Source organism: Bacillus sp. B2-WWTP-C-10-Post-4, assembly GCF_009183805.1.
In the GTDB taxonomy this organism is placed as follows: Bacteria; Bacillota; Bacilli; order Bacillales; family Bacillaceae_G; genus Bacillus_A; species Bacillus_A cereus.
Map to the genome: position 1 here is coordinate 1 of NZ_WEII01000040.1, position 45,253 is coordinate 45,253.

The following is a 45,253-nucleotide window of genomic DNA, read 5'->3' on the forward strand; positions in this document are numbered from 1 at the left end:
TAACTACTATATGAATTATCCCCGTCTACTATATGTAAACATCCCTCCCCTTATTCCACTCTATTACTACGTTCTATATTTTTCTTATTAGCATGAGGTCTCTTACTATCATCTGTCTTACTACTTACTGACCTCTCTAAATCCCTCCGATAGAACCTTCCTAATTACCTACCCGATTCTCAATAGGCTAACGAGATTTATTCCCTTATACATACTAAAAAGCATTTCAAAAGCAGCTCAGCCACTTTTGAAATGCTTTCACTTTATTTTTTTCCGCCATCCTCAGTTACATACGCCCACTTAAAGCTATATTCTGGACTGATGTTATGTTTCACAATTCCTTTTACATTCGGTTTCATTACATACGATCTTCCTGTTTGATATAAAGGAACTAACCCTGCATCTTCTTCAAGGAATAATTTTTCAGCTTTCCCTAACGTTTCCCAGCGTTTTTTCGCATCACTCATTAATTCATTACCTGCTTTTCCTACCATTTCATCGTATTTTGGATTTGAATAACTCATTTGGTTGTACGGGCTCTTCGATTCAAACATATCAATAAATGTCATTGGATCCGCATAGTCTGGACTCCAACCTGCATAAGAAATTTCATAATCTTGCGCAGTTTCTAATTTTAATTTTTGTTTGAACGGCTGAATTTTCGTATTAATCGTTACACCTTTTAAATTTTTCTCAATTTGATCTTTTACATAGTCAGCAATCTTTTTCGCAGTTCCATCATCATAGCTTAGCAATTCAATTGTAACTTGATCTTTTCCAAGTTCTTTTTTCGCTTCTTCCCACGCTGCTGCTCCTTTTTTCGGATTATATTTCAGACCATTTTTAAATGTATCTTGATAATCTTTACCATCTGGCCCTGTCGCAAGTCCTTTTGGAACCAATTGATCTGTTGCTTTTGATCCATTATTTAAAATTACATTCGCCAATCCTTTTTTATCAACTGATAATGCAATTGCTTCACGAAGTTTTTTGCTCTTTAAAGGCGTATCTTGTCCGTTACGTTTTTGATTTAAACGTAAGAAGAATGTACTTGATTCCGCATACTCACCATATTCTTCTTTGTTCGATTTATATTTATCTACAAACTCTCCTGATAGTAATGTAAAATCAATTGATCCTGTATCATATAAGTTTACTTTCGTTGCAACCTCTTTTACTACACTATAGTTAATTTCTTCTAATTTCACAGTCTTTTTATCCCAGTACTTATCATTTTTCTTCAGCTGCCAACCTTGTTCATGTTTCCATGAAGACATAACGAATGGACCGTTATACACAGTTGTATCTGCTTCTAAACCGTACTTATCACCTTTTTCTTTTACGAATTTTTCATTTAATGGATAGTATGATGGGAATGCTAATAAATTTAAGAAATACGGTACCGGTTTTTCTAATTCTACTTCTAGCGTGTAATCATCTACCGCCTTCGCTCCTAATTCAGTTACAGGTTTTTCTCCTTTATTAATCGCTTCTGCATTTTTAATATAGTAAGCAATAAATGCATATTCTGCCGCAGTATTCTTATCAAGTAAGCGCTTCCATGCAAAAACGAAATCTTTCGCTGTTACAGGATCACCATTTGACCATTTTGCATCTTTTCGCAGTTTAAACGTATACTTTTTACCATCTTCACTTTTCGTACTAGACTCTGCCGCAGCAGGAATTGGCTTATTATCTTTATCAAGGCGATATAGGCCTTCCATCGTGTTCCCTAAAATTTGCGAACCTAATGTATCAGTAGATTTAGAAGTATCCATCGTCGGAATTTCTTGGTTTTCCGTACGATTTAATACTTGTTTCGCTGCATATTTAATATCAGATTTTTTTTCTTCCCCACTATTTGATGTAGTAGTCGTTTTCTTTTCCCCACCTGACCCAGAACATGCTGTCAATGCAACACTCATCGCTAAAACTGGTACTACAACTGCCGTTAACTTTTTCATCTTTTTTCTCTTCATTTTTGTACCCTCCCTAATTATATGTACATTACCAATCCTTGAGAGACCCCTTACTAAAGATTTATTTTTCAGAAAATTACAACTAATGTTATTCTACTCTTTTTTTCGCATTTGTAAATAGTTTTATTTTAAATATTCTGTTTTTTTATTTTAGTAGGATTTATCCCCCATCTACTATATGTACATACTATACACCTTATTCGCCTCTATTTAACCACACTAAAAATTAGTATTTTAAGCTCACAAAAAAAGCATTTAAAAGTAGCTAAGCCACTTTTAAATGCTTTTTCAACTCTATTATTTTTCAGTCACATATGCCCACTTAAAGCTAAATTCTGGACTGATATTATGTTTTACTACTCCCTTTACATTTGGTTGTAAAACATAAGAATCTCCTCGTTGATATAAAGGTACAATCGCTACATCTTCTTCAAGTAATGTTTTTTCAGCTTTTCCTAACTCTTCCCAACGTTTTTTCGCATCGCTCATTAATTCCGTTCCAGCTTTTTTCACCATGCCGTCATATTTAGGATCAGAGAAGCTCATTTGGTTATGAGAATGTCCAGTCTCAAACATATCTAAGAACGTCATTGGATCTGCATAATCCGGATTCCATCCGCCATACGAAATATCATATTGTTGTTCAGTTTCTAATTTTAGTTTTTGCTTAAATGGCTGAAGTTTAATATTAACTGTTACACCTTTTAAGTTCTTCTCAATTTGGTCCTTAATATATTCTCCAACTTTTTTCGCATTACCAGTATCATAGTTTAAGAATTCAATTGTAACTTGGTCTTTACCTAGCTCTTTTTTCGCTTCTTCCCAAGCTGCAGCAGCTTTTTTAGCATTTGGTTTTAAACCATTTTTAAACGTTTCTTGGAAGTCTTTACCGTCTGGTCCAGTTGCTAAACCTTTTGGTACTAAGAAGTCAGCTTCTTTTGATCCATCATTTAAAATTACGTTTGCTAAATTCTTTTTATCAACTGATAGTGCAATTGCTTCACGTAACTTTTTACTCTTTAATGGTGTATCTTGTCCATCACGTTTTTGGTTCATACGAATGAAATACGTACTCACTTGTGAATATGTTCCGAATTCATCTTTCTTATTTCTGTATTTATCTACGAACTCTCCAGTTAATAAAGCAAAGTCAACTTGACCGCTATCATATAAATTGATAAGAGTTGCTGGTTCTTTAACAACACTGAAGTTAACTTCTTCAAGTTTTACAGTCTTTTTATCCCAATATTGATCATTTTTCTTTAATTGCCATCCTTGTTCATGCTTCCAATCTTTAAGAACGAACGGTCCATTATAAACTGTTGTATCAGACTCTATACCGAACTTCTCCCCTTTTTCTTTTACGAATTTTTCATTTAATGGGTAGTACGATGGGAATGCTACTAAGTTTAAGAAGTACGGTACCGCTTGCTCTAATTCAACTTCAAGCGTAAGATCATCTACTGCTTTTACTCCTAATTCAGTTACAGGTTTTTCTCCTTTATTTACTACTTCTGCATTTTTAATCGGGAATGCGATAAATGCATACTCAGCAGCTGTTTTTGGATCTAATAGACGTTGCCAAGCGTATACGAAATCTTTCGCCGTTACTGGATCTCCATTTGACCATTTTGCATCTTTACGTAGTTTAAATGTATATTTTTTACCATCTTCACTTTTCGTGCTAGATTCTGCTGCAGCTGGAATAGGCTTATTATCTTTATCAAGACGATATAATCCTTCCATCGTATTCCCTAGCATTTGTGAAGATACTGTATCTGTTGATTTAGAAGAATCCATCGTTGGAATCTCTTGGTTTACTGTTCGATTCAACACTTGTTTTGCCGCTAATTTTTCCTCTGACTTGCTATCTCCACTTGAGTTTGTGCTTGTCTTTTTATCTCCGCCTGATGTAGAACATGCTGTTAACGCCATGCTCATTGCTAAAACCGGTGCTACAACTGCTGTTAGTTTTTTCATTTGTTTCTTTTTCATTTTGTACCCTCCCTAATTCTTAACGATAGCTATTAAAGAATTTTCTGATAATTCTGTTTTTCTCTATATATTTATCAGACGATTCTTACTAATTCTTATTCTACTAATTTTTTAATTTTTGTAAAGTATTATTATTGAAAATTTTTAAAAAATTATTTTTTTACAGTAATATTTATAAAAATTCCATATGTTGTTCAAACCTTATTTTGCATTCATACACATTCGTTGTTTTAATCACTTCGATCTCATTTACCGCTTGAATACTTGTTAATTATTTCTAATAAATAATGCATATATCTAAAAACATCTTTTCTACAAAAATAAAAAAGTCAGCAAAGCTGACTTTTTACCCGGCCATTTTTTTTCGTTTCATTTCCTCTACTACTCTCGTATACTTCTCATCATCAAATTCATTTTCACTTTTTGCAACAACTACAGTTGCAATACCGTTACCAATTAAATTAACGATAGCACGTGCTTCTGACATGAAACGATCTACACCAAGTAATAACGCTAAACCTTCTAATGGGATAACATTCATTGCAGATAGAGTAGATGCTAGTACAATGAATCCCCCGCCGGTTACTGCTGCTGCTCCTTTAGATGTAACTAATAAAATAGCTATTATTGTTAATTGTTGACCTAGTGAAAGGTCGACGTGGAAAACTTGTGCTAAAAATATAGTAGCCATCGATAAATAAATTGTTGTTCCATCTAAGTTAAAAGAATAGCCTGTTGGAATGACTAAACCTACTACCGGTTTCGAACACCCGAAGTCTTCCATCTTTGTCATCATTCGCGGCAGTACTGATTCTGACGATGATGTCCCGAGAACAATAAGTAATTCTTCTTTAATATGCGCTAAATATTTCCACAAACTAAATTTATACAGTTTACAAATAAAATTTAAAACAATAAAAACAAATAATGCCATTGTCGCATATACACAAATCATTAATTTGCCAAGTGGTATGAGCGTGCTTAAACCATACTTCCCAATTGTAAATGCCATCCCACCGAATGCTCCAACCGGTGCTAATTTCATTACAATTGATAAAATGTTAAAAAATACTTTCGATAATCTTTCAAAAAAATCAATAACCGGTTGTCCATTTTTCCCTAACATCGTTAATCCTGCGCCGAATAAAATGGAGAAGAATAACACTTGTAAAATATCACCTTTTGCAAATGCTTCAAACATGTTAGACGGCACAATATGTAAAAAGAAATCCATCCATTTCATTTCTTGCCCGCTTTGTACATATTGTGAAACATCTCCGCCTTTTAGTTTTGAGGGATCTAATCCATCTCCGGGACGCACAACATTTGCTACGATGATACCAATAATTAAAGCAGCTGTTGTAACAATTTCAAAATATAGTAGTGCCTTCCCACCAACACGGCCTACCTTTTTCATACTTCCCATACTTGCAATACCGAGTACAATTGTTAAAAAGATAATCGGTGCAATAACCATTTTAATCATATTGATGAATGTTTCACCAATTGGCTTCATTTGTTGTCCAACACTCGGCCAAATTGCCCCTACTGCAATACCACAAATAATGGCCACAATAACTTGGAATGTTAAATTCTTTGCAATTCTCATTTTTGCTACTCCCCTGTATTTTCATTTCTCCCAAACTATTTTAAGCAATAACATTTATTCTATATGGTAGCCCCCTTGCTACTTAACTTGAACCCTACTATTATGTTACACTATTAACTGAAATTTTAAAATAGTATATAACATTAAAAACTAAATGTCATACCATTAGACAAAAATAAAAAAGCAGACATTTCGTCTGCTTTAATTCTCCTCAATTTGCTTTTCACTTAATCCTAGATGTGTTCTAAGAGTATTACTCAAACTCTGTAGATCTTTTTTATTAGGATTATAATAATATACACGTTGCCCGTTTGGGCCATTAGGTAAGTATAAATCATCACCAGCTAATTGTATTTTTTCAACTGAACCGTTTAAACCGTATTTATAAAAAGATAAAATATCATCCATTACTAAATTTGTTTTAAAATCACCATCAACCGCCTCAACTATTTTTTCTAACTTCGTAATCGATCCTACACTTTTTAATTTACTTAAAATCGCTTCAATAACAAGTTGTTGGCGTTGTCCTCTCATTGCATCACTATCAATATGGCGCGTTCTTGCTAGTGCAAGTGCTTCTTCCCCATTTAATTTTTGTAATCCTTTTTTCAAATGAATCGCTTCAGGTTCATCTTTACTATTTTGCTCCGTAAATTCAACTGGGACATCCACTTCAATACCATCTAACCCATCAACAATTTTAGTAAAGGAACCAAAATTAAATTTCACAAAATAATCAACAGGCACCTGTAACAATTTTTCTACCGCTTCCACAGAAGCTTGCGGTCCTCCATCTTTACCATTTTTAACGAAACCACTTCCATATGCATGGGTTATTTTATCTTTTTTCTTTTCAACTGGAACATATGTATATGTATCACGCGGTATACTCGTTAATTTCACTGTTTTATCATCTTTATTAAAAGTCGCTAACAATAATGCGTCTGTATGAAATGCACCATTATATTCCTTTTGTCGTTCTTGATTTTCATCAATTCCCATAATTAAAAGTGAAACATGATTTGCAATTGGCTTTACAGATTTCTCACGTAAATTGGATTTTTCGCCTCGTGCTAAATTCAAATTAGATTTTTGTACGAGACTAGAAGTTTTCATATATACATAGGCTCCATAGCCAATTCCACCAAATAGTAATACCGCCAGTAGTAAACTTATTATCTTTTTCTTTTTATATTTTTGCTTATTTTTCTCTTCTCTTAAAGATGAATGATTCCCCATTTACTCTCCTCCTGTTTCTATTCACCCAATATGTTTTTCATTTTTTCATATTTAGCGCTATCCTTTTGAAACATACTTTCTTTCAATCCCTTATCTATTTGTATCCATTCAGTCGTAACTGAATATTGAATCAAGCCTTCTTGAAAACTAAGAAATTTCAACATAATCCCTGTATTTTTCTCCACAACCATTTCGAATTTCCCTCTTAAATCTTCAGAGGTGCTAACAGGCATCTCTATGTTGATAACTCCTTCAATTTTGTAACAATCTAATCCAAGATATTTCGTTTCTTTATAATTCCAATCTTTATATCGAATTAACAAATCTGCGAATTCTGATTGAATACTATATTTAGCTAGCCCTACATATTCATCATCATATCTCTTTTTCTCATCTGATTTTCTCACTAACCTTTCCGTAGGATTTAATTTTAATAGTTCATTGTTTCTTTCTTTTGGGTTCCATTTTGTCTCTTTATAGGTATACTTCTCATCATCAAACTCTTTTTTCTTGCCCTCGTTATATATAATTGTTCGTTTTTTCGCTAGTTTATCTTCTTTCGAAGAGATACCTCTTTGTTTCTCCGTATCAATCGCATACTTATATGTTGTAGCAATTCTTGATGAGCTAGAATATTCCTCAAATTGTCCTGAAATATTTTTAAAATAATCAATAGAATCTAGCATTTTTTGATGAATCTTTTCTTTATCTGGATAATGTACATTCGATTTTATTTCTTCTTCATTTTCATAATCAGAAAACGCTTTTTTCTTTACATATTCAAATACTCCACCATTTTGCGCAAAACTTTGTATAGAAAACTCAGACATAGATACCACTGAAAGTATACAAACCGCTGCACTAATTATCATCATATGAATTTTGTAACTCTTCTTTTTTACCTTAAGATTATGTAGCGTACCATTAATCTTTTCATTTAACTCTGGAGGTACTATAACATTTTCATCTTTTATTCTCTTTTTTAATTTCTCATCAAATAATTTTTCATTATCCATCCTTTACACCCCCTATTCCATCTTTAATCGTTTTTGTAGTTGTTCCCTCGCGCGTGACAATCTTGATTTCACTGTTCCTTTCGGTATTTCTAACAGCTTTGCTATACTCTCTTGATTCATGTCTTCATAGTAATAAAGCACCGTAACAGCTCTTAATTCTTCATGTAACGATTGAATCGCATTACACAAATCTATATCTTCATACTGATCACACGCACTCATATTGTAATCATTCTCTTCTGTCACAATTACATTTTTATACGCTCTAATAATATTGTTACACTCATTTATTAGTATTCGAATTAACCAAGTTTGAAAAAATTCTTCTTTTTTTAATTTTTTTATATTTTCATAGGCTTTTAAAATTGTTGTCTGTATCGCATCCTCTATATTTGTCTCATCACGTAACATCGCCTTTGCTATTCGATACATCTTCACTTTTTCTGTATGTATAAGCGCTATAAAGGCTTCATGATCACCTTTTTTCGCTAAAGAAACATCCGTTTCTTCTTTTATAATCATTTTATATAAAGGGATTACTTTCACAATCGCTCCTCCTGTTTCATCCTCACTTCATCACTTCCAATTTAACTTTACATATATTAGACGTATGAACCTAGAAAAAGGTTCACTTTTTTGAATATTTTTTTAATTAAAAAGATAAATATCCTTTATAAGGATGCAATAAACATACTAGTTTAAATTTACAAATAAAAAAAGCCCACTTTCTCAGTGGACTTTCTACTCTATAACGGTAAATCCCTCTTCCTAAATACTACAATCGCTACGATAAAAATACAAAGCGCTACAGCAGTTAAACTTATACTTACCGGCCATATATTATATGATCCTTCAGCAATTTCTTTCGGACGAAACAGCGTGAATAATGATAGGTTTTTCATCCATACTAACTTATCACTTAACTTCCCTACCATATCCAATACGAAAAATAAGATAGTTAAACTCGCTGAATAACTTAGTGCTTTTCTTTCGTCATTACATATACAAGAAAAGAAAAATGAATAGGCACTAACGACTAAAAATATGAGTCCTCCGACTACATTTATCTTCAAAAATAATTCTTTATTTAAGTTATTATCCTCTAAAAACCATTCAGCACCTACTATACCCGCTACATACGTAACCGCTACAATAATCAGTAGTCCTAATATAAGAATAGCCGCTTGCGTAATTGCGATTCGTACTCTAGATACAGGCGTTGCTAGCAAGTATGCCATTGCTCCTTTATCTACATGACGAGCAATTAAATGTGTCGCAACTGTTACGCAAAAAATTGTTAAAATGATAATAAACAATAGACTATAGTATTCGCCCGCTAGAAAATCCATTACGTTTTGAATCGGACTTTCCATACCAACGATTTTTTTCACACTATCAGGCATGGCACCTATTAATTCATTTAGCCCTTTTGCTGATACCATTGACGGGAATATCCAAATTAATAACCACAGATATAAAGCTGCACCAGACGCATAACTCAAAATACTTTTTTGTGTTTCTTTCAAACTAGCTAAAAATAATTGCTTATTCATGCGTTATTCCTTCTTTCTTATCGTAATAATGCATAAATAAATGTTCTAAATCCATCGCTCTCGTTTGAAGTGCCGTTACATTGTAGTTTGAAAGTGTTTGTAAAACAGTTTGATAGTTTCCTTGTACAATGATAGATGCCTCTCTGCCTTTTACCGCTTCAAATTGCAAATTACACTTTGTAAGAGACTCAATCTCTTCTTGTGATGATACTGTTACATCTATCACCTGTCTTCTCATACTTTGTAAATCGTGAATATTTTCAACCGTTACGAGTCGACCATCTTTAATAATAGCTACTCTGTCACAAGTTCTCTCAATTTCAGTGAAAATATGCGAAGACATAAGAATTGTTTTTCCTCTTTGCTTTTCCTCTAATATTAAATCTATAAACACTTGCTGCATAAGTGGATCAAGTCCAGATGTTGGCTCATCTAAAATTAACACCTCTGGATCGTGCATAAATGCAGCGACTATCCCTACTTTTTGCTTCATTCCTTTAGACATTTTGCGAATCTGTGTTTTCACATCAAATTGCAGACGCTCTATTAGTTCATCTCGTCTTTTTGTATCCTTTAATCCACGCATTCCTTGCATTAATTTTAAAAACTCTAATCCGTTCATTCCTTCAATAAAAGAAATTTCACCCGGTAGATAACCAACTTCCCTTTGAATTTTCGCTGCTTCATTCCAACAATCTAATCCAAAAATTGTCGCTTTACCAGCTGTCGGTTTTATAAATCCCATTAAATTACGAATCGTCGTTGATTTTCCAGCACCATTTGGGCCTAAATAACCAAATACTTCTCCCTTTTTTACATCAAATGTAATATGAAACAAACCTTTTCCATTCGAAAACTGTTTTGTGACATCTTGAACTGAAATCATAATTCCACCTCATTTTTTGAAATATTTAATATGTGATATTTCAAAATTATTGTACTCCTCATCTTCCATATTCGCAACAACTTTTTGAAATATTTATTAGTTCATATTTCAAAATTATTGTTTTCCATTATTTTTTCTTGTATATTTTAAGTGAGGTGATTGCATTGAACGGCTTTGAAAGAGTAAAAGAAAAGAAAAAACGTGCCATTAAAGAAGCAGCATTCGTATTATTTTCAGAACGTGGATTTAATGAAGTGAAAATAGAACATATCGCAAAAGAAGCCAACGTTTCTCAAGTTACAATTTATAATCATTTCGGAAGTAAAGATGCGTTATTTAGGGAGCTTATACAAGAATTTATCATATCTGAATTTCAATATTATAAAGATCTTGCAGAAGAAAAATTACCTTTTCATGATATGATGCAAAAAATGATTGTAAGAAAAATGAATACTGGCGGGTTATTTCAACCTGATATGTTACTGCAAATGATGCAAAGGGACGAAGAACTCCGAAAGTTTATTTATAGTTATCAAAATGAAAAAATCTTGCCCTGGTATTTAGAAATATTAGAACGAGCTCAGCGCAAAAACGAAATTAATCCACACCTTACTAAAGAAATGATGTTACTTTACATTCAAATGTTTACTAAATTAGGTGATGATTTTGGGGCACAACTTCTTGAAGGAAATCGCGAAAAACATATACAAGATATAGTCACTATGTTCTTCTATGGTCTTTCTGTTCCACAAAAATAAAAAAGACACGAATTTCGTGTCTTTTTATTTTATAGAAATGACTCTACCTTTTTCACTGCTTTCAATCGCTAATTGAATCAGTTTAATAACATCTAAACCTTCTTTTGCTGTTACAGGTAGTTTCTCACCATTTAATATACTATCTCGCACACCTTTATAATAATTGTCATAACAACCGACTTCTGTTGGAATACGATCTAAGTTTTCTTCTGTTTCTAAAGTAGCAAAATTCTCTTCATCGTCTACTCCATAACCGTTATCACCTGGCTTCATTCCATTTTTTAATTGCTCTTCCTGCGAATCCATACCGTACTTCACGATAGAACCTTTCTCTCCATGCACTATAAAATGCGGTCCAGCTTTTTTCACATAACTGCTACTACGTAAAATGACACGTTTAACTCCGTAATGAAGTACTATGTGGAAATAATCATCCACCTCTGCACCTGGTCGTTGTTTTATTACATCTGCACTTATCGCATCTGGTTTCCCGAATATTGATAACGCTTGGTCAATTAAATGCGATCCTAAATCGTATAATATACCGGAGCCTGGTAGATTTTTTTCTCTCCATCGATCACGTACATGTGGACGGAAACGATCAAAATTCGATTCATATGCGTATACATTCCCTACTCTGTTTTCTCCTAACAATTTCTTAATTGTTAAGAAATCATTATCAAAACGACGATTGTGATATACGCTTAACATTACATTATGCTGCTCTGCTAATGAAATAAGCTTTTCCCCTTCTTCAATTGAGACAACAAATGGTTTTTCTACAACAACATGCTTACCGTTTAAAATTGCTTCTTTTACATATGGAAAATGAGTTGTATTAGGTGATGTAATAACAACTAAGTCAACATCAGCTCGCTTCACCAATTCATCAATTGTACTAACAACATTAGCATTTGGTAATGTTTCTTTTACTACCTCTTCTTTTGAGGATAATACAGCACGAATATCATATTCTTCTATCGTTTGTAATAGTGGGATATGAAATGTCGTACTAGAAAAACCAAATCCTACAATCCCTACACCTATTTTTTTCATGTTACCCCTCCATTTGTCCCGCTTTAACGGGCAGTAAGATTCCTAACCCAAAATTCAGCGAAAGCTAAGGAATTAGGTGAGAAATCAACTGCTTGTTAAAGCCCGATTGGTTCAACTAATAATCAGTGTGGATAAAGAAAATCCCCATTGATTAAAGTTTCACTTTATGAGAACGATTTCATTCGGTTATTATAACAAGATTATTATTATTTACATAATAAATTGCCTAGAAAAAAGCATCTTGCTATTATTCATAGCAAGATGCCCTCTTTATTCTGGTCTTTTCTTCGTCCACGTTTCTACTACTTCACCAGTATCATTAACATCTAGCACTAGGCTACCATTACTATACCGGTCTTTATTTCGATACGCTTTCGGATCAATCTCTTCTACAATGTTTTTCTCTGTCTTCATGTAAACTAATTCATCGTCCCGAACAATTTCAATACCGACAATGCGGTACGGATTACGTTTTAATTCTTTGAAAATAACAAGACCTCGTTTCGCCCTCGTTGATTTTTCAATTTCTGATGCTTTTAGACGTTTTACAGCACCGCGCTGTGTTACGAGAATAAGTTGATCTTTGTCACCATTTAACGGTTTACCAGAAGCGACATAGTCATCTTCTTTTAAATTAATTGCTTTCACGCCAGCAGCTCTTACACCGACTGGACTTACTTCATCTTCATGGAAAATAAGTGCATATGCACCGTGTGTAGCAAGAACGATATCACTCGTTCCATCTGTCGCAAATATATCGACAACTTCATCATCTTTTTTCAAGTTTACAGCAACGAATGCCCTTGAATAACGCTGAACTTTATATTGATTTAATTCTGTTTTCTTTATCATACCATTTCTTGTTACAAATACGATAAATCGTTTTTCTTCCTCAAAGTTCGGTACAACCGTTGCCCAAATGATTGTTTCATCCCGGTCGAGTGAAACGATATTAGCAACGTGCTGACCTAAATCTTTCCAACGAATATCTGGCATTTCGTATACTGGCAGATATATATAGTTTCCTTTATTCGTAAATAAGAGGACTGTCTCTGTCGTATTCGTATCGAATCGTTCAAGTAAGATGTCACCCTCTTTCATACCGAAGTCTTTGCCGTTTGAGGCATTGTGTGAGCGCCATCCAGTACGTTTCACATATCCTTCTTTCGTTACAGTAACGATGACATCTTCTTGTGGGATCATCACTTCTACATCGATTTTAATTTCCTCGATTTGATCTTCAATAATCGCGCGTCGATCATCACTATATGTTTTCTTAACTCTCTTTAAATCTGTTTTAATTACTTGAAGTAATCTTTTTTCACTTTGTAAAATTGCCTGTAGCTCAATAATTTTCTTATTAAGCTCATCTGCTTCTTCTTGTAACGCCGTAATGTCTGTATTCGTTAAGCGATATAATTGCAAGGAAACAATTGCTTCTGCCTGTGCTTCTGTAAAGCCAAATTTTGCACTTAAATTATCTTTCGCGTTACGTTTATCTTTTGAAGCTCTAATTGTTTCAATTACTTGGTCTAAAATCGATAATGCTTTCTTTAAGCCTTCTACAATATGTTGACGATTTTCTGCTTTTCTTAATTCATATTGCGAACGTCTCGTAATAACCTCTTTTTGATGTCCAATATAAGCATCTAAAATTTTCGGTAATGTCATAAGTGTTGGACGACGATTATTGATCGCTACCATATTAAAGTTATATGGAATTTGCAAATCTGTATTTTTATATAAATAATTTAAAATACCTTCAGCGTTTGCTTCTTTCTTTAATTCAACAACAATTCGTAAACCAGTACGATCTGTCTCATCACGCACTTCAGCAATACCATCTAACTTTTTATCTAGACGTAATTCATCCATTTTCTTTACAAGATTTGCCTTATTCACTTCGTAAGGAATTTCAGTGATTACAATTTGTTGTTTCCCACCGCGCACTGTTTCAACTTCTGCTTTTCCGCGAATAATAATTTTACCTTTACCTGTTTCATACGCCTTTTTAATACCATCAATCCCCTGAATAATACCGCCTGTTGGGAAATCTGGTCCTTTCATAACTGTTAATAAATCATCAACAGTACTATTTGGCTTATCAATACGCATCATTGTAGCATCAATAACTTCTCCAAGATGATGCGGAGGAATTTCTGTTGCATAACCAGCGGAAATCCCTGTAGATCCGTTCACTAATAAATTCGGGAACGCTGCTGGTAATACAACCGGTTCTTCACTCGTATCATCAAAGTTTGACACGAATTCAACTGTTTCTTTATCAAGATCACGTAATAATTCAGATGCGATTGGTGATAAACGAGCTTCCGTATAACGCATCGCTGCCGCTGGGTCCCCATCAACACTACCGTTATTACCATGCATTTCAACTAAAACATTTCGTACTTTCCAAGTTTGGCTTAAGCGTACCATTGCTTCATATACAGAGGAATCTCCATGTGGATGATAATTACCGATAACATTACCTACTGTTTTAGCTGATTTACGAAACGCTTTATCATGTACATTACCTTCTACATACATAGAATATAAAATACGTCTTTGTACTGGCTTTAAGCCATCACGTGCATCTGGAAGTGCACGATCTTGAATAATATATTTACTATAACGTGCAAATCGATCACCTAACACGTCTTCAAGCGGGAGGTCATGAAACTTCTCTGCTTGCATGTTATTCCACCTCCGTCTCCATAATCATTTCATTTTCTAAAATATTTCCTTCTTCTTGCATACCAAACTGTACATTACGTTCAATCCATTTACGGCGCGGTTCTACTTTATCGCCCATTAATGTTGTAACGCGACGCTCTGCTCTTGCTGCATCATCAATTTTCACGCGAATTAATGTACGCGTTTCAGGATTCATTGTTGTTTCCCATAATTGATCCGCATTCATTTCACCAAGTCCTTTATAACGTTGTAACATATAGCCTTTTCCAACTTTTTTCGTTACACCGTCTAATTCCTCATCTGACCAAGCGTATTCAATTATCTCACTCTTACCTTTTCCTTTACTTACTTTGTATAAAGGAGGAAGTGCGATAAACACTTTACCAGCTTCGATAAGTGGCTTCATATATCTGTAGAAGAACGTTAATAACAATACTTGAATATGAGCCCCATCCGTATCGGCATCGGTCATAATTACAACTTTATCGTAGTTAATATCTTCAACATCAAATTCATTTCCTACACCGCCGCCAATCGCATAAATGATTGTATTAATCTCTTCATTTTTAAAGATATCAGCAAGCTTTGCTTTTTCTGTATTAATTACTTTACCACGTAACGGTAACACGGCCTGGAAACGTCGGTCTCGCCCTTGTTTCGCAGAACCACCGGCAGAGTCACCCTCTACTAGGTACAGTTCATTTTTTTGCGGGTTACGTGATTGTGCAGGTGTTAATTTCCCGCTTAACGTACCTTCTGATTTTTTCTTTTTCTTACCACTACGCGCTTCTTCTCTTGCTTTACGGGCTGCTTCACGGGCTTGTGCTGCTTTAATTGCTTTTCTCACAAGAAGTGTAGCTACATCAGGATTTTCTTCTAAAAAGTATGCTAAATGCTCAGATACAATGGCATCAATTGAAGAACGCGCTTCACTTGTACCTAGTTTTCCTTTCGTTTGCCCTTCAAACTGAAGCACTTCTTCTGGTACACGTACCGAAACGATAGCCGCTACACCTTCACGAATATCTGTGCCTTCTAAGTTTTTATCTTTTTCTTTTAATAGTGCTACTTTACGAGCATACTCGTTAAACACACGCGTCATCGCTGTTTTAAATCCAGCTTCGTGTGTTCCACCATCTTTTGTACGTACGTTATTTACAAACGATAAAATGTTTTCTGAGTAGCCATCGTTAAATTGAAATGCTAGTTCTGCTTCAATTCCATTTTGTTCACCAGTGAAATATACAACTGGATGAATGGAATCTTTTTCTTCGTTTAAATATGAAACGAAAGCTTCAATTCCCGTTTCATAATGAAATACATCCTCTAAATCATTTCGCTCATCTTTTATCGAGATTTTCATTCCTTTTAATAAGAATGCAGATTCACGTAATCTCTCACATAATGTTTCATAATTATAATTTGTTGTGCTGAAAATCGTTGTATCTGGTTTGAAATGCATCGTAGTACCAGACTCTTTCGTCTTCCCGATTTTCTCAAGCGTCGTTACAGGAACACCGCCATTTTCAAAGCGTTGTTCGTAAATATTTCCGTCACGCTTAATCGTTACGACTAACCATTCTGATAAGGCATTTACAACCGATGCCCCAACACCGTGCAAACCACCACTCGTTTTGTAACCACCTTGACCAAACTTACCACCGGCATGAAGTACAGTTAAAATAACTTCAGGTGTAGGTTTCCCAAGTTTATGCATTCCCGTAGGCATTCCTCGCCCTTTATCTATAACGCTAATACTATTATCTTTATGTATTACGACTGAAATTTCGTCGCCAAATCCCGCTAACGCTTCGTCAACGGAGTTATCTACTATTTCATATACTAAATGATGCAATCCACGGCTGTCCGTGCTCCCGATATACATACCCGGGCGTTTTCGAACGGCTTCAAGTCCTTCTAACACTTGAATCGCATCTTCATTATATTGGAACTGATGCTTCGCCAAACTCCTTGCCCCTTTCCTAATCCAAAATCAGAACATATGTTTCTATTATAGAATAACGCCTCGACTATAGTTTTGGCAAGTTATCTTATCTCTTTTATATACCATTTTCAATAGAAAAATCCTTGTTTTCTCACAAGGATTCCTCTAGGCTACTATTTCAGAAAAATAATCGTTTGTCAACGAGAAATGGATATGTATTCCAAGATTACACATTCCAAACCTTTATTATGATCCAAATGATCAAGATCCAAAATGGGATTACAAATAACAACCCCCAAAAACAGCCTTTAAAAAATCTCATGATGAACACCTCGTTCATCGGCCCTACTTATCTATAATGAGGGCTGAATCAATCTTTCTACCTTTAAATCTATACTATTTTGTCATCGCATGTTCTACTTTAATACAACGATCCATTATTACAGTATAGTCTTTTTCTTTTAAAAATTTATATGTATCCTCATCTTGTACTCCTAATTGTGCCCAAAAAACATCTGCATCAATCTCTACGAATTCTTTTGCAACATCCATTAAAAACTCTGAGCGACGAAATACATTTACTATGTCAACGTGTTCCTTAATATCCTTTAGTGAAGAAACTGCCTTTTCTCCAAGCACCTCATCTACTGTTGGATTAACTGGAATAATGCGGTATCCAGCATCTTGCATTGCTTTTGAAACCATATACGATGTACGTTCTGGCTTATCTGATAATCCAACAACCGCAATTGTTTTGCTTTTCTTTAACACTTCACCAATTTCCGTACGAGTTGGGTTTTCAATTGTCATAATTAATCCCTCCTATTCCTTTAGTATAGCCGATAAAGAAAGTCTCTTTCAATATGAAAGAGACTTTCTTTTATTTCAATTATTGATTCTTTGTAGCTGAATTATCTGCTAAAGTAGCCGATTTCGTCATTTTTTGACCGTTACGGTAGAATGTAACTTCTACTTTCTCGCCTACTTTTTTCTTTTCATATAAATATTTACGGAATTGAAGCGCATTCTCTACTTTTTGATTATCTAATGCTACTACGATATCATATTGCTCTAAACCAGCTTTTTCAGCCGGTGATATTGGGTAAATTTTACCTAATACAACACCATTAGTTACTTCTTTCGGTACTTTCAATTGATTGACTGCATAAGCTTGCACATCTTCTAATGAAACGACACCTACTCCAAGCGCTGGACGTTTCACTACTCCGTCTTTTTCAAGTGATTCAATAACTGGCTTTGCGATATTAATTGGAATAGCAAATCCAATTCCTTCAACTTCTTGTTGTGCAATTTTACTTGAGTTAATCCCAATTATTTCACCATTTTGGTTAAATAATGCACCACCACTGTTACCAGGGTTAATCGCTGCATCTGTTTGAATAACTTGTGCTTGCCAATCTGGTCGTTTATCGCCATCAATATCAACTGGAATTTCACGTTCTTTACTACTGATTATACCTTCCGTTACACTTCCATCAAAACCTAGTGGGTTACCGATTGCAATTGCTTTTTCACCCGCGCGGATTTTACTTGAGTCACCTAAAGTTGCAACTTTATTCACATTAGCCCCGTCAATTTCAACAACAGCTAAGTCTAACCAAGGATCTTTCCCTACTAACTTTGCATCTACCTTTTTACCATCACTTAGTTTTACAGCAAGTTTATTTGCACCATCTACTACGTGGTTGTTTGTTACGATATATGCTTTATTCCCTGCTTTTTTATAAATAACACCTGATCCTGAACCAGCTTGTTGTTCTTGACCTGTCGGTTGCATTGCAAATGGATCAACACTTTGTTGCATATTAATAACACCTACAACAACATCTTTCGCCCCTTCAATCATACCAGGTAAATCAGTTTCATTTTTCGCTTTATTTACAACAGGAACTACAGTACCTTCTACTTTTGAATCCGAACTAAGTGATGATACTGGCGCTCCATTATTTTGAGCCCATGGCATATATGGTGCTGCAAAACTAATCGAAACCGCTCCGACTACAGCCCCCACTAAACCTGTGAAGAAATAGCCTTTTTTACTACCTGATTTTCTCACTTCTCTCGTTTCACTATGCTCTTCATTTAAATTTGGTCCGTCGTAATATCCCATGTTTTATTTCCCCTCTCTGGTGAATTCGTATTTTCAGTATAGTCACGTTTTGTGTCCTTCTTGTGAACTCATCGTGAAATCTAATTAAAAAAATACTCCTATCTAACATTGTAGACAAAAAAAGTATTTTTTGTACATTCTACCTTCAAAAGAGAGTATAAAATCGCCATTTCCCTAGGCTAAATTACACAAATCGTTCTAGATTATTCTTCAAATTTATAACCAACTCGAATAACAGTACCGATATGCTTTGCTTTATCTCCTAGCTTATTTCGAAGTTTTTTAATATGGGTATCAACCGTTCTGTCATCACCGTAATAGTCATATCCCCATAACTGATCTAATAAATGTTGACGTGATAACACGATTCCTTTGTTCTCCATTAAATACACAAGAAGTTCAAATTCTTTATGTGTCAATATAATTTCTTCTCCATCTACTAAAACAGTTCTAGATAGACGATTTACTTCTATTCCAGCTAAAGACATAGCATTTTCTTCCGCTACTCCTACCGCACCATCCGCACGTTTCAATAACGTCTTTGCGCGAGCTACTAATACTTTCGGGCTAAATGGTTTCGTTACATACTCGTCTGCACCTAATTCGAAACCTAGCAATGTATCATCCTCATCCGAACGTGCTGTCAACATAATAATTGGTACTGCTGATTCTTTTCTAATTCTTCTACAAACAGACCATCCATCTATTTCCGGTAACATAATATCTAACATAATTAAATCAATTTCATGCTCTGCAAATAACTCTAACGCTTTTTTTCCATCTTCTGCTTCGATTACTTCAAAGCCTTCATTACGAAAATAATCACTAACAATTTCACGTAATCTTCTTTCATCTTCAACAAGCAATACTGTTTTATTCATATAATCTATCCCGCCTTTTTACTCTTTCAATCGAATAATACGTTGATTGGAGCTTCCGCGAAATGGAAGTGCTAAATCTTTTTTCTCAATTTCAAACCTTCCATCGACTAAAACATCCCCATAATGTAACAACTCTATCATATCATTATTTTGAGAACTCTGTATCTCTTCTAACGTATAACCTGTATACATCCATAGGTTTTTTTTCAAATCTTTTACGATTTTTGCTACCTTTTTCACTTCAGCAGCTTGAAAAAATGGATCTCCACCTGAAAATGTTACATCAGTTAATGGATTACTTGCAATCTCTTTCACAATTTCTTCTACTGTCATTTCCGTTCCATTGCAAATATTCCACGATTTCGGATTATGGCAACCAACGCAACGATGCGGACAGCCCGCAAAAAACACGACTGTCCGCAATCCTTCTCCATCTACTACACTATCATGAATAATATTCATCACTTTCATTTATGTTTCACCCGATCTATCTCTTCACTACGTTTCGCACTATTCCACTTCGACATATCTCCTACAAGATAGCCTGTTATACGGCGAATTCTTTCTATATTAGCCTCATCTTTATTCCCGCAACTTGGACATTCATTCCCAATAACCCCGTGATAACTACAGCACTTACAACGGTCAACAGGATGATTAATTGAACCGTATCCAACGCCATGTTCTGCCATGGCTTGTACAATTTGTTTTAATGCCTTTTTGTTATGCATTGCTGCTCCATCTAGTTCAATATAAGTAATGTGTCCTCCATTACAGAGAGCATGGAACGGGCCTTCTAAACGGATTTTATTTATCGCTTGAATGTTATAATAAACTGGAATATGGAATGAATTCGTATAGTAATTATGGTTCGTTATACCGTTAATTTCACCAAATTCTTCTCTATCTTTTTTCACAAACTTCCCTGATAATCCTTCTGCTGGAGTTGCAATTACTGAGAAATTCAGTTGATGTTCTTCTGTCGCTTTATCCATTCTATCTCTCATAAAGGAAATAATTTCATACCCAAGTTTCCATGATTCTCCATCTTCCCCATGATGCTTTCCTGTTAAAGCTACTAAACATTCGGCAAGACCGATAAAACCAATACTTAACGTCCCTTGTTTTAAAATCGAGGCTACGGAGTCTTCAGGCTGCAACGTTTCTCCACCACGCCATACACCTTGTGAATATAAAAACTGAAAATCTCTTGCTCGCTTCGTACATTGATACGCATATCTTTCTAATAGCTGCTTAATTCCTAAATCTAAATAATAGTTTAGCGCTTCAAAAAACGCTTCTTTTGAACCACTAATTAACGCTAATTTCACTAAATTAATAGACGTAAATGATAAATTCCCTCTACCAATCGCTGTTTCTTCTCCATGTATATTAGACATAACACGGGTACGACATCCCATGTAACATACTTCACTTTCTGGTCTTCCATCATAATGTACTGCATTAAACGGAGCATCTAAAAATGAAAAGTTAGGGAACAATCGTTCAGCCGTTGTCTCTAATGCTAATTCAAATAAATCGTAGTTCGGATCACTTTCTTCAAAATTCACACCTTTTTTCATCTTGAAAATTTGAATCGGAAAAATCGGTGTCTCTCCTTTACCAAGTCCAGCTTGTGTCGCTTTTAAAAGTTGTTTAATTAACATTCTTCCTTCTTTTGATGTATCTGTTCCGTAATTAATAGAAATAAACGGGACTTGTCCTCCGCCCCTACTATGCATACTATTTGAATTATGAACGAAAGCCTCACACGCTTGATACGTATCATTTTCCGTTTCTTTCCATGCGAATTCTTCTATTTGTTCTTTCGTAAGCGGATATGATTGTAATCGTTTTTTATGTCTCTCAATTGTTTTTCGTACATAAGGTGCTAAATCAATATCAAAGAGTGCAAACGATTGACCACCATGCTGCATATTTTGATTCGCTTGAAAAATAATAGACGAAAGAGCCAATGCACTTTTAATGTCTTGCGGTTGTCTCATATGTCCATGTCCAGTATGAAAACCGTTAGCAAGCATTTGCGCTAACGGAATTTGTGAACAAGTCGTCGTTCCTGTCGCATAAAAATCTAAATCATGTGGATATAATATATTTTCATTTATCGCTTTTTTCACTTGATCTGACAATAAATTCTCAACAGCATAATATTTTGCACTCTCAGATGCGAACGTTCCCATTACGCCCATTGGAGAGCGGCCGTCTACATTTGCATTTTCTTGCATTAAATCTTGTTCATTGCCGTGGACTATTGTCTCGAACACTTTCATTAATTCTTCTTCTCCACGTGTATTATTTTGTAACATTTATAACCCTCCACCAATATGTTGTTATCTTTTGATTAAAATGTTACTACATATAGTCTTACTGTTTCTGTGAGAAATGTAACATTACTGTGAAATTTTTTTCACGAAATAATGAATTTTTCATTTACAAAAAAGAAATGTGCTCTTTACAAATGTATGGTACAATATACGGGAAAAACTCTTTTTACCCTTTATCAACACATTTGAATAAAGGAGACTGAACTTATGGTTACTACATATCTTTTATTTATCGTTGCCTACTTACTTGGCTCGATTCCATTTGCACTAGTTGTTGGAAAAATCGGCTACGGAATCGATATTCGTGAGCATGGGAGCGGTAATCTAGGCGGAACAAACACATTCCGCACATTAGGGAAAAAAGCAGGTTTTACCGTTACAATTGCTGACATTTTAAAAGGGACATTAGCAACAAGTCTACCAATGATTTTCGGATTAGATATTCATCCACTATGGTTCGGGTTAGCGGCTGTTCTTGGACATGTCTATCCAATCTTCGCGAAATTCCGCGGTGGTAAAGCAGTTGCAACTTCTGCTGGGGTGCTATTATGCTATTCACCAGTTGTTTTTGCAATATTGGCTGTTGTATTTTTCACCCTTTTATTTACAACAAGATACGTATCACTTTCTTCTATGGTAACAGCAGTTGTTGCTGTTATTGCATCCATTGTTAGCGGGGATAAAATCTTCATTATTGCGATGTGTTTATTAGCAGGTATGGTTATTTATAAACACCGTGCAAATATCGGACGAATTATAAATAAAACTGAACCAAAAGCAAACTTTTCAAAAAAGCAAAAATAAGATCGTAACCCACATAACGCAAAAAGAAAACGTGAAGCATATTAATAGCGTCTTTTTGCGTTATTTTTTATACTAAAGAAAAAGCAACATAATTTGGAGGAACTATACATGAATCTTTCCGTAACAAAAGAAGCAGCACAATGGTATAAAAATGAATTAAACTTACAATCAAATGAAACACTACGCTTTTTCGTACAATACGGTGGTTGCAGTACTGTGCAAAAAGGACTTTCTTTAGGGATTCGTAAAGATGATCCTGCACATCCTGCTGTTCAAATTCAAGAAGAAGGTATTAACTTCTTTATTGAAGGCGATGATGAATGGTTCTTCGATGGACATAATTTATCTGTTACACTTAACGAAGGTGACGACTTCCCACAATTTAATTATGAAAAATAAAAAAACGTGGCTTCTGCCACGCTTTTTTATTTTTTCTTAATTTCCTCATATTTCGCATACCACTCAGGATATAACTTTTTAAATGATACAGGGCGGAACCCTTCTTTTTTCGCACAAATATTCGTCGTACTTGCAGTAATACAAAGTTCACCATCACCATTATATATTTCATATCCATATACAACGCGAAGTGGGCTGACAGTATCTACCCATGTTTTTACGATTGCTTTTTCTCCGTAACGCATCGCTTTACGGTATGAAATTTGTAAATCTAACACAGGAGAAATAATTCCTTCTTTCTCCATTTCAACATATGAAAAACCTAAATCTTGTATAAGTTTCGTGCGACCTAACTCAAGCCACACTAAGTAGTTTGAATGGTAAACAACACCCATTTGATCTGTTTCCGCATAACGGATTTCAACTTCATGTTCTGCTACAAACATATGTATATTCGCCTTCTTTCACTTCTGCTACCTTGCATACATTTAATCATAATACAGTGACATCAAAAATAAAATAAAAATAGTGAATCTTTTCCCGAAAGGAGCAAGCATATGATTCAAATTGTAACGGTTCGTAGCGGTGATAGCGTATATAGCTTGGCATCAAAATATGGATCAACACCTGACGAAATAGTAAAAGACAATGGACTAAATCCCGCTGAAACGCTCGTTGTTGGTCAGGCACTTATCGTTAATACGAAAGGAAATAATTATTATGTACAGCCTGGTGACAGCCTCTATCGGATTTCTCAAACATATAATGTCCCCCTCGCTAGTTTAGCTAAAGTTAATAATTTATCTTTAAAATCTATTCTCCATGTCGGACAACAATTATATGTACCAAAAGGCACAAAACGAGCTGTAGAATCCATCGCTTATTTACAACCTTCCACTATACCGATTAAAGAGAGTTTAGTTAATGCTACACGTGCCATCAATCCATTTTTAACATATTTAGCTTATTTTAGTTTTGAGGCAAAAAGAGATGGCACATTAAAAGAACCTACTGAAACAGCTAAAATTGCTAATATTGCAACGCAAGGGCAAACAATCCCTATGCTCGTTATTACAAATATTGAAAATGGTAATTTCAGTGCCGATCTAACATCGGTTATTTTACGCGACGCAACGATTCAAAACAAATTTATTACTAACATTTTGCAAACAGCTGAAAAATATGGCATGCGAGACATTCATTTCGATTTCGAGAGTATAGCACCCGAAGACCGCGAGGCGTATAATCGCTTTTTACGAAATGTAAAAACACGCTTACCTAGCGGGTACACATTAAGCACAACTCTCGTACCGAAGACAAGTTCAAATCAAAAGGGAAAGTTTTTCGAAGCCCATGATTATAAAGCGCAAGGGCAAATTGTTGATTTCGTCGTCATTATGACATATGACTGGGGGTGGCAGGGCGGGCCACCAATGGCAATCTCTCCTATCGGTCCTGTAAAAGAAGTACTTCAATACGCAAAATCTCAAATGCCTCCCCAAAAAATTATGATGGGGCAAAACTTATACGGATTCGATTGGAAACTTCCGTTCAAACAAGGGAATCCACCAGCAAAAGCAGTTAGCTCTGTCGCAGCTGTTGCACTTGCTCGTAAATATAATGTTCCTATCCGCTATGATTTCACAGCTCAAGCTCCACATTTTAATTACTTTGACGAAAATGGCGTACAACATGAAGTTTGGTTTGAAGATGCGAGGTCTATTCAAAGTAAATTCAATTTAATGAAAGAGCAGGGCATTGGCGGTATTAGTTATTGGAAGATTGGCTTGCCATTTCCACAAAATTGGCGTTTACTTGTTGAAAACTTTACGATTACGAAAAAGGGCTGACAAAAGTCAGCCCTTTTTGTACATTTTGTTAAGATTCATCTTTGATTTCACTTTTTAATGAGTCAATACTTTCTAAACGTCTTTGATTTTTTGCTTCAATAGCAGCACGATCTTTTTCATTAGAAAGTTCCGCTGTTTCTTTTGCTTCATTAAAGTTATCAACTGTATTTTGCACCATTTCTTGTAACTTTTCAGCGTTGTCACTTCGATTATCTGGATTTGGCATGTACTTCCCTCCTAATATTGTATATACACACCATCTTAAATTACCTATCTTTCCTCAAATTTATACATAAAAAAGGAGAATGTAATATTCTCCTTTTCTTTAACCATTATCAACAATCGGTTGTTTACCTGTTTGATCTTGCATTTGCTTTCCTTTATTTCCACCAGCTTTTTTTGATTGTGTTCCAATATGATTCGGTGCAAAGTCTTTTGAATTTTTTTTCGGATTACCCATTACTATCGCCTCCTTAACACTAGTATCGTACTAGTGTTAAGAATTATTCAGCTTGCTTAAAAAGTTTCATTTCATAACGTTTTTCAATGCGCTCTTCAATGCGATCAATTGCCTCACGATCGCTTAATAATTGTTGTTTATTTTCATTTACAAGTTCTTCAAACGATTTACGGCGACTTCTTCTCATGTTGTTCACCCTCTCTCCTTCGCTTTCTTATTACATAGTATGAGCAAACAAAAAACTCTTTAATCAGATTTGCAAGAAAATTTTATGTTTTAGTACTCCTAAAAAACTCCGTGTACAATATATTGCACACGGAGTTTTTTATACCATAATATTTAAATACTCTTTCAACTTTTCATCTGCATTCATTTCATTTTCTTTATAATCATGAAGCGCCTGTAATACAAAATCATACTGCTCTAAAATATAACTTTCTAATTTCATAACATCCTCTAAGCTATTAAGCATAATTCTCGTATTACCAACTTCACTTTTTAACGCCGGTTCACATTTTAAACTTGTACATATTTCTTTCACATCTTCTTCTAATATCTCTGTTAATACATATTTCTTTCGCCCTTTTACCTTTAATCTCATAACTGGATAAAAAGCTTTTATATCTAAATAACTTCCTACGTTCATACAACGTAGCCATTCTACATTACGTTTATTACATGCAAGTATTTCTTTCACCGCTTCATATACCGCAGTTTCATCAAGCATAGCCTTATTTACTTTTCGTTTCCCTTCTTCTTCAATAGCTGCACACTTTTGATAAACAGCAGCACACGTAATGCAATCGTCAAATGCATTATGAGAGCTTAAACGAATTCCAAGCATTCGTTTTAACGTTTCAAGTTTATGATTAGGCGCATGCTTCATGTATTTCTTTGCTAAAAATACAGTATCAATTACTTTATTTTTAGGTTCAAGCAACCCAAGCATATTTACATTACTTTTCAAAAAGCGCATATCAAAAGAAGCATTATGGGCCACAATAACATTTGTATGTAAAAATGCTAAAAATAAAGGTAACACTTCTTCAATCGTCGGTGCATCTGAAACGCGATAATTAGTAATACCTGTTAAACTCGTTATTCGGTCCGGAATTGGCCGCTCTGGATTCACGTATGAAACAAATTGATCTACTAATTCATGATTACGATATTTCACTGCTGCAACTTGAATAATTTTATCATTATAAGGGTTAAATCCTGTTGTTTCAAAATCAATTACAACATAATCTAACGGTAAGGATACATTCCCCACTCCATACACTCCTTTATCTCTAAACGGTTATATTTCTTACATCATATCATGAAGTGATTACTACTTGAAAAAGAAAAGGCAGAAATGGGAACTATCCATCTCTACCTTTTCACCATTATTTTAATTTAGCAACTCTTTTCTCCATCTCTTTTTGTGTCATCGGCCCAATAAACTTATCTTGAATGACACCTTTTGTATCTATAAAATACGAAGTTGGAATCGTAATTACTTTATAAGCTGTTGTCACATCAATGTTCTTGTCCAATAAAATAGGAAAAGTAATTCCTTTTTCTTTAGCAAAATTGCTTACCTTCTCTTCCCCCCCACCTTTTTCTGAAGGCGTATAATTGACCGCTAAAATTTCTACGTTCTCTTTATGTTCTTTATAGAAAGCTTCCATATCCGGCATTTCTTGCTGACATGGTCCACACCACGTTGCCCAAAAGTTTACAATCACTTTCTTTCCTTTTAAATCTGATAACTTTATATTCGTTCCATCTAAATTCGTTAATGTAAAGTCTGGTGCACTCTTCCCTATTTCAATACCATTACTTGCAATCATCTCTTTCATAGCAGCTTCACTTTTTTCTTGCTTCACTTTTACCGCCTGCTCTTTATAACCAAACTGTTCATAAGCTGCATATCCCGCTAAACAAAGTAACACTACAATAATCGTAAGCTTCCGCCACATTTTATATCACCCTAACGTATTATCTTCTTTTAACACATTCATCAAAATACTATATACCTTATTTTAGCTTATACGGACAAGCTTGGAAATATTCACATTCTAAATAATCAGAATTTTTATAACTAAGATGAAATATTTACCTTTTAATCATATAATTAGAAATACATAGAACATTTTACAATGAAAGGAGCTCTCATGAATTTATTTAAAAAAATACTTCTATATATTCTTAGTTTTATATTTTCCCCAATCGGAATTATCACATGGATTATCTCACTATTTAGTAAAGATCCTGAAAAAAAACAAGTTGGACATATTTGTCTCTATATCGCATTAATCTCATTTATCCTTTTGGCAGGCCTCGGCATTATTACTTTTTTCACGATGACTACCATTACTACTATAGAATAGCTATAGAAAGGATGATTGTTTTGGGAGAACACCCTATCACCAAAGAGCTACGCTATATACGAATATGCTTAGTTATTTTAGTAATCGTTCTTTTATTTTTCAACAGTGAAAAAGTCGTTGAAATTTCTACAAATCATGATTCCATAGAAAATGTTCCCACCAGTAATATGACACAAATCGCGGAAAATACATTCGCTATTCAAGAATATAATCCATTACTAAGTAGCGAACATACAATTAAGATTTTCAAATATAATCCAGATACAAATCAACTTACTCTCGTCAAAGAAGTTAATTCTAGTGATTCGAATTCTTATACTTATCAACTTAATGAGACCGAATAAAGTGAAACTTTAATCAGCCCTCACCAATCGGGCTGCCCGGCAAATAGCGGAATAAAGATAAGAGCATTACATATCTCTTATCTTTTTGTTTGCAACTCTTTGTACAATGAGTTGCAATTTAATAATTCTCTAGGATTCCCACATTCCACAATAGTCCCATTCTTTATGACAACAACACAATCTGCTATCATCACTCTCTCTACATCATGTGTTGCCACAATTCTCGTTACATCTCTTCCTATCCCTTCAATCATATTCCAAACCAGTTCTTGATTGCCCGGATCTAACCCAGCCGTCGGTTCATCTAAAATAATAAGAGTTGGATTTGATACAATCGCGCGCAATAATGCAAGACGTTTTCTTTCGCCTCCCGAAAACTCTTCACCGCTTTTATGTAGCACAGTTTGACTCCCTTCAGGTAACCCTCTAATAATCGGCGTTGCATTTATAAGTTCACTATTTTTTTCTAACTGATTTTCTAAACCCTCTTCCCCGAAATACATATTCTCTGTTACCGTCGTTCGGAAAAAACGTGGTTCTTGCCACACTGTAGTCATACGAGCTTCATTACCATAATAAGCAATGCTACCGTTAGATGGTTTATACAAGCCCGTTATTAACTTTAAAAGCGTTGTTTTTCCTGCACCGCTTTCTCCCACAATCATAACGAGTTCACCAGGACGAATTTGCAAATCAATATTATGAATTCTGCATTTCTCTTCGTCATTCTCCTGAAATGAAACATTTGTTATCCTGATCCCCATCGCTCTTTCTACATTGCTATCTGCTGCTCGTTTATTTAAAAAGCAAAAAGCTCTATTTGCCGAAGCGACTGCAACTTGTGTCATTATTAATAAATCGCCCACATAACGGACAGGGAAAAAGAGCATCTCAATTGTCGCTAACACTGCAATGAGTGAACCAACTTCTATTTCTCCCCTCATTATTTTTTGTGCACCTATAATGAGAACAACAATATATGCTCCTGTTTCAATCACCGTTCCAACTACTCCAATGCAATGTTGCATCATCGTCTTCTTTACTTCTGATTTATACGATTGTGCCGTTACTTCTTTAAATAAGCGAATTGCCCATTTTTCTTTTTGTAAACTCCGCAAATCTTGTATCCCCTTTACAAACTGTGACACCATCTCTACAACACTTGAGTGATTTTTTTGAGAAACGCTTGCAATATCTCTTACCTTTTCTCCCATCAGTATTGGAACAATTGTACTTAAAAATAAAAACGGAGTTACCCACAATATAAACTGTATATCTATATGTTGTAGTGCTATGAAAGCTCCAATAAATTGGGCAATAGCGTGTATATATTCTATTAATATAGAGCCATATAATCTGACCCAGTTCGGAATATCAGACACGACCAAAGTTTCTAACTCTCCTTGCTTAATCTTCTCACTCTCTTCAAACGGTAATGAGAAATAGTGACGCAATAATTCTATACGTTTCGTTTGTAATATACGTTGACTCGCTTTTGAACTTATATAATCAAATAAAAGATTGTTCGCCCACATTAAAAAGTGACTACCCGCAAACAAAGCTATATATACATACGCACCTTTTAGCTCCCTTTGAATAAGATTGTCTACAATTAATCCCATGAAAATTGGGCGAGATAAATTTAAAATGGCAGCAATTATCCCACTACATACAGCTGCTATTACTAATATTTTTTCTTTCTGTAACGGTAACAGAATTCTTTTATATTCTTTCATGACGTTTCCTCCATTTTTCGTAGTAAAAAAGAAAGGGATGAAACCATATGGTTTCATCCCTTTCCATAAAATAAGGAAGCTAACTATTGTTAGCTTCCTTATCATTCATTTCAATTATTTAGTTCGACACTTTAGACACTTCAATTTTCTCACGAAGAACCATTTGCAGAATACCACCGTGACGGTAGTAGTCAATTTCTACTTCACTATCGAAACGAGCTACTACTTCAAATTGTTTTTCATTGCCATCTGCATCAGTTGCAACTACTTTCACAAGATCGCGTGGTCTAACTGTTTTGTCGATTTGAATTTCAAATGACTCGTTACCAACAAGACCTAACGTTTCAGCACTTTCGCCATCTTTAAATTGAAGTGGTAGTACACCCATTAACACTAAGTTACTGCGGTGAATACGCTCAAAGCTTTCTGCAATTACTGCTTTAATACCTAGTAAGTTTGTTCCTTTCGCAGCCCAGTCACGAGAACTTCCCATACCGTAATCTTTACCAGCAACAACTAGAAGGCCTGTGCCATCTTCTTTATATTTCATAGCAGCATCATAGATAGACGTTACTTCACCTGTTGGCCAATATGTTGTATATCCGCCTTCTGTTCCTGGTGCGATTTGGTTTTTAATACGGATGTTCGCGAATGTACCACGCATCATAACTTCATGGTTACCACGACGAGAACCGTAAGAGTTGAAGTCAACTGGTTGTACGCCGTTTTCTAATAAGTAGCGTCCAGCTGGTGTGTGCTTACCAATTGAACCTGCTGGTGAAATGTGGTCTGTCGTTACAGAGTCACCAAATTTACCAACTACGCGTAAGCCTGATAACGTTTCAACTTCACCTGGCTCTTTAGATAATCCTTCAAAGAATGGTGGGTTTTGAATGTATGTTGAATCATTATCCCAAGTATATAACGCTTCATTTGAAGTTTGGATTTTATTCCAACGCTCATTGCTGTTAAATACTTGTGCATATTCTTTCTTGAACAGTTCAGATGTAACAACACTTTGAACTACATCTTCAATTTCTTTAGCTGATGGCCAAATATCGTTGAAGTAAACAGCATTGCCATTTGCATCTTTACCAATTTCATCATTTTTCAGGTCAATATCAACAGTACCTGCAAGTGCATATGCCACAACAAGTGGTGGTGATGCTAAGTAGTTCGCTTTTACAAGCGGGTGAATACGACCTTCAAAGTTACGGTTACCAGATAAAACAGATGTTACTAGTAAATCGTTTGCTGCGATTGCTTCTTCTAATTCTGGCGCTAATGGGCCAGAGTTACCGATACAAGTCGTACAGCCGTAACCAACTGTTTGGAAACCTAATTGATCTAAATATGTTGTTAAACCTGATTTATCTAAGTACTCAGTAACAACTTTAGATCCTGGTGCTAATGATGTTTTTACGTACTCAGGTACTTTAAGTCCTTTTTCAATTGCTTTCTTCGCAACTAAACCTGCTCCAATTAATACGTATGGGTTTGATGTATTTGTACAGCTTGTAATTGCTGCGATTGCAATTGCACCTGTTTTCATCGTTACTTCTTTATCTTCTAATGTAACCTTCACTTCTTTATCGAACTCTTGCTCATTAAATCCAAGTCCTTGTGTTCCAACTGGTGCTACAACAGCTTCGTGGAACGCATCTTTCATATCTGAAAGTGGAATTAAATCTTGTGGGCGTTTCGGTCCAGAAAGGTTAGATTCGATTGTATTTAAATCAATTTCTACAAGATCAGTATAGATTGGATCTTTACTGTCTGCTGTATAGAATAAACCGTTCGCTTTACAGTATTCTTCAACAACGCGAATTTGTTCTTCATCTCTACCTGTTAAACGTAAGTATTCTAATGAAATATCATCGATTGGGAAGAATCCACAAGTTGCGCCGTATTCTGGTGCCATGTTTGAAATTGTTGCACGGTCAGCTAAAGGCATGCTCTTTAGTCCATTACCGAAGAACTCAACGAATTTACCAACTACACCTTTTTGACGTAATACTTGCGTTACTTTTAAGGCAACGTCAGTTGCTGTAGTACCACTTGGAAGTGTACCTGTTAATTTCACACCGATTACTTCAGGTACTGGGAAGTATGAAGGCTGTCCAAGCATTCCTGCTTCTGCTTCAATACCACCAACACCCCATCCAAGAACGCCGATACCGTTAATCATTGTTGTATGTGAGTCTGTTCCAACTAATGAATCTGGGTATGCAACTAAGTCACCTTCAGCATTTTTCACAGCATGAACAACTGGTGCTAAATATTCAAGGTTTACTTGGTGTACAATACCTGTAGCTGGTGGAACTGCACGATAGTTATCAAATGATTTTTGTGCCCAGCTTAAAAATTTATAACGTTCTTCATTACGTTTAAACTCTAAGTCCATGTTGAATGCAAGCGCGTCTGCCGTACCCGCTCTATCAACCTGTACAGAGTGATCAATTACAAGATCTACAGTAATTTCTGGATTGATTTTATCAGGATCTCCACCCATGTCTGCCATTGCTTTACGAAGCGAAGCCAAATCAACAACAGCTGGTACACCAGTGAAATCTTGTAAAATTACACGAGATGGTTTAAATGGAACATCGATATCTTGCACATCTTTCGTTCCCCATTTCGCTAAATTTGTAACATGCTCTTCTGTAATTACACGTCCGTCTACTTGACGAAGTACCGATTCAAGTAAAACTTTCACGGAATATGGTAATTGAGATACGTTGCCAACCCCTGCATTTTCAAGCGCTTTCAAATCATAATAATGATACGTTTTTCCATCTACTTCAAAAGTTGCACGTGATTGAAATGGATTATGTTTGACCATTATGTTTCCCCCCTGTTAAACGTGACTAAGTTGTCTGAATATAAAATGTAGACAAACTTTTCAATACCTTACGATAATATCTTATTACAACTTTCTAAATAAGTAAATAATAAGAAACTTATAGATTATCATAAGTTTTCTTTATGTTTCTAAATTTGAATAGTGTTTATGCTCTTTATGAATACTATTACCATAAAGTAAAGTGCTCTATTAGCGCTTTACTTATAGTTCATACACACTATGAACTGCTCATCATTCAACATACAAAAAATGTTATAGAGGTGAAATAAAATGGGTAAAAGAAAAGCAAATCATACTATTTCAGGAATGAATGCAGCATCCGCACAAGGACAAGGTGCTGGTTATAACGAAGAGTTTGCAAATGAAAACTTAACTGCTGCAGAACGACAAAATAATAAGAAACGCAAAAAGAACCAGTAACGAAAAATCCCAAAAGGACCATTCACCTTTTGGGATTTTTTCTAATGTTTATAGCGTAACAATTCCGAAACCGTTACAAATCGATAGCCCTGCTTTTTCAGTTCAGGTAAAATTTTTGCTAGCGCTGCTACTGTTTGACTACGATCATTTCCTCCATCATGTAACAATACGATATCGCCACTTTTAGCATTTTTCACTACATGATTTACGATAGATTCAACCCCTGGATTTGCCCAATCACGCGGGTCTTGATGCCACGACCATAGAACGGTTTGATAACCAGCTTCTTTCGCTGTTTTAAATACAGCATCGTTAATATATCCGCCAGGAGGACGGAATAGCAAAGGTTCTTTCACCCATTTTTCGAAAAATTTCTTTCCATCTAAAATATCATTTTCTAATTTTTCATCTGATGAATTACTCGCATACAAATGATTCATCGTATGATTTCCAATTTCATGTCCCTCTTTTAACACCTGTTTCACTAAATATGAATTGCGCTGCACTCGAAATCCAATCATAAAAAATGTTGCTTCTGCTTTATATTGACGTAATAAATGTAAAACTTGCGGTGTATAAGTTGGATCTGGGCCATCATCAAATGTAATGGCAATAATCTTTTCATTATTAGGTACTTCCCACGTTACATAGCCAGTTGGTTCTAGCTCTTTTCTGAGCAACATTTTCGCTTCCACTTTTTCAACTTGAAATATATGTACTGCGCATAATAAAGAAAAAACGAATAGAAAAATTTTCTGTTTTCGCATAATGTTCATTAAAAGTAAGAGGTTGTCAAATACACAACAACCTCATTTACTTTTCTAATTGATCTACATGTTGCATAATATTTTGGAGATTATTTTCGTATTGCTCAAGTTGTGGGCGTTGTGTTTCCGAAGCTACTTCTAACGCATTTTGAATCTGTTCATACGCCTCCTGAACCTCTTGGCGTAACTCTTTTAAATCATGACCGTAGTTTGGATCATTTTTCACAATGTTGTTATATGCATGTTCTGCTTGTGTAACTCCTTGCTGCGCTGCTTGAAAAGCTTGCTGTTTATCTTTATGATATGGCATTATATAATCCCCTTTCCATAATAGTTAGTCCCAATTATCTTTACCTTTTTTTCTAAAAACATTCTCGTATAAATTTGCAAACTTCTCTCATTCTAAAGAGAAAGAGGAGGTGTCACATACAATGAGCAAAAACAATCGTGAAGCAAAAGAAAAAAAGGGACAACCTGAACCATTAAGCGGATCTCATAAAGTAAAAAATCGTAACCATTCACGCCAAAAACATCATGCACATCATGATATGTAAAACAAAAGGTTCACAATAGCTGCCTTTACCACATACAATGTTTATATTTTTCCATTTATTCTTCACCCCTACTTCATTCATGCATAACATAGTATGAATTGAGATTTTACGGAGGGTGTCTTACATGGGCAAGAAAAAGAAGGATTGTCTTTTTCATGTTGATGGTTTCGAAGAATGGATGGATCAGTTTTGTTCTGACTCTTGTAGTAACTTTAGTTTCCCAAATCAAATTCATATTGACCTTTGCGAAACTGAACAAGAATACATTTTGGAAACTGATGTACCAAATGCCAATGAACAAAATGTAGTCATTAAAAAGATGGAGACAGGCCTAAACATTTGCATACTTCATAAAAACATTTCTTTGCAGCGAACTATTCCTTTACCCGCTAATGTTATTTATAAGAAGATGCTAGCCTGCTTAGAGAATGGTTTTTTGGCCATTCATATTTCCAAAAATGAAGTTGCTGATAAACATGAAAAGAAAGTTCTTTTTTCAAATTAAGAATTAATATAATACAAACATAAGCCCCAGTTGGTTACTGGGGCTTATATTATTTCGCATGCATCTCTATATTAGAATTTCTATCATATCTTTTTTTCGATAAACCTTTTGTAACTAAAAGCACAGGAAATGCCACAGTTGAAAATATAGCTAGTGCTGAAAATACTGCAAACCCATTTTGGTACCCGTAGTAATCGAGAAGTACTCCTCCAAACCACGGACCTATTACTGCTCCAATTCCCGAAAAACCCATCGCACCGAAGTATGTTCCTTTTAGATGCGCAACAGCAATATCATCAATAAATACATCCGTCATTGAAAACATTAAGACTTCTCCAATTGTAAAAATAATTGTACAAACGGCAGCACCTAGCAGAGATTCTACTACTCCAAATCCAAATAATCCTCCGCTCACAAATAAAGTTCCCACCATAATGGATACTAACGGTGTATACTTTTTACAAATTTGAATAACAGGGTATTGAATTACGACTACAACAATCGCATTTAAAGCTAGCATATATGAAAATAATTTCACTCCATCCTGAAATATATGTGCATTTGCAAAATATTGAGATACTGTTGTCGTTAAATGAGAAAAACCACAATTACTCAAAATAATACCAACTAGTGCAACTAAAAATACGACATCCTTTCGCAAAATACGAATTGCCTTTAACATTGTGACAGGCTTTTCTGTATTTACTTTCTTTTTTTCAATCGCATACTTCTTAAATTGGAACGCTAATATAGCTGTATATAAAATGTATACTCCAGCTGCTACTAAAAACGGAATTGTTGATTTTGCGCTTCCAATCTGTAACCCGACAAGTGGGCCAATCGCTACTCCAACATTGATTGCACCGTAACGCAAATTATATACGAGTAAACGATACTCAGGTTTCGTTAAATCTGATAATAACGCTCTTGATGTTGGCTCAAAAAATGACCTACATAATCCATTCAAAGCATTTAATAAAAAGAAACTTAAAACATGATCTGCAAGTGAAAAACCAATGAATACAAAGACCCAAACGATCATGGACCATATTATAATCATATTTCGACCGAATCGATCTGATAAATTCCCTCCGATAAAACTAGCAAACACTCCAACAAGTGCACTCGTTCCGATAATAGCACCTGTCATTCCAGCTGATACACCTTTCACAGTCGTTAAATAAATTGCTAAAAAAGGAATACTCATTGACGTGGCGAACCTCGCAAATAAAGTCCCTATTATAATTGTCATTCCTAACGGATGAATATTTTGCAACTTCCCCTTCATCTTAAAAACCTACTCTCCCTGTTCTTACATAAAAAAAGAAAGCAAAGGATCTGCTTTCTTTTCCCTTTTTATACTTGCGCTGTTGATACCCGCGCTGTTCTCGTTATATCCATATCTATGCCATATGTAAACTGTAATTCTTTACAAACATCTTTAATTAATATTGCAACATTATACTTCTCATTAAATTGTAAAACGATGTTCTCCACTTCTTCATATGTATACTTATATTCGCCTGTAATGACACTTTTTAGATCAAAGCATTCGTTAATACAAAGTTGTACAAGTAGCTGGTCATATTTCTCTATTACATCTTCTTTCTTCCACAGTAACTCTTTTACATATAACCGATCAAACTTCACACTTTCTCGATTACAATCCGTTAAAATCCGGGTCATTTCATTTAATTCTCGATACAATTCAGAAATATTTTTGCTTAAACTAAGCAGTTTATCTACGCCATTTTCATATAACATATTTATTCCACCCCCGCATTTTCTTCTTATTATAGCAAGAAAATTCTAAAAATAGTTTCTTTCTTCTGAAATATTAGGAAACTAATTTCAATTGCTTTACAATGAAACTAGTTAATGCGAGAGGAGAAAGAAAATTGGAGCACAAATTATATTACACTGACGCTTATAAGCAAGAATTTACTACTAAAATTATAAAGCAAGATTATGATAAAGACGGTAACTTATACGTTATTTTAAACGAAACCGCATTTTATCCGACTGGTGGCGGACAACCACATGACACTGGAACTTTAAATGGTATTGCTGTACTTGATGTTGAAGAAGTCGACGAAGAAATCCGCCACTTCATTGCAGAACAATTACACACAGAAGACGTAGAAGGTAAAATCAATTGGGAGCGCCGGTTTGATCATATGCAGCAACATGCAGCTCAGCACATTTTATCTGCTGCTTTTTGGGACTATTTCAACATACCTACGATTGGATTCCATCTTGGAAAAGAAACGATAACAATTGATTTAGAAACAGAAAATCTGCATGCAGAAACGGTTGAAAAGGCAGTACAAATTGCCAATAAAATCGTTTTTGAAAACCACCCAATCCGTATAGAGTGGATGAACTTAGAAGAAGCAAAAACATTACCTCTTCGTAAAGAACCAACTATGACAGAGAATATACGTGTTGTTATTATCGAAAATTACGACTACAATGGCTGTGGTGGAACCCATCCGAAATGCACTGGTGAAGTTGGTTCTATTCAAGTACTAGGATGGGAGCGCAATAAAGGTGGTATACGCTTAACCTTTATCGCTGGTTGGCGTACACTTAAATTAATGGGGCAACAGCAACAAATTATGAAAGATGTTTCCAAACAATTAAACAGTAGCGAAACTGATATCCCAGCAAAAGTAGCACAGCTTCTTACCTCTCAAAAGGAAAACGAAAAAACAATACAAACAATGAATGAAAAATTATTATTTGCAGAGGCAAATGAATTACTGCAACAGCCCACCGAAATACATGCTGGGTTACTTATTTCTAAAGCATTTACAGATCGTTCTATGCAAGAAATTGCAAAACTATCAGCTATCATTACAGAACAACAAGAGCATGCAATTACGTATTTCGTCATCGAAAATGATGACAAACTACAATGTATTCTCGCTTGCGGAAAAACAGTAACGCTCGATATGAATGCTCTTTTAAAAGATGCTCTTCCTGCAATTGAAGGAAAAGGTGGCGGAAATAAAAAGAGTGCACGCGGCGGCGGAAAAGCGGTGATGAACGGGGACGAGTTTTTAAATCAGCTTGTTTCTTCTTTACAGTCAGCAGTGTAAAACATGTTTATGAAGGATAGCTAACGGCTATCCTTCAACTATATTTACAGGCCTATATGTTGTTTCAACCCTTGATAACTTCCTGCATTTGCAAAACTGCCACTTATAAGATTGAAAAAAAGTTTCCGAAAAACCATAATAACTTAATTCGTTAATCGGTACCATTTGCACATCATGAATCGGATTATGATCGAACTCGTTAGAAGGTAGTGTAATTTCACCTTCAATCCTTTCAAGCAGAAACGTAATATGTAACAAAGATGGACTAGCATCTGGTTTATCACAAACATAGAGTAGCTTCTTAATTTTAACTTCTAATCCCGTTTCTTCTCTCATTTCTCGAATCATCGCTTCTTCTAACGTTTCACCATTCTCTACCCTTCCTCCAGGTAAAGACCAATCGCGATTAGCCACTTTTTGCTTTACTAGCAATACTTTTTCATCTTCAATTAAAATTCCCGTAACACGAACTTGCATTACATTTTCCATATGTAATCTCCTCTTCCTGTTATATTTACAAATTAATCCTTCCACAAAGAGAACATACGTTTTATAATTAAAGAAAATTATGGAAGAAAGAAGTTGTTATATTCATGCGTCCACCTTTAACAAAATCTATATCACTTGAAGATTTTCAAAACTATTATTGGTTAAAAGCAGAACTGCAAACATTTTGTCGCGAGCATGGTTTGCCAGCTAGTGGCTCTAAGACCGAAATAACCGAGCGTATCTCACATTATTTAACTACGGGGAAAGTCTTAAAAAACAGCTCTGTGCAAAAAATGAGCAAAGCTCCCCTCTCTTATAAAGACCTTTCTCTTCAAACGATTATTACTAAAAATCACCGCTGTAGCGAAGATGTTCGTGCTTTTTTCAAAGAAAAAATCGGAACAAACTTCCGCTTTACAGTAGCTCTTCAAAAGTTTTTTAAAGAGAATGTTGGAAAAACATATGAAGACGCGATAACATTTTGGTATGAAGAAAACGAACGAAAAAAAGATCCTACTTATAAAACAACGATCAGCGCGCAATTTGAATACAATCGCTTTACTCGGGACTTTTTCGAAGATCCAAATAACAAAGGCAGATCAAAAGCTGATGCTATCGCTGCTTGGAATGAAATAAAAACAAAACCTGGTAGCAATGCTTATGTTCCTCAAAAAGTAGAAAACTAGAGTGAATTCATTAAAAATCAAATTCTAAAACAAATTTTAAATTTACTCCTAGGACATTATATATATGTTTTAGGAGTGAATATACAATATAACTAATCATACAAATCGATTTATCCGGTGCACTATCCTTCCCTTTCTTCATTTTCTCATCACATATCTTCTCTAATACCTTAAGTCCTTTATCTTCTCCAAACTTTTTCTCCTCCAATGACGAAGAGAAGTATTTATTCTCCATTTGTATGCTCCTTATTAGCAAATACAGCTTCTAAAATTAAGGACATAATCCTATATAGCAAAAACATACAAGCATACTCATAAACAACAACATATATTTAAATATACCTTTATATGAAAGGCTGGGATATACCATGAATAAAGTTATTTGTTGCACTCCATCAGCAATAATAAAAGATAAAATTTGCATTCCTTGGTCTATCACAGGTGGAGAGATGTGAATCCAGACTATATATACTAACAATTTGTTAAATCATATTTCTTCAACTGGATATATCAAATACGAGACAGGTGTTCAAGAAATAGGTGTTACTTTCTTTCAAGATACAAATGTCTTAAACTCAATCATAATTCAACCTGGAAGTGTCAGTAATTTTACTATGAAAAATTTTACTAGTATCCAAATAACAACTGGATTTGGTCTACATCAAGGTGAATTTTGCATCACGGTTTCATATCAATTTTAAACAATAAAACATTTAAACTTCATATTATGCTCTACATTTGGTAAGGTAGTTTGAAATAAGCTAGATGCAAACGAATAAGCCTGCCCTACATTTCAAATATTCTAATCTTCTATTTTCTCAAATATTAGCGCCAGTCCTATCCCACCCCCAATTCCTAACGTTGCAATTCCATATTTCATAGACTCTCTTTGTGCCTGATAAAACAAACGTGTTACAAGCATAGCCCCAGATGCACCGTACGGATGACCGAGCGCAATTGCCCCACCATTTACATTTAATTTTTCATACGGAATTTGTAACTCTTTTGCGCAAGCAACAACTTTTGAGGCGAATGCTTCATTTATTTCAAAATAATCGATGTCCTCTATTTTTACATTCATTTCATTTAATAATTTGTTCACCGCAAATATCGGACCAGTTCCTGGAAGATTTGGATTCACTCCCACTACAGCACTACGAACGAAACGAAGGACAGGTTTATAACCTAACTTTAGGGCTTGTCCCTCTTCCATTACAAGAACAGCACATGCCCCATCATTTACACCACATGAATTACCTGCCGTCACTGTTCCATTTTGTAAAAATGCGGGTTTTGTTCTTTTAATGATTCGTTCATAATTCATTTCTAGCTTTATAGATTCATCTAATAATCCATTAAAAGAAAATATTTCATCATGTATATAGCCTTTTTCTAACGCTTGCAGTGTCCGCTTATAACTAAGACAAGCGTACTCGTCTTGCATTTCTCTCGTTATGTTATAACGCTCCGCAACATATTCAGCCGCTACTCCCATGTCAGGATCACCAATTGTTTCAGGTGAAAATCGTGCTCTTTTTTGAAAAGGTGACGTACTTGTACTCTCTACTCCTCCGGCGATATAGCACTTACCTGCCCCTCCTTGAATGAGATGACACGCAGTTCGAATTGCTTCTAAACCAGCACCACATTGCCGATCAATCGTTACACCAGGAATATGATAGCCAAGTCCTGCCGCTAAAGCAGATAGTCTCGCAACATTCCCTCCTGGCCCAACAACATTACCTAATATAACATCGTCTATCTCTCTCTCAATTCCTCTACTTAAAAACGTAAGAAGCGGCGTTGCTAATTGCTGAACTTCATACTCTTTTAACATCCCATTCTTCTTACCGATAGGTGTTCTTTTCGCCTCTACAATAACTGCTCTATTCATATATTTTCTCCCTGTTTTCAATCATACTTTTTGCTTCCATACGAGCGATTTTCCCACTATTTGTATAAGGTATTCTATCTACAAAATGCCATTCTTTCGGTATTTTAAACGAGGATAATCGTTGTAAGCAAAAACTCTTTAATTGTTGTTTCGTAGCACTTCCTTTTACGATCGCGACGGGCTTTTCACCCCAGTAACTATCTTTCACACCAATTACAACTATTTCATCAACAGCTGGGTGTTCATGTAATACACTTTCTATTTCTTCTGGATAAATATTGATTCCTCCAAATAAAATCATATTCTTCTCTCTACCAACAATATATATAAAGCCTTCTTCATCTTCATAGCCTACATCTCGCACTGTCATCCAGCCTTCTGCATTCAACTCCTGTGTTAAAACCCCATCTATTATGTATCCCATAAAAAACTGATCACTTTTCACATAAACAGTTCCTATCTCGCCTTTTTGTACTTCTTCGCCTGCTTCATTACATATTCGAACTTGCACATTATGACAAGGTTTTCCTACTGAATTTAGCCTTCTTTCGCTTTCTGCATCGACTAGTGCTGTTACAAAACTTAACTCTGATGCACCATAAAATTCATATCTTTTCGCATAAGGAAATATATTCTTTATTTTTTCTTTCGCTTCAGCTTCCCATTTCGCTCCTGATGAAATAATTTTCATTTTATTTTCTATTAATCTATTTTCTTTATATAAAGATTCAAGCATTGTCGGAACTGTATACATAACCGATATATTTTCAGTTTCTAACTTATCTAATACTTGATTCGGAATGAACTTTCTCATAATGTGCACCGTTTGTCCTACATATAATGCACTTATTGCCCCGTATAAGAAAAGAGAATGAACGAGCGTCCCAGCTATTAAAATTGAATCCTCCATTTTCATATGAAAATCATGTACATTACAATCAAAACTATGAACCCACGATTGCTGTGCGCGTAAAAATGCTTTTGCTTTTCCAGTTGATCCTGATGTAAATCCCATATAAAAGGGAGCATTTCGTAAACTTTCTACAGTGGAATGTGTAGGAAGATATTTCTCCATCATTCTTTTCCACTCATCAATTTCAATTACTCTTCCTTCTTCATGCGGTAAATCATTTACCTTATATCTTTCTGTCACAATCATATCCGGATTACTGATTTCAATTCTTTCTCTGAGCTCATCTTGTTTCCACTTTATATCTAACGGAACACAAACCCACCCGGCCATAGCAGCACCAGCAAATAGTTGTAAAAACTCTATATGATTTTCTAATAGGATTGCTATTGTTTTATTTTTTGATTCTGTTGCATGCAACCAGTTGGCTACTTTACAAACTGATTCGAACCACTCTTTATATGTTAAAACTCTATCATTTTCCTTTATTGCTATTTTATTTGGTTGTAAAGAGGCTTGCTTTTTGTATTTTTTTGTAACACCCATATGAGACGTCCTTTCTTTACAAAAATAATAAAAAGAAACACGCAATGTACGTGTTTCTTCCCTTTATCATCCCGCATTTGTATATTTTCCATTCTTTAAAGCGGGTGTAATAATATGTTTCAATGAACGATGTAATTTTGTTACGAGAACTGCCGCAATAATTGCTTTTATACAATCCCCTGGTAAAAACACAGCACTCACTTTCATTGTCTCCCATACAGAAACATCCATTAAAAACGCTTGTACAATAATACCAAATACATAAACTACGAAAATACCACCAATTATATTAATACATAATACTTTTATAATAGAAACTTCACGTAAACGCTCAATTAAATAACCAATAACAAACGCTCCAATGATGTAACCAAGTAAATATCCTGCACTTGGCCCAACAAATACACCAAGGCCACCGCGGCCACCAGCAAGTAATGGTGCTCCAACTCCTACAATAAGTAAGAAAATAAGCTGACTTAATGCACCAAGGCGTGACCCTAACAACCCACCCGCAAGCATAACACCGAGTGATTGCAATGTAATCGGAACTGGTGTAATAGAAAGAGCAATCGGAGGTATTAACCCTAACACTCCCATAATAGAACTAAATAAAGCGACGAAAACTAAATTTTTTGTATTCATATTTGCTTCTCCTATTTGTAAACTTAAAATTGTTTTTAGATAACATATCATAAAAATTATATTATCTTTCCACTCCTCTTTTGTCAACCGTTGACGTATTAGAGTTTACAAATAGGAGTTCACTTATTTCTCTCTATGCAAATGCTCCAGTTCTTTCCGAAGCGCCTGTTTTAAAAACTTCCCAACAGATGTTTTCGGTATTTCTTCCATAAAGACAATATCGTCTGGCAACCACCACTTCGCAAACTGTGGTTTTAAAAACTCATATATTTCTTCTTTTGTAACCGTACTATTTTTTTTTTGAACAACGCAGGCAATTGGTCGCTCTTGCCACTGAGGGTGAGGAACTGCAACGACAGCCGCTTCAAATATAGCATCATGTGCCATTAAAGCATTTTCAAGATCGACCGAAGAAATCCATTCTCCCCCGCTTTTAATAACATCCTTCGTACGGTCAACAATTTTCACGCAACCTTCCTCATCCACTGTGACAACATCACCAGTATATAACCATCCATCGCGAAAACCTTCAACAGTACGATCATCGTTATAATAGCTTTCAGCGATCCAAGGTGCTCGTAAACATAATTCTCCCATCTCAGTACCATCCCACTTCACTTCACCATTTGTACCGACTACTTTCATCTCGACACCAGGTACAAGATATCCTTGTTTGGAGCGAATTTCTAGTTGCTCTTCATACGATAATTCCGTTTCATAACTTTTTAAACGTGCAAGTGTTACGAGTGGACTCGTTTCAGTCATACCATATGCATGTATGAACGGAACATTATGTTTCTGTTCAAATGCTTTAATAACACTTTTCGGCGCCGCTGCACCTCCGCATAGTATTCTCGTCATACTAGATAAATCGTAACTATTATTTTCTAACTCTTGTAATACGCCGAGCCAAATTGTCGGCACACCCGCAGCTAACGTCACTTTTTCTGATTGAATCATTTCTAATAAAATTTTCGGAGTAAACATCGGTCCAGGAAGAACTTGTTTTGATCCAAACCAAGTAGCCGCAAAAGGAAGTCCCCAAGCGTTCACATGAAACATCGGGACGATTGCCATTGCTGCATCACTTTCCGATAAAGCAGCTGTATCAGCTAAACCGAGTGCCATACAGTGTAATACAGTACTACGATGCGTATATACAACACCTTTCGGATTTCCTGTAGTCGCTGACGTATAACACATACCAGCTGGTGTATTTTCATCAATATCTTTTACAAATTGGAAATTTGGATCGCCTTCTTCTAATAGCTTTTCATAATGATATACAGGCTTCAGCGTAGTATTTGGGAGTTCATCTTTATCAGTCATAATAATGTAAGCTTGTACAGTTGATAATTGTGATTGAATATTTTCAACAAGCGGTACGAGATCTTCATCTATAAGTAGAATTCGGTCTTCTGCGTGCTGAATAATGTATGAAATATGTTGAGGAGATAAACGAATGTTAATTGTGTGCAAAACAGAAGCAATACCTGGAATAGCAAAATACGCTTCCACATGCCGATGATGGTTCCACGCTAATGTTCCTACACGTTCACCTACTTTAATTCCAAGCCTTTTCAACGCACTGGAAAGTCTTCTCGTCCTTTCCCCTAATTGCTTATACGTTAACGTTGTAACTGTATCATGCGTCCGTGAAACAATTTCTTTCTTCGAAAACAGTTTCTCTGCTCTTTCCATCATAGAACTAATTGTTAGCGGTACATTCATCATCATATTGGTTATGTCCCCCTTTAAAACGTTTTCATTTTCCGTTTATTATAACAGACTTCTACAAATGATTACGATATTTTTCTGTAT

45 protein-coding genes and 1 pseudogene are annotated in these 45,253 nt (G+C 35.2%); 12 read left to right on the top strand and 34 right to left on the bottom strand.

Going from position 1 to position 45,253, the window contains the following annotated elements; all coding sequences use genetic code 11:
* Positions 1–263: 263 nt before the first annotated feature.
* From GBN78_RS16505 to GBN78_RS16540, 8 genes are all read right to left on the bottom strand, one after another.
* The gene (locus GBN78_RS16505) at positions 264–1,979 is read right to left on the bottom strand and encodes a peptide ABC transporter substrate-binding protein (protein WP_000823472.1); all 1,716 of its coding nucleotides are present in this window, start codon (positions 1,977–1,979) and stop codon (positions 264–266) included.
* A 297-nt stretch (positions 1,980–2,276) separates the two neighbouring features.
* Entirely contained in the window at positions 2,277–3,974 is a 1,698-nt protein-coding gene (locus GBN78_RS16510) for a peptide ABC transporter substrate-binding protein (RefSeq protein WP_044584750.1), read from the bottom strand.
* A 346-nt stretch (positions 3,975–4,320) separates the two neighbouring features.
* Positions 4,321–5,583, bottom strand: coding sequence for a dicarboxylate/amino acid:cation symporter (locus GBN78_RS16515; protein WP_001216973.1), 1,263 nt, complete (start codon positions 5,581–5,583; stop codon positions 4,321–4,323).
* Positions 5,584–5,784: 201 nt separating this feature from the next.
* Positions 5,785–6,822, bottom strand: a complete 1,038-nt coding sequence (locus tag GBN78_RS16520) for an LCP family protein (protein WP_152127531.1) — start codon at positions 6,820–6,822, stop codon at positions 5,785–5,787.
* Between the two features lie 17 nt (positions 6,823–6,839).
* The gene (locus GBN78_RS16525) at positions 6,840–7,838 is read right to left on the bottom strand and encodes an anti-sigma factor (protein WP_098617163.1); all 999 of its coding nucleotides are present in this window, start codon (positions 7,836–7,838) and stop codon (positions 6,840–6,842) included.
* 12 nt (positions 7,839–7,850) lie between these two features.
* Complete coding sequence (locus GBN78_RS16530) at positions 7,851–8,384, bottom strand: RNA polymerase sigma factor (protein ID WP_000864723.1); 534 nt, start codon at positions 8,382–8,384, stop codon at positions 7,851–7,853.
* 200 nt (positions 8,385–8,584) lie between these two features.
* Entirely contained in the window at positions 8,585–9,391 is an 807-nt protein-coding gene (locus GBN78_RS16535; protein ID WP_152127532.1) for an ABC transporter permease subunit, read from the bottom strand.
* Complete coding sequence (locus GBN78_RS16540) at positions 9,384–10,277, bottom strand: ABC transporter ATP-binding protein (protein WP_000626582.1); 894 nt, start codon at positions 10,275–10,277, stop codon at positions 9,384–9,386. Before GBN78_RS16540 ends, GBN78_RS16535 begins: the two co-directional genes overlap by 8 nt.
* Positions 10,278–10,432: 155 nt before the next feature.
* Between GBN78_RS16540 and GBN78_RS16545 the strand changes: the two genes are divergently transcribed.
* Positions 10,433–11,035: a TetR/AcrR family transcriptional regulator gene (locus GBN78_RS16545; protein ID WP_118043338.1), complete on the top strand. Its 603-nt coding sequence runs from the start codon at positions 10,433–10,435 to the stop codon at positions 11,033–11,035.
* A gap of 24 nt (positions 11,036–11,059) precedes the next feature.
* On the opposite strand, the gene GBN78_RS16550 is transcribed toward GBN78_RS16545, so the two are convergent.
* From GBN78_RS16550 to GBN78_RS16585, 8 genes are all read right to left on the bottom strand, one after another.
* A complete protein-coding gene (locus tag GBN78_RS16550; protein ID WP_152127533.1) occupies positions 11,060–12,091 on the bottom strand; it encodes an oxidoreductase in 1,032 nt (343 codons plus the stop codon).
* 270 nt (positions 12,092–12,361) lie between these two features.
* The gene (gene parC / locus GBN78_RS16555) at positions 12,362–14,785 is read right to left on the bottom strand and encodes a DNA topoisomerase IV subunit A (RefSeq protein ID WP_001147463.1); all 2,424 of its coding nucleotides are present in this window, start codon (positions 14,783–14,785) and stop codon (positions 12,362–12,364) included.
* Position 14,786: 1 nt separating this feature from the next.
* Entirely contained in the window at positions 14,787–16,751 is a 1,965-nt protein-coding gene (parE, locus tag GBN78_RS16560; RefSeq protein WP_001062201.1) for a DNA topoisomerase IV subunit B, read from the bottom strand.
* Positions 16,752–17,126: 375 nt separating this feature from the next.
* Entirely contained in the window at positions 17,127–17,540 is a 414-nt protein-coding gene (locus tag GBN78_RS16565) for a CoA-binding protein (RefSeq protein WP_000151387.1), read from the bottom strand.
* Positions 17,541–17,619: 79 nt separating this feature from the next.
* The gene (locus GBN78_RS16570) at positions 17,620–18,861 is read right to left on the bottom strand and encodes a S1C family serine protease (protein ID WP_152127534.1); all 1,242 of its coding nucleotides are present in this window, start codon (positions 18,859–18,861) and stop codon (positions 17,620–17,622) included.
* Between the two features lie 203 nt (positions 18,862–19,064).
* The gene (locus GBN78_RS16575; RefSeq protein WP_001044679.1) at positions 19,065–19,742 is read right to left on the bottom strand and encodes a response regulator transcription factor; all 678 of its coding nucleotides are present in this window, start codon (positions 19,740–19,742) and stop codon (positions 19,065–19,067) included.
* A gap of 18 nt (positions 19,743–19,760) precedes the next feature.
* On the bottom strand, positions 19,761–20,213 hold the full coding sequence (gene nrdG / locus GBN78_RS16580; protein ID WP_000867077.1) for an anaerobic ribonucleoside-triphosphate reductase activating protein: 453 nt from the start codon (positions 20,211–20,213) through the stop codon (positions 19,761–19,763).
* On the bottom strand, positions 20,210–22,069 hold the full coding sequence (locus GBN78_RS16585; protein ID WP_000940073.1) for an anaerobic ribonucleoside triphosphate reductase: 1,860 nt from the start codon (positions 22,067–22,069) through the stop codon (positions 20,210–20,212). Before GBN78_RS16585 ends, nrdG begins: the two co-directional genes overlap by 4 nt.
* 225 nt (positions 22,070–22,294) lie before the next feature.
* Between GBN78_RS16585 and plsY the strand changes: the two genes are divergently transcribed.
* Complete coding sequence (gene plsY, locus GBN78_RS16590) at positions 22,295–22,891, top strand: glycerol-3-phosphate 1-O-acyltransferase PlsY (protein WP_000258974.1); 597 nt, start codon at positions 22,295–22,297, stop codon at positions 22,889–22,891.
* 108 nt (positions 22,892–22,999) lie between these two features.
* Entirely contained in the window at positions 23,000–23,290 is a 291-nt protein-coding gene (locus tag GBN78_RS16595) for a HesB/YadR/YfhF family protein (protein ID WP_001054453.1), read from the top strand.
* A gap of 26 nt (positions 23,291–23,316) precedes the next feature.
* Here the strand turns inward: GBN78_RS16595 and GBN78_RS16600 are convergent, their stop codons facing one another.
* Positions 23,317–23,736: an acyl-CoA thioesterase gene (locus GBN78_RS16600; protein ID WP_000495812.1), complete on the bottom strand. Its 420-nt coding sequence runs from the start codon at positions 23,734–23,736 to the stop codon at positions 23,317–23,319.
* A 111-nt stretch (positions 23,737–23,847) separates the two neighbouring features.
* Here GBN78_RS16600 and GBN78_RS16605 point away from each other — a divergent pair, with 111 nt between their 5' ends.
* Complete coding sequence (locus tag GBN78_RS16605) at positions 23,848–25,140, top strand: glycoside hydrolase family 18 protein (RefSeq protein WP_000614861.1); 1,293 nt, start codon at positions 23,848–23,850, stop codon at positions 25,138–25,140.
* A gap of 28 nt (positions 25,141–25,168) precedes the next feature.
* Here the strand turns inward: GBN78_RS16605 and tlp are convergent, their stop codons facing one another.
* The 5 genes from tlp to GBN78_RS16630 all read right to left on the bottom strand — a co-directional run bounded on the left by tlp (position 25,169) and on the right by GBN78_RS16630 (position 27,564).
* A complete protein-coding gene (gene tlp / locus GBN78_RS16610) occupies positions 25,169–25,366 on the bottom strand; it encodes a small acid-soluble spore protein Tlp (RefSeq protein WP_001133511.1) in 198 nt (65 codons plus the stop codon).
* 99 nt (positions 25,367–25,465) lie between these two features.
* The gene (gene sspN / locus GBN78_RS16615; RefSeq protein WP_000527987.1) at positions 25,466–25,600 is read right to left on the bottom strand and encodes an acid-soluble spore protein SspN; all 135 of its coding nucleotides are present in this window, start codon (positions 25,598–25,600) and stop codon (positions 25,466–25,468) included.
* Between the two features lie 43 nt (positions 25,601–25,643).
* Complete coding sequence (locus GBN78_RS16620; RefSeq protein WP_001254703.1) at positions 25,644–25,787, bottom strand: FbpB family small basic protein; 144 nt, start codon at positions 25,785–25,787, stop codon at positions 25,644–25,646.
* 138 nt (positions 25,788–25,925) lie between these two features.
* Complete coding sequence (locus GBN78_RS16625) at positions 25,926–26,873, bottom strand: 3'-5' exonuclease (protein WP_000528750.1); 948 nt, start codon at positions 26,871–26,873, stop codon at positions 25,926–25,928.
* A 115-nt stretch (positions 26,874–26,988) separates the two neighbouring features.
* The gene (locus GBN78_RS16630) at positions 26,989–27,564 is read right to left on the bottom strand and encodes a redoxin domain-containing protein (protein WP_152127535.1); all 576 of its coding nucleotides are present in this window, start codon (positions 27,562–27,564) and stop codon (positions 26,989–26,991) included.
* A gap of 195 nt (positions 27,565–27,759) precedes the next feature.
* Between GBN78_RS16630 and GBN78_RS16635 the strand changes: the two genes are divergently transcribed.
* Together GBN78_RS16635 and GBN78_RS31015 are read left to right on the top strand one after the other, a co-directional pair.
* The gene (locus GBN78_RS16635; protein ID WP_001048152.1) at positions 27,760–27,975 is read left to right on the top strand and encodes a hypothetical protein; all 216 of its coding nucleotides are present in this window, start codon (positions 27,760–27,762) and stop codon (positions 27,973–27,975) included.
* 11 nt (positions 27,976–27,986) lie between these two features.
* Complete coding sequence (locus GBN78_RS31015; protein WP_074595727.1) at positions 27,987–28,319, top strand: YmzC family protein; 333 nt, start codon at positions 27,987–27,989, stop codon at positions 28,317–28,319.
* A 77-nt stretch (positions 28,320–28,396) separates the two neighbouring features.
* On the opposite strand, the gene GBN78_RS16645 is transcribed toward GBN78_RS31015, so the two are convergent.
* Both GBN78_RS16645 and acnA read right to left on the bottom strand, forming a co-directional pair.
* Positions 28,397–30,055, bottom strand: a complete 1,659-nt coding sequence (locus tag GBN78_RS16645; protein WP_152127536.1) for an ABC transporter ATP-binding protein — start codon at positions 30,053–30,055, stop codon at positions 28,397–28,399.
* Positions 30,056–30,173: 118 nt separating this feature from the next.
* Positions 30,174–32,897 carry an aconitate hydratase AcnA gene (gene acnA, locus GBN78_RS16650; RefSeq protein ID WP_152127537.1) on the bottom strand — a complete coding sequence of 908 codons (2,724 nt, stop codon included), beginning with the start codon at positions 32,895–32,897 and terminating at the stop codon, positions 30,174–30,176.
* 291 nt (positions 32,898–33,188) lie between these two features.
* Between acnA and sspO the strand changes: the two genes are divergently transcribed.
* Positions 33,189–33,338, top strand: a complete 150-nt coding sequence (sspO, locus tag GBN78_RS16655) for an acid-soluble spore protein SspO (protein WP_000518051.1) — start codon at positions 33,189–33,191, stop codon at positions 33,336–33,338.
* Between the two features lie 41 nt (positions 33,339–33,379).
* Here the strand turns inward: sspO and pdaB are convergent, their stop codons facing one another.
* Entirely contained in the window at positions 33,380–34,105 is a 726-nt protein-coding gene (gene pdaB / locus GBN78_RS16660) for a polysaccharide deacetylase family sporulation protein PdaB (protein WP_142323832.1), read from the bottom strand.
* Positions 34,106–34,151: 46 nt separating this feature from the next.
* Complete coding sequence (locus GBN78_RS16665) at positions 34,152–34,415, bottom strand: hypothetical protein (RefSeq protein WP_001146293.1); 264 nt, start codon at positions 34,413–34,415, stop codon at positions 34,152–34,154.
* A 121-nt stretch (positions 34,416–34,536) separates the two neighbouring features.
* On the opposite strand from GBN78_RS16665, the gene GBN78_RS16670 reads away from it, so the two are divergent.
* Together GBN78_RS16670 and GBN78_RS16675 are read left to right on the top strand one after the other, a co-directional pair.
* On the top strand, positions 34,537–34,659 hold the full coding sequence (locus GBN78_RS16670) for a small acid-soluble spore protein P (protein WP_000042141.1): 123 nt from the start codon (positions 34,537–34,539) through the stop codon (positions 34,657–34,659).
* 124 nt (positions 34,660–34,783) lie between these two features.
* Complete coding sequence (locus GBN78_RS16675) at positions 34,784–35,164, top strand: Hsp20/alpha crystallin family protein (RefSeq protein WP_000516730.1); 381 nt, start codon at positions 34,784–34,786, stop codon at positions 35,162–35,164.
* Between the two features lie 49 nt (positions 35,165–35,213).
* Here the strand turns inward: GBN78_RS16675 and GBN78_RS16680 are convergent, their stop codons facing one another.
* Both GBN78_RS16680 and GBN78_RS16685 read right to left on the bottom strand, forming a co-directional pair.
* The gene (locus GBN78_RS16680; RefSeq protein ID WP_152127538.1) at positions 35,214–36,452 is read right to left on the bottom strand and encodes an MDR family MFS transporter; all 1,239 of its coding nucleotides are present in this window, start codon (positions 36,450–36,452) and stop codon (positions 35,214–35,216) included.
* 68 nt (positions 36,453–36,520) lie between these two features.
* Positions 36,521–36,928, bottom strand: a complete 408-nt coding sequence (locus GBN78_RS16685; protein WP_000965133.1) for a hypothetical protein — start codon at positions 36,926–36,928, stop codon at positions 36,521–36,523.
* Between the two features lie 134 nt (positions 36,929–37,062).
* Here GBN78_RS16685 and GBN78_RS16690 point away from each other — a divergent pair, with 134 nt between their 5' ends.
* Positions 37,063–38,265 carry an alanyl-tRNA editing protein gene (locus tag GBN78_RS16690; protein WP_152127539.1) on the top strand — a complete coding sequence of 401 codons (1,203 nt, stop codon included), beginning with the start codon at positions 37,063–37,065 and terminating at the stop codon, positions 38,263–38,265.
* A 44-nt stretch (positions 38,266–38,309) separates the two neighbouring features.
* On the opposite strand, the pseudogene GBN78_RS16695 reads toward GBN78_RS16690, so the two are convergent.
* Positions 38,310–38,754: pseudogene (locus tag GBN78_RS16695) on the bottom strand (NUDIX domain-containing protein).
* 104 nt (positions 38,755–38,858) lie between these two features.
* On the opposite strand from GBN78_RS16695, the gene GBN78_RS16700 reads away from it, so the two are divergent.
* Positions 38,859–39,440 (top strand): DUF6434 domain-containing protein, encoded by a 582-nt coding sequence (locus GBN78_RS16700; protein ID WP_001247743.1) that lies wholly within the window; start codon positions 38,859–38,861, stop codon positions 39,438–39,440.
* Positions 39,441–39,450: 10 nt separating this feature from the next.
* Here the strand turns inward: GBN78_RS16700 and GBN78_RS16705 are convergent, their stop codons facing one another.
* Complete coding sequence (locus tag GBN78_RS16705; RefSeq protein WP_000428982.1) at positions 39,451–39,675, bottom strand: hypothetical protein; 225 nt, start codon at positions 39,673–39,675, stop codon at positions 39,451–39,453.
* Between the two features lie 229 nt (positions 39,676–39,904).
* Between GBN78_RS16705 and GBN78_RS31175 the strand changes: the two genes are divergently transcribed.
* Positions 39,905–40,141, top strand: a complete 237-nt coding sequence (locus GBN78_RS31175) for an S-Ena type endospore appendage (RefSeq protein WP_481747362.1) — start codon at positions 39,905–39,907, stop codon at positions 40,139–40,141.
* A 101-nt stretch (positions 40,142–40,242) separates the two neighbouring features.
* Here the strand turns inward: GBN78_RS31175 and GBN78_RS16715 are convergent, their stop codons facing one another.
* The 4 genes from GBN78_RS16715 to GBN78_RS16730 all read right to left on the bottom strand — a co-directional run bounded on the left by GBN78_RS16715 (position 40,243) and on the right by GBN78_RS16730 (position 45,169).
* Positions 40,243–41,334 (bottom strand): acetyl-CoA C-acyltransferase, encoded by a 1,092-nt coding sequence (locus tag GBN78_RS16715; RefSeq protein WP_152127540.1) that lies wholly within the window; start codon positions 41,332–41,334, stop codon positions 40,243–40,245.
* The gene (locus GBN78_RS16720) at positions 41,327–42,790 is read right to left on the bottom strand and encodes an acyl-CoA synthetase (RefSeq protein ID WP_000539233.1); all 1,464 of its coding nucleotides are present in this window, start codon (positions 42,788–42,790) and stop codon (positions 41,327–41,329) included. The genes GBN78_RS16715 and GBN78_RS16720 overlap by 8 nt, the downstream gene beginning before the upstream one ends.
* A gap of 66 nt (positions 42,791–42,856) precedes the next feature.
* Entirely contained in the window at positions 42,857–43,432 is a 576-nt protein-coding gene (locus GBN78_RS16725; protein ID WP_001093332.1) for a biotin transporter BioY, read from the bottom strand.
* Positions 43,433–43,555: 123 nt separating this feature from the next.
* Positions 43,556–45,169 (bottom strand): long-chain fatty acid--CoA ligase, encoded by a 1,614-nt coding sequence (locus GBN78_RS16730; protein WP_000980211.1) that lies wholly within the window; start codon positions 45,167–45,169, stop codon positions 43,556–43,558.
* Positions 45,170–45,253 lie beyond the last annotated feature (84 nt).

What these genes read in the sequence shown, in the direction of transcription:
- GBN78_RS16575 (WP_001044679.1), bottom strand. Translation starts at nt 19,742, where the DNA reads ATGAATAAAACAGTATTGCTTGTTGAAGATGAAAGAAGATTACGTGAA.
- GBN78_RS16680 (WP_152127538.1), bottom strand. Translation starts at nt 36,452, where the DNA reads ATGAAGGGGAAGTTGCAAAATATTCATCCGTTAGGAATGACAATTATA.
- pdaB (WP_142323832.1), bottom strand. Translation starts at nt 34,105, where the DNA reads ATGCGAAAACAGAAAATTTTTCTATTCGTTTTTTCTTTATTATGCGCA.
- GBN78_RS16700 (WP_001247743.1), top strand. Translation starts at nt 38,859, where the DNA reads ATGCGTCCACCTTTAACAAAATCTATATCACTTGAAGATTTTCAAAAC.
- GBN78_RS16505 (WP_000823472.1), bottom strand. Translation starts at nt 1,979, where the DNA reads ATGAAGAGAAAAAAGATGAAAAAGTTAACGGCAGTTGTAGTACCAGTT.
- GBN78_RS16630 (WP_152127535.1), bottom strand. Translation starts at nt 27,564, where the DNA reads ATGTGGCGGAAGCTTACGATTATTGTAGTGTTACTTTGTTTAGCGGGA.
- GBN78_RS16670 (WP_000042141.1), top strand. Translation starts at nt 34,537, where the DNA reads ATGAGCAAAAACAATCGTGAAGCAAAAGAAAAAAAGGGACAACCTGAA.
- GBN78_RS16725 (WP_001093332.1), bottom strand. Translation starts at nt 43,432, where the DNA reads ATGAATACAAAAAATTTAGTTTTCGTCGCTTTATTTAGTTCTATTATG.
- GBN78_RS16565 (WP_000151387.1), bottom strand. Translation starts at nt 17,540, where the DNA reads ATGACAATTGAAAACCCAACTCGTACGGAAATTGGTGAAGTGTTAAAG.
- parC (WP_001147463.1), bottom strand. Translation starts at nt 14,785, where the DNA reads ATGCAAGCAGAGAAGTTTCATGACCTCCCGCTTGAAGACGTGTTAGGT.
- GBN78_RS16705 (WP_000428982.1), bottom strand. Translation starts at nt 39,675, where the DNA reads ATGGAGAATAAATACTTCTCTTCGTCATTGGAGGAGAAAAAGTTTGGA.
- GBN78_RS16720 (WP_000539233.1), bottom strand. Translation starts at nt 42,790, where the DNA reads ATGGGTGTTACAAAAAAATACAAAAAGCAAGCCTCTTTACAACCAAAT.
- GBN78_RS16525 (WP_098617163.1), bottom strand. Translation starts at nt 7,838, where the DNA reads ATGGATAATGAAAAATTATTTGATGAGAAATTAAAAAAGAGAATAAAA.
- GBN78_RS16605 (WP_000614861.1), top strand. Translation starts at nt 23,848, where the DNA reads ATGATTCAAATTGTAACGGTTCGTAGCGGTGATAGCGTATATAGCTTG.
- GBN78_RS16730 (WP_000980211.1), bottom strand. Translation starts at nt 45,169, where the DNA reads ATGATGATGAATGTACCGCTAACAATTAGTTCTATGATGGAAAGAGCA.
- GBN78_RS16520 (WP_152127531.1), bottom strand. Translation starts at nt 6,822, where the DNA reads ATGGGGAATCATTCATCTTTAAGAGAAGAGAAAAATAAGCAAAAATAT.
- sspO (WP_000518051.1), top strand. Translation starts at nt 33,189, where the DNA reads ATGGGTAAAAGAAAAGCAAATCATACTATTTCAGGAATGAATGCAGCA.
- GBN78_RS16540 (WP_000626582.1), bottom strand. Translation starts at nt 10,277, where the DNA reads ATGATTTCAGTTCAAGATGTCACAAAACAGTTTTCGAATGGAAAAGGT.
- GBN78_RS16635 (WP_001048152.1), top strand. Translation starts at nt 27,760, where the DNA reads ATGAATTTATTTAAAAAAATACTTCTATATATTCTTAGTTTTATATTT.
- plsY (WP_000258974.1), top strand. Translation starts at nt 22,295, where the DNA reads ATGGTTACTACATATCTTTTATTTATCGTTGCCTACTTACTTGGCTCG.
- acnA (WP_152127537.1), bottom strand. Translation starts at nt 32,897, where the DNA reads ATGGTCAAACATAATCCATTTCAATCACGTGCAACTTTTGAAGTAGAT.
- GBN78_RS16535 (WP_152127532.1), bottom strand. Translation starts at nt 9,391, where the DNA reads ATGAATAAGCAATTATTTTTAGCTAGTTTGAAAGAAACACAAAAAAGT.
- GBN78_RS16645 (WP_152127536.1), bottom strand. Translation starts at nt 30,055, where the DNA reads ATGAAAGAATATAAAAGAATTCTGTTACCGTTACAGAAAGAAAAAATA.
- GBN78_RS16685 (WP_000965133.1), bottom strand. Translation starts at nt 36,928, where the DNA reads ATGTTATATGAAAATGGCGTAGATAAACTGCTTAGTTTAAGCAAAAAT.
- GBN78_RS16510 (WP_044584750.1), bottom strand. Translation starts at nt 3,974, where the DNA reads ATGAAAAAGAAACAAATGAAAAAACTAACAGCAGTTGTAGCACCGGTT.
- GBN78_RS16550 (WP_152127533.1), bottom strand. Translation starts at nt 12,091, where the DNA reads ATGAAAAAAATAGGTGTAGGGATTGTAGGATTTGGTTTTTCTAGTACG.
- nrdG (WP_000867077.1), bottom strand. Translation starts at nt 20,213, where the DNA reads ATGAAAGTGATGAATATTATTCATGATAGTGTAGTAGATGGAGAAGGA.
- GBN78_RS31015 (WP_074595727.1), top strand. Translation starts at nt 27,987, where the DNA reads ATGATTGTTTTGGGAGAACACCCTATCACCAAAGAGCTACGCTATATA.
- GBN78_RS16665 (WP_001146293.1), bottom strand. Translation starts at nt 34,415, where the DNA reads ATGCCATATCATAAAGATAAACAGCAAGCTTTTCAAGCAGCGCAGCAA.
- tlp (WP_001133511.1), bottom strand. Translation starts at nt 25,366, where the DNA reads ATGCCAAATCCAGATAATCGAAGTGACAACGCTGAAAAGTTACAAGAA.
- GBN78_RS16675 (WP_000516730.1), top strand. Translation starts at nt 34,784, where the DNA reads ATGGGCAAGAAAAAGAAGGATTGTCTTTTTCATGTTGATGGTTTCGAA.
- GBN78_RS16570 (WP_152127534.1), bottom strand. Translation starts at nt 18,861, where the DNA reads ATGGGATATTACGACGGACCAAATTTAAATGAAGAGCATAGTGAAACG.
- GBN78_RS16620 (WP_001254703.1), bottom strand. Translation starts at nt 25,787, where the DNA reads ATGAGAAGAAGTCGCCGTAAATCGTTTGAAGAACTTGTAAATGAAAAT.
- GBN78_RS16585 (WP_000940073.1), bottom strand. Translation starts at nt 22,069, where the DNA reads ATGTTACAAAATAATACACGTGGAGAAGAAGAATTAATGAAAGTGTTC.
- GBN78_RS16600 (WP_000495812.1), bottom strand. Translation starts at nt 23,736, where the DNA reads ATGTTTGTAGCAGAACATGAAGTTGAAATCCGTTATGCGGAAACAGAT.
- sspN (WP_000527987.1), bottom strand. Translation starts at nt 25,600, where the DNA reads ATGGGTAATCCGAAAAAAAATTCAAAAGACTTTGCACCGAATCATATT.
- GBN78_RS16515 (WP_001216973.1), bottom strand. Translation starts at nt 5,583, where the DNA reads ATGAGAATTGCAAAGAATTTAACATTCCAAGTTATTGTGGCCATTATT.
- GBN78_RS16715 (WP_152127540.1), bottom strand. Translation starts at nt 41,334, where the DNA reads ATGAATAGAGCAGTTATTGTAGAGGCGAAAAGAACACCTATCGGTAAG.
- GBN78_RS16595 (WP_001054453.1), top strand. Translation starts at nt 23,000, where the DNA reads ATGAATCTTTCCGTAACAAAAGAAGCAGCACAATGGTATAAAAATGAA.